General features: G+C 59.4%; 49 protein-coding genes and 4 pseudogenes (1 of these 53 running past the window's edge). 19 read left to right on the top strand and 34 right to left on the bottom strand.

All coding sequences use genetic code 11. The features are described 5' to 3' along the window. Window positions 1-333, top strand: a 333-nt coding sequence (locus AC1DUP_RS13415; protein ID WP_477832890.1) for a DUF4082 domain-containing protein, incomplete at its 5' end; no start/stop codon positions are given. Window positions 334-422: 89 nt separating this feature from the next. Further along, complete coding sequence (locus AC1DUP_RS13420; RefSeq protein ID WP_477833031.1) at window positions 423-1607, top strand: GTP-binding protein; 1185 nt, start codon at window positions 423-425, stop codon at window positions 1605-1607. Window positions 1608-1673: 66 nt separating this feature from the next. On the opposite strand, the gene AC1DUP_RS13425 is transcribed toward AC1DUP_RS13420, so the two are convergent. The 5 genes from AC1DUP_RS13425 to AC1DUP_RS13445 all read right to left on the bottom strand — a co-directional run bounded on the left by AC1DUP_RS13425 (window position 1674) and on the right by AC1DUP_RS13445 (window position 6566). Beyond that, window positions 1674-2855, bottom strand: a complete 1182-nt coding sequence (locus tag AC1DUP_RS13425) for a M20 aminoacylase family protein (protein WP_477832891.1) — start codon at window positions 2853-2855, stop codon at window positions 1674-1676. Between the two features lie 87 nt (window positions 2856-2942). Then, the gene (locus tag AC1DUP_RS13430) at window positions 2943-3722 is read right to left on the bottom strand and encodes an amino acid ABC transporter ATP-binding protein (protein WP_477832892.1); all 780 of its coding nucleotides are present in this window, start codon (window positions 3720-3722) and stop codon (window positions 2943-2945) included. Beyond that, window positions 3719-4660: an amino acid ABC transporter permease gene (locus tag AC1DUP_RS13435; RefSeq protein ID WP_477832893.1), complete on the bottom strand. Its 942-nt coding sequence runs from the start codon at window positions 4658-4660 to the stop codon at window positions 3719-3721. Before AC1DUP_RS13435 ends, AC1DUP_RS13430 begins: the two co-directional genes overlap by 4 nt. Further along, the gene (locus tag AC1DUP_RS13440; protein WP_477832894.1) at window positions 4657-5547 is read right to left on the bottom strand and encodes an ABC transporter substrate-binding protein; all 891 of its coding nucleotides are present in this window, start codon (window positions 5545-5547) and stop codon (window positions 4657-4659) included. The genes AC1DUP_RS13435 and AC1DUP_RS13440 overlap by 4 nt, the downstream gene beginning before the upstream one ends. Window positions 5548-5594: 47 nt before the next feature. Further along, window positions 5595-6566: a type 2 periplasmic-binding domain-containing protein gene (locus AC1DUP_RS13445; RefSeq protein ID WP_115039079.1), complete on the bottom strand. Its 972-nt coding sequence runs from the start codon at window positions 6564-6566 to the stop codon at window positions 5595-5597. Between the two features lie 100 nt (window positions 6567-6666). On the opposite strand from AC1DUP_RS13445, the gene AC1DUP_RS13450 reads away from it, so the two are divergent. Then, on the top strand, window positions 6667-7995 hold the full coding sequence (locus AC1DUP_RS13450) for an aminotransferase-like domain-containing protein (RefSeq protein ID WP_477832895.1): 1329 nt from the start codon (window positions 6667-6669) through the stop codon (window positions 7993-7995). Between the two features lie 18 nt (window positions 7996-8013). On the opposite strand, the pseudogene AC1DUP_RS13455 reads toward AC1DUP_RS13450, so the two are convergent. Further along, window positions 8014-8373 (bottom strand): annotated as a pseudogene (locus AC1DUP_RS13455) (GMC oxidoreductase); the annotation flags it as partial. 74 nt (window positions 8374-8447) lie between these two features. Here AC1DUP_RS13455 and AC1DUP_RS13460 point away from each other — a divergent pair. Together AC1DUP_RS13460 and AC1DUP_RS13465 are read left to right on the top strand one after the other, a co-directional pair. After that, window positions 8448-9448: pseudogene (locus AC1DUP_RS13460) on the top strand (LacI family DNA-binding transcriptional regulator). A 308-nt stretch (window positions 9449-9756) separates the two neighbouring features. Beyond that, window positions 9757-11217 carry a right-handed parallel beta-helix repeat-containing protein gene (locus tag AC1DUP_RS13465; RefSeq protein ID WP_477832896.1) on the top strand — a complete coding sequence of 487 codons (1461 nt, stop codon included), beginning with the start codon at window positions 9757-9759 and terminating at the stop codon, window positions 11215-11217. A 250-nt stretch (window positions 11218-11467) separates the two neighbouring features. On the opposite strand, the gene AC1DUP_RS13470 is transcribed toward AC1DUP_RS13465, so the two are convergent. The 6 genes from AC1DUP_RS13470 to AC1DUP_RS13495 all read right to left on the bottom strand — a co-directional run bounded on the left by AC1DUP_RS13470 (window position 11468) and on the right by AC1DUP_RS13495 (window position 16248). Then, window positions 11468-11671: a hypothetical protein gene (locus tag AC1DUP_RS13470; protein WP_162747081.1), complete on the bottom strand. Its 204-nt coding sequence runs from the start codon at window positions 11669-11671 to the stop codon at window positions 11468-11470. 122 nt (window positions 11672-11793) lie between these two features. Further along, window positions 11794-12531, bottom strand: a complete 738-nt coding sequence (locus tag AC1DUP_RS13475) for a TfuA-like protein (RefSeq protein ID WP_477832897.1) — start codon at window positions 12529-12531, stop codon at window positions 11794-11796. Beyond that, entirely contained in the window at window positions 12528-13685 is a 1158-nt protein-coding gene (locus AC1DUP_RS13480; protein ID WP_477833032.1) for a YcaO-like family protein, read from the bottom strand. The genes AC1DUP_RS13475 and AC1DUP_RS13480 overlap by 4 nt, the downstream gene beginning before the upstream one ends. A 47-nt stretch (window positions 13686-13732) precedes the next feature. Then, window positions 13733-13951: a hypothetical protein gene (locus AC1DUP_RS13485; RefSeq protein WP_477832898.1), complete on the bottom strand. Its 219-nt coding sequence runs from the start codon at window positions 13949-13951 to the stop codon at window positions 13733-13735. An 11-nt stretch (window positions 13952-13962) separates the two neighbouring features. Then, on the bottom strand, window positions 13963-15804 hold the full coding sequence (locus AC1DUP_RS13490; RefSeq protein ID WP_477832899.1) for a peptide antibiotic resistance protein: 1842 nt from the start codon (window positions 15802-15804) through the stop codon (window positions 13963-13965). A 9-nt stretch (window positions 15805-15813) separates the two neighbouring features. Then, window positions 15814-16248: a helix-turn-helix domain-containing protein gene (locus tag AC1DUP_RS13495; protein WP_477832900.1), complete on the bottom strand. Its 435-nt coding sequence runs from the start codon at window positions 16246-16248 to the stop codon at window positions 15814-15816. A gap of 435 nt (window positions 16249-16683) precedes the next feature. On the opposite strand from AC1DUP_RS13495, the gene AC1DUP_RS13500 reads away from it, so the two are divergent. From AC1DUP_RS13500 to gltS, 5 genes are all read left to right on the top strand, one after another. Next, a complete protein-coding gene (locus AC1DUP_RS13500) occupies window positions 16684-16941 on the top strand; it encodes a YMGG-like glycine zipper-containing protein (RefSeq protein ID WP_113296938.1) in 258 nt (85 codons plus the stop codon). Window positions 16942-17355: 414 nt separating this feature from the next. Beyond that, window positions 17356-18903: an AbgT family transporter gene (locus AC1DUP_RS13505; RefSeq protein WP_477832901.1), complete on the top strand. Its 1548-nt coding sequence runs from the start codon at window positions 17356-17358 to the stop codon at window positions 18901-18903. A 54-nt stretch (window positions 18904-18957) separates the two neighbouring features. Continuing rightward, window positions 18958-20160, top strand: a complete 1203-nt coding sequence (locus AC1DUP_RS13510; RefSeq protein WP_477832902.1) for a M20/M25/M40 family metallo-hydrolase — start codon at window positions 18958-18960, stop codon at window positions 20158-20160. Between the two features lie 113 nt (window positions 20161-20273). Beyond that, window positions 20274-22109, top strand: coding sequence for an SLC13 family permease (locus AC1DUP_RS13515; RefSeq protein WP_115036862.1), 1836 nt, complete (start codon window positions 20274-20276; stop codon window positions 22107-22109). 92 nt (window positions 22110-22201) lie between these two features. Then, window positions 22202-23407, top strand: coding sequence for a sodium/glutamate symporter (gene gltS, locus AC1DUP_RS13520; protein ID WP_115036863.1), 1206 nt, complete (start codon window positions 22202-22204; stop codon window positions 23405-23407). A 130-nt stretch (window positions 23408-23537) separates the two neighbouring features. Here gltS and AC1DUP_RS13525 read toward each other — a convergent pair whose 3' ends face one another. The 5 genes from AC1DUP_RS13525 to AC1DUP_RS13545 form a co-directional block, all read right to left on the bottom strand. Beyond that, a complete protein-coding gene (locus tag AC1DUP_RS13525; protein ID WP_477832903.1) occupies window positions 23538-24677 on the bottom strand; it encodes a helix-turn-helix domain-containing protein in 1140 nt (379 codons plus the stop codon). Between the two features lie 475 nt (window positions 24678-25152). Next, complete coding sequence (locus AC1DUP_RS13530) at window positions 25153-26196, bottom strand: AI-2E family transporter (RefSeq protein WP_113296933.1); 1044 nt, start codon at window positions 26194-26196, stop codon at window positions 25153-25155. Window positions 26197-26353: 157 nt separating this feature from the next. Further along, window positions 26354-26851, bottom strand: coding sequence for a DUF1269 domain-containing protein (locus tag AC1DUP_RS13535; RefSeq protein WP_113296932.1), 498 nt, complete (start codon window positions 26849-26851; stop codon window positions 26354-26356). 88 nt (window positions 26852-26939) lie between these two features. Then, window positions 26940-30029 (bottom strand): efflux RND transporter permease subunit, encoded by a 3090-nt coding sequence (locus AC1DUP_RS13540; protein WP_477832904.1) that lies wholly within the window; start codon window positions 30027-30029, stop codon window positions 26940-26942. After that, window positions 30026-31132 carry an efflux RND transporter periplasmic adaptor subunit gene (locus AC1DUP_RS13545; RefSeq protein ID WP_477832905.1) on the bottom strand — a complete coding sequence of 369 codons (1107 nt, stop codon included), beginning with the start codon at window positions 31130-31132 and terminating at the stop codon, window positions 30026-30028. The genes AC1DUP_RS13540 and AC1DUP_RS13545 overlap by 4 nt, the downstream gene beginning before the upstream one ends. A 591-nt stretch (window positions 31133-31723) precedes the next feature. On the opposite strand from AC1DUP_RS13545, the gene AC1DUP_RS13550 reads away from it, so the two are divergent. Further along, the gene (locus AC1DUP_RS13550) at window positions 31724-32875 is read left to right on the top strand and encodes an alpha/beta hydrolase (protein ID WP_477832906.1); all 1152 of its coding nucleotides are present in this window, start codon (window positions 31724-31726) and stop codon (window positions 32873-32875) included. A 39-nt stretch (window positions 32876-32914) separates the two neighbouring features. Here AC1DUP_RS13550 and AC1DUP_RS13555 read toward each other — a convergent pair whose 3' ends face one another. The 7 genes from AC1DUP_RS13555 to AC1DUP_RS13585 are packed head-to-tail and all read right to left on the bottom strand — an operon-like array spanning window position 32915 to window position 38558. Further along, window positions 32915-36031, bottom strand: coding sequence for a complex I subunit 5 family protein (locus tag AC1DUP_RS13555; RefSeq protein ID WP_477832907.1), 3117 nt, complete (start codon window positions 36029-36031; stop codon window positions 32915-32917). Next, the gene (locus tag AC1DUP_RS13560; RefSeq protein WP_477832908.1) at window positions 36025-36393 is read right to left on the bottom strand and encodes a sodium:proton antiporter; all 369 of its coding nucleotides are present in this window, start codon (window positions 36391-36393) and stop codon (window positions 36025-36027) included. The genes AC1DUP_RS13555 and AC1DUP_RS13560 overlap by 7 nt, the downstream gene beginning before the upstream one ends. A 17-nt stretch (window positions 36394-36410) precedes the next feature. Further along, window positions 36411-37112 (bottom strand): hydrogen gas-evolving membrane-bound hydrogenase subunit E, encoded by a 702-nt coding sequence (gene mbhE, locus AC1DUP_RS13565; protein WP_477832909.1) that lies wholly within the window; start codon window positions 37110-37112, stop codon window positions 36411-36413. Further along, entirely contained in the window at window positions 37109-37453 is a 345-nt protein-coding gene (gene mnhG / locus AC1DUP_RS13570) for a monovalent cation/H(+) antiporter subunit G (RefSeq protein ID WP_113296925.1), read from the bottom strand. The genes mbhE and mnhG overlap by 4 nt, the downstream gene beginning before the upstream one ends. Then, the gene (locus AC1DUP_RS13575) at window positions 37446-37697 is read right to left on the bottom strand and encodes a hydrogenase subunit MbhD domain-containing protein (RefSeq protein ID WP_113296924.1); all 252 of its coding nucleotides are present in this window, start codon (window positions 37695-37697) and stop codon (window positions 37446-37448) included. The genes mnhG and AC1DUP_RS13575 overlap by 8 nt, the downstream gene beginning before the upstream one ends. 5 nt (window positions 37698-37702) lie before the next feature. Then, entirely contained in the window at window positions 37703-37963 is a 261-nt protein-coding gene (locus tag AC1DUP_RS13580; protein ID WP_113296923.1) for a monovalent cation/H+ antiporter complex subunit F, read from the bottom strand. After that, entirely contained in the window at window positions 37956-38558 is a 603-nt protein-coding gene (locus AC1DUP_RS13585; protein ID WP_477832910.1) for a Na+/H+ antiporter subunit E, read from the bottom strand. Before AC1DUP_RS13585 ends, AC1DUP_RS13580 begins: the two co-directional genes overlap by 8 nt. Window positions 38559-38995: 437 nt before the next feature. Between AC1DUP_RS13585 and AC1DUP_RS13590 the strand changes: the two genes are divergently transcribed. Further along, the gene (locus AC1DUP_RS13590; protein WP_477832911.1) at window positions 38996-40720 is read left to right on the top strand and encodes a hypothetical protein; all 1725 of its coding nucleotides are present in this window, start codon (window positions 38996-38998) and stop codon (window positions 40718-40720) included. Window positions 40721-40792: 72 nt separating this feature from the next. Here AC1DUP_RS13590 and AC1DUP_RS13595 read toward each other — a convergent pair. Beyond that, window positions 40793-41056, bottom strand: a pseudogene (locus AC1DUP_RS13595) (helix-turn-helix transcriptional regulator); the annotation flags it as partial. 289 nt (window positions 41057-41345) lie between these two features. Here AC1DUP_RS13595 and AC1DUP_RS13600 point away from each other — a divergent pair. From AC1DUP_RS13600 to AC1DUP_RS13610, 3 genes are all read left to right on the top strand, one after another. Then, window positions 41346-42428 carry a substrate-binding domain-containing protein gene (locus tag AC1DUP_RS13600; RefSeq protein WP_113296920.1) on the top strand — a complete coding sequence of 361 codons (1083 nt, stop codon included), beginning with the start codon at window positions 41346-41348 and terminating at the stop codon, window positions 42426-42428. Between the two features lie 83 nt (window positions 42429-42511). Further along, complete coding sequence (locus AC1DUP_RS13605; protein WP_477832912.1) at window positions 42512-44767, top strand: ABC transporter permease; 2256 nt, start codon at window positions 42512-42514, stop codon at window positions 44765-44767. Then, the gene (locus AC1DUP_RS13610; RefSeq protein WP_113508175.1) at window positions 44760-45542 is read left to right on the top strand and encodes a sugar ABC transporter ATP-binding protein; all 783 of its coding nucleotides are present in this window, start codon (window positions 44760-44762) and stop codon (window positions 45540-45542) included. Before AC1DUP_RS13605 ends, AC1DUP_RS13610 begins: the two co-directional genes overlap by 8 nt. Before the next feature lie 101 nt (window positions 45543-45643). Here the strand turns inward: AC1DUP_RS13610 and aptA are convergent, their stop codons facing one another. Beyond that, the gene (gene aptA, locus AC1DUP_RS13615) at window positions 45644-46978 is read right to left on the bottom strand and encodes an omega-aminotransferase AptA (RefSeq protein ID WP_113508338.1); all 1335 of its coding nucleotides are present in this window, start codon (window positions 46976-46978) and stop codon (window positions 45644-45646) included. 139 nt (window positions 46979-47117) lie between these two features. On the opposite strand from aptA, the gene AC1DUP_RS13620 reads away from it, so the two are divergent. Beyond that, window positions 47118-47666, top strand: a complete 549-nt coding sequence (locus AC1DUP_RS13620; RefSeq protein ID WP_113508176.1) for a cupin domain-containing protein — start codon at window positions 47118-47120, stop codon at window positions 47664-47666. On the opposite strand, the gene AC1DUP_RS13625 is transcribed toward AC1DUP_RS13620, so the two are convergent. Both AC1DUP_RS13625 and AC1DUP_RS13630 read right to left on the bottom strand, forming a co-directional pair. After that, window positions 47663-48445, bottom strand: a complete 783-nt coding sequence (locus AC1DUP_RS13625) for a pyrroline-5-carboxylate reductase (protein WP_113508177.1) — start codon at window positions 48443-48445, stop codon at window positions 47663-47665. The two genes, AC1DUP_RS13620 and AC1DUP_RS13625, sit on opposite strands and share 4 nt — an antisense overlap. 3 nt (window positions 48446-48448) lie before the next feature. Further along, window positions 48449-48930, bottom strand: a pseudogene (locus AC1DUP_RS13630) (FCD domain-containing protein); the annotation flags it as partial. 371 nt (window positions 48931-49301) lie between these two features. On the opposite strand from AC1DUP_RS13630, the gene gfa reads away from it, so the two are divergent. Next, window positions 49302-49874 carry an S-(hydroxymethyl)glutathione synthase gene (gfa, locus tag AC1DUP_RS13635; RefSeq protein WP_113335051.1) on the top strand — a complete coding sequence of 191 codons (573 nt, stop codon included), beginning with the start codon at window positions 49302-49304 and terminating at the stop codon, window positions 49872-49874. Window positions 49875-49961: 87 nt separating this feature from the next. Here the strand turns inward: gfa and AC1DUP_RS13640 are convergent, their stop codons facing one another. The 3 genes from AC1DUP_RS13640 to AC1DUP_RS13650 form a co-directional block, all read right to left on the bottom strand. Further along, window positions 49962-50192 carry a BrnA antitoxin family protein gene (locus tag AC1DUP_RS13640; RefSeq protein ID WP_113508178.1) on the bottom strand — a complete coding sequence of 77 codons (231 nt, stop codon included), beginning with the start codon at window positions 50190-50192 and terminating at the stop codon, window positions 49962-49964. A gap of 31 nt (window positions 50193-50223) precedes the next feature. Continuing rightward, window positions 50224-50514, bottom strand: a complete 291-nt coding sequence (locus tag AC1DUP_RS13645; RefSeq protein WP_113296913.1) for a hypothetical protein — start codon at window positions 50512-50514, stop codon at window positions 50224-50226. Between the two features lie 434 nt (window positions 50515-50948). Further along, a complete protein-coding gene (locus AC1DUP_RS13650; RefSeq protein ID WP_113307963.1) occupies window positions 50949-51596 on the bottom strand; it encodes a TetR/AcrR family transcriptional regulator in 648 nt (215 codons plus the stop codon). Window positions 51597-51732: 136 nt separating this feature from the next. Between AC1DUP_RS13650 and AC1DUP_RS13655 the strand changes: the two genes are divergently transcribed. Together AC1DUP_RS13655 and AC1DUP_RS13660 are read left to right on the top strand one after the other, a co-directional pair. Continuing rightward, window positions 51733-52944 carry an HlyD family secretion protein gene (locus AC1DUP_RS13655; RefSeq protein WP_113508180.1) on the top strand — a complete coding sequence of 404 codons (1212 nt, stop codon included), beginning with the start codon at window positions 51733-51735 and terminating at the stop codon, window positions 52942-52944. Window positions 52945-52968: 24 nt separating this feature from the next. Continuing rightward, on the top strand, window positions 52969-54564 hold the full coding sequence (locus AC1DUP_RS13660) for a DHA2 family efflux MFS transporter permease subunit (protein WP_113296909.1): 1596 nt from the start codon (window positions 52969-52971) through the stop codon (window positions 54562-54564). 99 nt (window positions 54565-54663) lie between these two features. Here AC1DUP_RS13660 and AC1DUP_RS13665 read toward each other — a convergent pair whose 3' ends face one another. From AC1DUP_RS13665 to AC1DUP_RS13675, 3 genes are all read right to left on the bottom strand, one after another. Next, complete coding sequence (locus tag AC1DUP_RS13665) at window positions 54664-55737, bottom strand: LLM class flavin-dependent oxidoreductase (protein WP_113508181.1); 1074 nt, start codon at window positions 55735-55737, stop codon at window positions 54664-54666. A 103-nt stretch (window positions 55738-55840) separates the two neighbouring features. Next, window positions 55841-57217, bottom strand: coding sequence for an LLM class flavin-dependent oxidoreductase (locus tag AC1DUP_RS13670; protein WP_477832913.1), 1377 nt, complete (start codon window positions 57215-57217; stop codon window positions 55841-55843). A gap of 21 nt (window positions 57218-57238) precedes the next feature. After that, window positions 57239-57671: the 3' portion of an ABC transporter ATP-binding protein gene (locus tag AC1DUP_RS13675; RefSeq protein ID WP_113296907.1), read on the bottom strand. 308 nt of this gene lie beyond the right edge of the window; 433 of the gene's 741 nt are visible here — the last part of the coding sequence; its start codon lies beyond the right edge, outside the window; it ends in the stop codon at window positions 57239-57241.

Here is a 57671-nt window from a genome sequence, read left to right on the forward strand (position 1 = left end):
ACCTCCACGGGCACCAAGCTTGCCACCGCCACCTTCACCACCACCACGGCAAGCGGCTGGCAGACGGTAAACTTCGCAACGCCCGTCACCATCACAGCCAACACTACCTATGTTGCCTCCTACCACACGACCGGCGCCTACGTGGCGACGGATGGCTTCTTCACGAACGGTGTCAGCAATGGTCCGCTGTCGGCGCTGTCGAGTGCCGCCGCCGGTGGCAACGGCCTCTATGCCTATGGCGGATCCGCCACCACGGGTCTCTTCCCGACCAACACCTACGATTCAGCGAATTACTATGCCGACGTGGTCTTCCGGCCGCAGCTCGCCGCATGAAGCATCGGACGGATCACGGGCGGGTTTCGAATGAGGCTGAGATGAAGCAAATGCTGGCCGCGGCGGAAGACCACATTCCAAGGAGGCCGATGATCAAGATCGAACGGCTGCCGGTAACAGTGCTCGCCGGCTTTCTGGGCGCCGGCAAGACGACGCTTCTCAGCCACGTCCTGAACAATCGTGAGGGCTTGCGGGTCGCCGTCATCGTCAACGATATGAGCGAAGTGAATATTGACGCCAGTCTCATTCGAGATGGCGGCTGCAATCTGTCGCACACGACGGAGACATTGATCGAGCTCAGCAATGGCTGCATCTGCTGCACCCTGCGCAACGACCTGCTGACGGAGGTCGGGCGACTGGCCGCGGAGGGACGATACGATTATCTTCTGATAGAAGGAACGGGCATTGCCGAGCCACGCCCCATCGCGGCAACATTTTCTTTCTGCGACGAGAACGGTGTCTCTCTTTCCGATTTTGCAAAGCTCGACACGATGGTGACCGTCGTCGATGCGGCAAGCCTCCTGGCCGATTATAGTAGCGCTGATCTGCTGCGTGACCGTGGCCTGCAGCGGGACGGTGAGGATCGGCGGACACTCATTGACCTCTTGGTCGATCAGATCGAGTTTGCCGACGTCGTCGTGATCAACAAGATCTCGGACACGAGCGAAGAGAGCCTCAGAGAAGTCCGCGAGACGGTTGCGGCCCTCAACCCGGATGCGCGCGTTGTGGAGACGGATTTCGGCAAGGTTTCTCCGGCAACCGTCCTCAATACCGGCCTCTTCGACGAACCAAAAGCCGCCGCGCACCCATTATGGCACAAGGAACTCTACAGCCCCGGGGAGCACGTTCCGGAGACGGAGGAATATGGGGTTTCGAGCTTTGTCTATCGCGCGCGACGTCCCTTCGACCCGATGCGGTTTCGAGCATTTCTGGACGAACCCTGGCCAGGTGTCATTCGGGCCAAAGGTCATTTCTGGCTTGCCACGCGTCCGCGGCACGTAGGCTTAATGTCGGCTGCCGGGGTGCAACGGCGCTGCGAACCGATGGGGCTCTGGTGGGCTGCCGTTCCTCGACAGGACTGGCCGATCCATCAGCAGTTTCATCAGCATCTTGAGAGCCGGTGGGACAGCGCCTGGGGCGACCGTCGCCAGGAGCTCGTCTTCATCGGCGTGGGCATGGACGAGACAGGTGTGCGGACCGCGTTGGACGATTGCCTGGCCAGCGCAGATCCGCGTGATTGGTCCGCTCTCGAAGATCCGTTTCCGGCCTGGTAGCAGGGGCGTGAGATCGTTCTGCCATGAACGCGCTGCGGCGAATACTCTATCTGCCGTCGGATTGGCTCAATCGTCGAGATAGCGTTCGGTCAGGCGTGCCCACATCGCGGCCCCCACAGTCAGGGATTTGTCGGCAAAATCGTATTTCGCGCTGTGCAGGATTGCGGAATCCATACCATTGCCGAGCCGCAGGAAGCTGCCAGGCCTGTGCTCGAGGAAATGTGAGAAGTCCTCGCTGCCGGGGATGAGGTTGCAGAGGCCCACCTTTTCCGCACCGACGAGTTCTTCTGCAACCATGCGGGCGAATTCGGTTTCCGCTTCCGAATTGACGACCACGGGGTGTCCGCGAGTGTAGTCGATTTCCGCAGTTGCCCCGTAACCGTCGGCAATCGTTTCAGTGAGCCTGCGGATCCTGGCCTCCAGCGTCTCGCGCACCTTCGGGTCGAAGGAACGGATGCTGAGCAGCAGTTTTGCACTTTCGGGGATGACGTTTGCGGCCTCGCCGGCATGGATCGCCCCGACCGTGACGACGGCGGTCTGTGTCGGATCGATGCTGCGCGAAACGACCGATTGCAGGCTGACGACGAGGTTGCAGGCAACGACCACCGGATCGACGGTCAGATGCGGACGCGAGGCGTGGCCGCCCTTGCCTTTGATGATGATCTCGGCGCTGTCGGCAGCCGCCATCAGTGGGCCCGACCGCATCAGCCAGGTGCCTTCGGGTGCGCCGGGATGATTGTGCAGGCCGAAGATAACGTCGAAGGGAAAGCGTTCGAACAGGCCGTCGGCGATCATGGCGGGCGCGCCACTCAGCGCACCTGCCTCTTCGGCCGGCTGGAAAATGAGGTTGACCGTACCGTTGAAGCGGCGCGTGCGTGCCAGATATTCGGCCGCGCCGAGAAGGATCGTCGTGTGGCCGTCATGTCCGCAGGCATGCATCTTGCCGACAACCGTGCTGGCATAGGGGCGACCGGTCTCCTCGGTGATCGGCAGGGCGTCCATGTCGGCGCGGATGGCGATGCTCTTTTTTCCGGCGCCGACCGTCATGCGCGCGACCACGCCATGGCCGCCGACGTTGCGGGTCACCTCATAACCCCAGGATTCCAGCTTTTCGGCAACGAAACGCGCGGTCTCGGCCTCTTCGAAGGAAAGCTCGGGATGGGCGTGGAGATGCCGGCGGATGGCCGTCAGCTCCGCTTCCATCGGTTCGAAATCGGAGAGGCGGGCAAAATCATTGTCGAGGGACATGGCAATTCCAGTTTGATGGGCGCGGGTCTCGTCGGCCGGCTCACGGTAAAGCCAGCCCGCAGGGCAAGAGCATGGGGAGCCGCCGCGCTAGATGAAGCGCGACAGGAAGCTTCTGGTGCGGGGGTGCTGCGGGTTGCCGATCACGTCTTCCGGCTTGCCCTGTTCCACGACCTTGCCGTCATCCATGAAGACGACGCGGTCGGCTGCTTCACGCGCGAAACTGATCTCGTGGGTGACGACGATCATCGTCAGACCCTGGTTTGCAAGATCCCGCATGGTGGCGAGAACCTCGCCGACCAGCTCGGGGTCGAGTGCCGAAGTCGGTTCGTCGAACAGCATCAGCTGCGGCTTGATGGCGAGCGCGCGGGCAATCGCCACACGCTGCTGCTGGCCGCCGGAAAGCTGGCGCGGATAGCTGTCGGCCTTGGCCGAAAGCCCGACCCGTTCCAGGAGCTTCAGCGCGTTTTCGGTCGCAACCTTCCGGCTTTCACCGTGGATGCCGACCGGCGCCTCGATGATGTTCTGCAGTGCCGTCATATGCGGGTAGAGATTGAACTGCTGGAACACCATGCCGATCTTTCGCCGCTGCAGGGCGATCGCATGGTTCGACAGCTGCAGCAGCCGGTCCTTGTGCAGGCGGTAGCCGATCTGTTCACCGTCCACCTCGATCGAACCCTGGTTGATGGATTCGAGGTGGTTGATACAGCGCAGGAATGTCGATTTGCYGGAGCCGGAGGGGCCAAGGACGACGACGACCTCACCGGGCGCGACGTCGAGATCGATACCCTTCAGCACTTCCAGATCTGCGAAGGACTTGTGGACATTGCGTGCCTTGACGAGAGGCTCGATAGTGGCGATCTCGTTCATGCGCCTGCCTCCGTTACCTGTGCCATGACGGCCGCTTCCTTTGCAGGCTTGGCGGCGCCCGTGCGGCGATCACCGCGGCTGTAGTAGCGTTCGATATAGGCCTGGCCGACATTCAGGACCGACGTGATGAGCAGGTACCAGAGGACGGCGACGAGCAGCATCGGCACGATCTCGAAGGTGCGGTTGTAGATCGACTGTACCGAATAGAGGAGATCAGCCATGGCGATGACGCTGACGAGCGAGGTCGCCTTGATCATGCTGATCAGCTGGTTGCCGGTCGGCGGTACGATCGAGCGCATGGCCTGCGGAATGATGATGCGGCGAAGCGCGCGGATGCGCGTCATGCCGAAGGCTTCCGCCGTCTCATACTGGCCCTTGTCCACCGAAAGCAACCCGCCGCGGATGATTTCCGCCATATAGGCAGACTCATTGAGCGCAAGACCGGCAATTGCAGCCGTCATCGGGCTGATGACCGAATTCGTATCCCAGCTCATGAAGGTCGGGCCGAAGGGGATGCCGATCGACAGCGTCGGAAAGAGCGTCGAAAGATTGTACCAGAAGATCAGCTGCACCAGGAGCGGTGTTCCGCGGAAGAACCAGATGAACAGCGAGGCGAGGGAACTTGCCAGGCGATCGCTGGACATTCTCGCGATGGCCAGCACGAGGCCGAGCGCGATGCCGATGATCATCGCGACGACCGTCAGACCAAGCGAGACGTAAAGGCCGCTGATGACGGTCGGGTCGAAGAAATAGTGTGCGACGACCGGCCAGCCGAAATTCTCATTATGCGCGACCGACCAGGCGCAATAGGCGGCGATCGCAATCGTGATGGCCCAGGCCGCGACGCGGCCTTTGGGGAAGGGCTTGTGGGCATGGGCCACATCCCGGCTTCTCGCATCGCCGGGGGGCGATGCGAGTGTTTGTACTTGTGTGCTCATTTCGGAAGCGTCCCACCGAGGTTGATGCCGGGCTCCTTGATCATGTTGTTCTCAAGGCCCCACTTCTTCATGATCGCGGCATAGGTGCCGTTGTCCATCAGCACCTTGACGGCGTCGCGCAGGACTGGCCCGAGTGGCGAGCCCTTTGCGACGACCGCGCCCTGATAGAGGTTCTCGAAGCCGTTCTTCTGTCCGACACCGGTCAGTTCCAGCTGGCCGTTGGCCTGCGACACGAAATAGGTGAGCGGTGCCTGGGAGGAGAAGAAGGCATCCGACCGCTTGGAACGGACGGCAAGGATCGAGCTCGGCTGGTCGGTGAAGGACTGCACCTCGATCGCGCCTTTGCCATCAGTCTTGCATTTTTCGGCCTGCACCTGGATGACCTTTTCGGCCGAACCGCCGGCCATGACGGCGATGCGGTTACCGCAGGCGGTATCGAGCGAGGTGATGCCCTTCGGATTGCCCTTCTGCACGGAGAAGACCACGAATTCCTGAACCCAGTCGACGAAATCGTTGGATTCTTCACGGCTCTTGAAATCGCCGACCGGACCGAAGGCAAACTGGTAGCGGCCGGAGTTGACGCCGGCCAGCAGTGCCGGCAGACCGCCGACGGTCTCATGCTCGATCTCGACGCCGAGAACCTGGCCGAGCGCGCCGGTCAGATCGGCGCTGGCGCCGCTCATCTCGGTGCCTGTTACGATTTCATAGGGAGGAAACGAGCCATTGTTGACGGAGATCATCTTGCCGGACGTGCGGATCGCTTCGGGCAACTGCGCATGAAGCGCGTGGTTGACGGAAAGCTTGGGCAGGGCCGCATCTTCAGCGAAGGCTGTCCCCGAGATCACTACGCTCGTCAGAGCAAGGCATGCAATTTTCCTGATCGACATTGTTTATTTCCCCTGTTTGGTTCGAATTTATGCGTTTTGTATTGCGCTCACCCGATGCGGCTGCCGTCCACATCGAAGGAGAAGAGGTGTTCCGGCGTCATCAGCTGCGGCAGGATGCCCTGGACGTGAAGCTCGCTGGCGAAGTCGGCGATCATCTTGCGGTTGACCGCAAAGCCGCTGGACTCCCAGCCGACTGGAAGCTCGGTCGCCGACTTCAACAGCTCATCCATCATGAAGGGCGTGGTGTCGGCGTATTTGCGGCGTTTGCTCAGCCACATCCGCTGCGATTCATCGATCAGCTTGCTGAGCTCTTCGATCACCCACGGGTTCTGCGCGACGATGCCCGCTTTGATGCCGATCAGATGCATGCCGGGAACATATCCCACATCATCGAAATATTGACGTTCGGCACCTCTGAAATCGGAGAGGACCTGCCGGAACGGCGACCCTCCGCCGAAATAGCCGTCAGGCATGAAAGGCGTGAAGATCGCGTCGAGGAAGCCTTCCTTGAGAAGATCAACCATGGGGCGCTCGCCGGGAGCCGCTTCGATGCGGCCGGCCCGGCCGAACCCGTCGAGGCGATCGACAATCGGATGCGCTTCGGTCAGGCGACCTGCATACCACATGGCGTCCTCGACGCCGACGCCCTCGCGGCGTAGCGCCGCTCTGGTCCAGGTATTTCCGGAGTCTCGCCATCCAGTGACGCCGATACGTTTTCCGGCCAGCTGGCGGAGTTCGGTAATGGGGCCGTCCTTGGGGGTAATGATGCAGCGGTGACGGAAGCCGCGCATGATGAAGTTCGGAATGCCAACGACGCTCTCGTCGCCATCGATGCGCAGCTGCGTATAGCGGCTGAAGGACATTTCCGCGACATCGTAGTGGTCGCTCTTGCCGAGATGCGAGAGCAATGTGCCGACCCGGTCGACCTTGATGTCGAGCTTGTGCGAGGAGACATCGCCGAGAACCAGGGGCGTCATGTAGTCCCAGTCACGGAGGGCAAGTCGGAGGCTAAGGGGCATCGGCATTCACTCGCAAAAACCTTGTTTTCGGAACAATTAAATGTTCAAATTTATCCGATCAAATGTTATTACGTTATTGAACATTAAAAATGGCGATTAAATGAGCGATATTGTCGATGCGGCGTGGTTTGCCCAAAAATTGACCGATCGGACAATTCGAGGAATTGCGATTGAAACCAGTGCCTTGATCCGCGCCGGGGCGCTCCCCGTCGGAACGAAGCTGCCACCGATCCGCGATCTCGCCTTTGCGCTTGGGATCAGTCCGGCGACGATCTCCGAGGCCTGGAGCGAGCTGAGGCGCCAGAAAATCATTACCGGCAGGGGACGGAACGGCACCTGGGTGAGCGGCGATCGTTTTGTGGCGAAGCCCGAACGGCTGGGCAGTTCCGGCCGTTATGGAGCCGACGTCCTCGATCTGACATCGGCCGTGCCGGATATCAGGCTTTTGCCGAACCTTACCGAAGCCATGGCCAATGGAGCGTCGGCGGAAAATCTCAACAGCTACGAGCGAAGCCGCATTCTTCCGGAACTCGAAGAGGCTGTCCGAAAGACCTGGCCATACGAACCGGAGGCATTTCTGGCGACGAATGGGGGATATAACGCGGTCTACACGCTCATCCAGGCGCTCGTCATGCCCGGTGCGTCCGTTGCAATCGAAGATCCGACCGCCATGCGGCTTCTTGATATTCTGGAGGATCGCGGCGTACAGATCATTCCGGTCCAGTGCGATCGGGAAGGGCCGCTGCCTGCATCGCTCGAAGCCGCAATGAAGCTGCGGCCTGTCGCCTTCATCTTTCAGCCGAGGCTTCACTCGGTGACCGGTCAGAGCCTCAGCGGCGAGCGGTTGCAGCGTCTCGGAGACATTCTCGATGGCACGGACACCTTGATCGTCGAGGATGACGGTATCGCCGACATTTCCACGGCTCCGCGTCATTCGCTCGGCGGCCGGTTCGCCGACCGGACAATTCACATTCTCTCCTATTCAAAAACGCATGGTCCGGATCTGAGGCTTGCTGTGCTCTCAAGCTCGCGGGCGATCGTCGAACAGATCCAGTCCTACCGCAGCTTCAGCGCCGGCTGGACAAGCCGCATCCTTCAGGCGGCCACCGCATGGCTTCTGCGGGATCCCGTGACGGAAGCCTCGCTGCAACGCTCTCGTGATATCTATTTCCAGCGTCGGGCCGATCTGGTCGACGCTCTGAGGGAACGTGGGATCGAAGTGCAACATGGCAACGGCCTGTGTGCCTGGGTGCCGGTCGCATCCGAACCCTTCGCGATGGTCACGCTGGCGGCGCGAGGCATTGCGGTTCATCCCGGTGCCAAATTCTCCATTCTTCCAAGCGCACATCTTCGCGTGGCGACGGCCATATTGTCGGATCGGCTAAACGACGTGGCCGACTCGATCGCGCTCGCTGCCAGCCCGGCGTAGTCTTCGCCGTTGTTCCAGTTATCCCAACACTTCACCGCATTTGGAGACGTCAGCAGATCCGCGGTACTGTGCCGCGGGCTTCCGGCAGGCGCGCAAGGTCAGGGCCATGACGGTCAGGGTGGTACCCGCCGTGCCGCCACCGGGAAAGGCACTGGCGTCGGTCACAAGAAGATTGGGCACGTCCCAGCTCTGATTCCAGCCGTTGAGGACGGAGTTTTGTGGCGAGGTGCCCATACGTGCGCCGCCGCTTTCATGGATTGCGGCACCCATGCACATGGTCTTTCGGAACCACTTGCGGAACAGGAAACGGCTTGAAGGGTCGGCATCCGGGAAAGCGCCGCGGCCCATTTCTGTCAGGCCAAGCGGTGATCCGATGAACCAGCGCTGGGCTAAGTGGATGGAATGATGAAGAAACCGTGGAGAGCCTATCCACAGAGGGATCATCTGCCCTGATGGCCGACGCGCGCGCCTCGCCGGCTTAGCGACGTCTACCGTCAGCCGTGCTCTGGCCAACCCGGGGCGAGCCAACGAAAAGACCAGGGCAAGGATTGCACCGGCAGCCGAACAGCTTGGCTACACGCCCAACGCCGCGGCCCGCAATCTGCGCGTCGGCAAATCCAACGTGATCATGATCATCCTTCCGGGTTCGTTGCATGATGGCGCATCCCAGATCATCCCCCAGGTTCTGGAGGCCGTATCTGATGATTACCAACCTCGACCGCAACGAAAGTTCCGAGCGGCATATCCTTTACCTTGCCTTCGGAGGGACGGTGAGGGGGCTCTGATCCTGTCGTCCCAGCTGCCGGTGGTCGCCAACAGATCGCTTGCCGAGGCTGGTCTGCCGATCGTCTCGCTTTTGCCCGATATGAGCGACACTTCTGTTCCAAGTATCATCACCAAGGACAGAGAGGCTGTCAAAGAGGCTGGCCGTGAGCTCCTGGCGCTCGGGCACCGCCGCTTCTTCTGCATCGCCGGTCCGACGGGCAACTATCACGATATCGAACGCTATGCCGGTCTCGTCGAGGCCTTGCAGGAGGAGGGGCTTTCCGAACGGCATGTAACGCGCGCAGGTGGCGAATTCACCTTCCAGTTCGGATTTGAAACGGGTCTGCAGGCTGCCGAGGACTTGGCAAGACTCGACGAAAAGCCGACCGCCGTCGTTGCGACGAGCGACGACATGGCAATCTCCTTCATGAGCAAGGTTCAGAAGATGGGATGGCGTGTACCCGAGGATCTGTCGATTGTCTCGTTCGACTGATCGCCGGTCTGCGAATATTGCGCGCCTCCGCTCTCGACGATTGAGCAACCGATGGAGGCTCTCGGGGAGACCGCGACAGAATTCCTGATTGCCAGGATGGAAAAGTCGGAAGAGAGACGGGAACTTCGCGTCGTCATTCCAAGCCGGTTCATTCGCCGCGACAGTATCGCGGTGAACTCAAAATTGACGATCTGACTTTATTTTGACGCGAAGACGCATCCCGGCCACCAAACACGACGGGGCTTTAGCTGAAATAATGGCAATCGTCATGAGACCAATCATTGCCATCCAGTGACGTTCGCTTGAGCTCTATAGCGGCGTGGGCGGGCAGATGATAGCCCCTCCTCGGGACGGATTCAATCGAAGCGAGAAATTTTCGCCTAAATAAACGGAAATGCAATCAAGACACGAAAATGCCGCATTAGTTTGGCATTTGGTCCTGTCGTATCTAATCCATTCAATCGCAGTCTGGCCCAAGCGGCTGCGCGAAAGGCAAAGGCACTATGGCGGTTTACTACGTGAATTCAGCAACAGGATCTAATAGCAATACTGGAACAGGCGAGAATTCGGCTTTTGCCACATTGTCCAAGATAGAGTCCCTGAGACTGCAGCCCGGCGATAGTGTGCTACTTGCTGCCGGAAGCGTCTTCAACGAACAATTCGATCTCAAATATTCCGGTAGCACTGCTGCTCCGATCACGATCGGCAGTTATGGGGTGGGCGAAGCGCCCACTATCCACAGTATTGCCGGTAACGGCATTGCCAGCCAAAATACGTCGAACATCACTATCGAGAACATCAAAATCACCGACACTGCGGGCGCTGCTATCTGGGGCAGCAATGTTTCGAACTGGACGGTCCGCAACGTCGACGTTGAACACACTGGACTGTCAGGCGCGCCAGGTTCCGTCATCTTCAGGACCGGTCAGAATATCACTGTCGAAAACAGCAGGATCAGCGACGTCAACAGTGACGGCATGTGGATCGAAAGGATCAACGGCGTCAATCTCATCAACAACACCGTCACCAACAGCCACGGAAAGACGGCTGACGCCATTCAGCTGGACCACAGTAGCAACGTTGTCATCAGCGGCAATTACCTCGACCAGACAAATGCTGCCAGCCCAAAGGGTGTGCTGGTGCTCGGCACGGTGCAAAATGCCGTCGTCGAGAACAATACGCTGGTCGGCGGCGGCTTTGGGATCAGCGCGCAGGCCGGCACCAATATAGATATCCACGGTAATGATATCTCTGGATATGGCGGCTATAGCTGGTCTTACGCAATCGGTCTCGGCGATGAGGGCGATGCGAGGGATTATGCTTTGTCGGACAACCATATCCATAATGGTGTTTGGGGGGTATCGATCAGCGCTGCCAGCACCCTGCCCTATATTCGCGAAGGGATCGACATTTACGGGAACACCTTCGACGACTTGTCGAAGGCCGCGCTGAAGGTCGACAGGCCTGCCTCAGGCTCTTTCCGCGACAATTTCATTGCTACCGATGTGACGCCGACCAGCATATCTCCAACGATCGTGGCCGCAAACACGTTTCCAGTCAGCGATAACCACACGTTCGATGAGGCCCAAGTCCAGCTTGCGCACCTCCACAATTCCATTGCCGCTGAGGCAACGCACACCCCCGCAGATCCCACGGCTGGTTCCGCCCATGAAGGCGTGAAGATGTCGCCAGGCAAGGCTGACGGAAGTCACAGCGATCTTGTCGATGACAACATGAGCCATGACGCCTTTCACTTTCGCCACTTTGTGATCGACGATTCTGACGCGAACGGTCTGAATTCAACCTATGGCGATCGCGGCGGCCCGAACAGCGTCTTCGATCCCCCAGGTTCTGATGCGGGCATCAGCGAGGCTTCCCACAATCAGATCTCTGACGTGGCTTTACATCAGATTGACTTACACGCGCCCAACGCCCCCTTCGACTGGGACGGCCTGCTGCTCTGACAGTAACGGGAAGTATCGGTCTGGAAATCGTATCTGATTGAGGTCATGAGCGAGCCAGGTGACCGAGTCGGAGCGGGAGCGCATCTGGTGGGTTGACAGGAACTACTGCGGGCGTTGGAATGCCCGCCTAGTTGGCAGTCCGCAAAAGCGCCTCTCGGATTTGTTCAGGCGCTGCCTTTCGGCTGACTGCATCTATTCATCGACGTCCTGCTCCATCGAACAACGACTCAGACACCAGCCGCGGCGCCGATCAGTGCAGCTCGATACTCACATCCGCGAGCAACGGTTCCAGACCAGGAAGATCTGCATCTGTCGCCCTGCGTAGTTCCCGCGTAACCGCCGTCAACGCCAGGTCGAGAGACTGAGCGCCGAGTTCGATCTTCAGATCTTCCGCCACCGCCTTTGCATAGGTGATCATCCGAGCCAAAGCCGTGAGCTCGTCAAGATCATCCATGGCTGTCGCCGCTGCGTGCTGAAGCTTTCCCGACCCTATGACCGACATATCGATTCTCCAGATGACGGAATGACCATAGGGAAAGTTCAGTACTAAAGTGCGTGAAAAACGCGTGAAACACCTTATGGGTGTAATATGACCGAAGCCTTTGAGCGGGACAGTTGTTTTGACCACAGCGTGGTTTTCCTGAATTCCCAATGGCGATTTATCGGCACGCGCTGATCATCCGCGTCGCGAACAGCTTCGAGAAGAGCCAAGGCATCGATCCGTTTCTGATCGATCGCGTGGGTCTTCAGCATGGCCAGCCAATACTGCTTTTGCGATGCAGGTATTGCCGCACATGCGGAAACGATGAGTGCCCAGCTTCTCTTCTTGAAGAACAGGTTTGCGGCGGTTCGTTCGAGAGCCTCGCGAAAGGCTTTGTCGAAGAGCTCCAGCCTTTCCATCTCGTCCAAAGTGCTTCTCACATTGACCATCGGCACGGTCAGCGCTCTGCCGCCCAATTCCATCGGTTCGAGCAGAAGCGCGACATCGGCGTCATCGACGATTGTTCCACTGACATAGTCGTTGAAAATCCGGCCAACGCCGATCATTCCAAACGCTTGGCATTCGGCGGCGCGCAAGGCGCCCATGCTGGCGGCGCCCAGGACCGCGACATTGAGGGAGAGAGCGAAGAGAATTTCCTTATGCCAAACCGGCGCGGTATTTTCAAAGCCGCCATCGACCAAACCGATGATGTTTGCGCCCTCTTCCACCGCCCTTAACACATCTCCCTGAACAGCGGGGGGCCGGAAAACGACATCCGTAGCGGCATGGCTTGCTGCGTCAGGCAAGCTCGGGCCAATGAAGACGACCTTCACCAGCGCATCGCCCTTGCAAGGGCGCGTTGGCCGAAACGATGGAGCCTGTTGCCCTCGGGGTTCTCAAGATCGGGTATGAATATCTTCACCACCGAAAATGGCAGGTTCGCAGGCGTCAGGCGAAGGGCAATCACCGAGCCGATCCCGCTGGCGCGAAGTCTCGTCAGCAGTTCACGCAACAGGACGGATATATTCCCGGCCGGTCTTATGATGCCAGCCGCAGGTACAGAAACGGGGGTGGCGAGAAATGCGCTACGGGTTTGTGCCGGAAGCGGCGTCGTGAACAATTCGGGCCAGACATCGTCGCGGGCGCCGCTGATATAGGTCAGTCTAGACTGAAGCGCTTCCGTTACGGCGCGGATTGCCGCCCGCACGGCCCAGGGATGAGCGCCGCTGCCGCCGGTGACCTCGACGAACCGGAGCGGCACTTTGCCGTTGACCGTTGATGGGGCGACGAGCGCGGTATAGCAGGGGATACCGATATCGCTCGTGATATCGAAGAGTTTCAAGACGAGCCCGGCGGCCTCGATCCTGTCGATCAGGCCCGAGAGCGCGGCGTCGCCAAAACTCTTGGGATCGACGCAGCATGCGTCGCGCTTGTCATCGCTGGCAATCTGCCAAAGCACTTGGGCATCGCGTTCGATGCGCTCCAGAATGCCATGGAATATTGCTTCTTCCATGGTGTTGCCCGAGGCAAGACCATCCGACGACATCCAGAACCGGTTATGCCGCGTTCGGTCGAGGACGGCGGCATCCTGCGGGACATAAATCGGCTGGTCGTGAAGCAGCTCGGTTGCCAGACTCCAGGCCAATTGCTCGTCTTCGCCTACGACCTGCTCGCCGCTTGCGATCAGGCAGTCGAGCGGTTCGGCGCAATCGCCCCGGCGTCTGAGCTCTCGTACCGACGAAACCGTGGTGACGGTGATGGGTTCGCCCGCCACCGCGCGTTCCAGAGCCTCCATCGCCGCCGAAACTTTGGCGTCGATATCCTCAAGTCCCTTGCCCTGCGCGATGACAATGGAGCGGGAGTTTGGGGTAAAGGCGCACCAGACCGGAAGACCGACACAATCGAGATCGGTCTGTCGTGACAGGCGGGTGATACCCATCGCCTCCAAATAGGGAGCGACGCGGGACAATGTGTCCCGCGGCGCAATTGTTCGGTCGGAATAAAGGTCGGAATAACCGGCCAGCGTCGCGCCCCTTAGCCGTCCACGTGGCCGGAGAAGACCGTATCAGCCGAGGAGACGGCAATTGCGAAATCGACATTCTTGATGAATACGCCGCCAGCATCGCGCTGCTTGACGGCTACCGCCAGATCGCCGCTGGCAGGCACCTGCACCGGTGTTACTGTGCCCGCGGCGATATCCACGAGCCAGAGTCCCTTTTCGCCTGTTACACCCAATACAACAACTTTTGCCATAATATTCTCCTTCAGGTTTTTGAAAATCCGGCCTTGAAAAGACCGTCCCGGTAAAGCTCTTTTTGCCAGTGCTCCTTGAAGGGCACCAGGGCGAGCCACTTCTCGACTTCGAAAGCAGGATTGAGGAGCTCGGCGCGTTGCCGATAAAACTGTGCCCGTTTTCGATCGCCGATCATCGCGCAGCTGGCGGCCGCGATGCGGTAGGCCGGTGCCTTGTCTTTCATTCGATCGACATAGGCGAGTGCCTCTTCGTAGCGTTCAAGGAAGTAGCTCGCCCCAGCCGCACACCAGAGGTAGGCGTCGGGTGCGATCGGATTGAGCGAGATCGCTTTCTTGATTTTCTCCAGTGCATCTTGCGGCCGTGATGCATGGACCAGCGTGTCCGCATGGCTGTAGATCACATCGGCATAATGCGGGCTGAGGCTTTCGGCGAGGTCAAGTGCTGCAACACTGTCATCGACAGCGCCCTGGTAAAGCTTCGTCACGCCAAGTTCTCGATGCCCGGCTGCCGATTCTGCATCCCTCTCTATCGCCCGAAGCGCCTGATCTTCCGCCAGCTGCAGCAAGGCAGGATCGCCTTGCGCAGTCAACAGCCACTCGCTGGTGAATGTCCGCGAAAGGCCTGTGAAAGCCGGGGCATAGTCCGGAGAAAAATGCAGTGCGCGTTTGAAGGATTTCCGTGCGCGCCGGATATCCGGCAGGCTGAGCTTGGTGAGCAGGCCGGCGCCGATGAGATAGGAATGATAGGCTTGCGGATCCGCCTCGTTACGAAGGCGAATGCTTTCGTTTCGCTTCAATTGTCCGGAGACGGCATCGGCAAGTTTTTGGGCGATCAAGCGCCTCTGTGCGGGCAGCGTTTCGACCGCCATGTCAAATCGGGCTGCCCACAAAATCTCGTCGGTTGGAAAATAGATGAGCTGTGCAAAAAGCCCCTCTCCGGAAAGCCGTGTGTCCAGGAGGTAGGAAATCGAATGCCGCTGAACGATGGTCGCCTTGTCGGAGTCGCGGCGGATCTGCTCGGCCGTATGGGGTGCGACGACGGATATGTTGCGTAGAGCGCAGAGCTCGATCGTGACATCCTCGATAAGGGCGTCGGCAATTGCCGCCTCCCGTGTCAGGCCAGCCGCACCGGGGGGCAGCAGTACCAGCCGCGGCGCAGATGTCGTGGTTATGATTTGCGGCATGCCGGCGTCTTGCTGCTCGACGATGCGACTGCGCGCCATTGCCACGGCTCTCGCCGCCGGCGGTCGGCTTTGCGAAGGATCATCTGCCGTGCCACGAAGGATAGAGCGGATCTGATCGTCACCGGGAAAGGCTTCAAGAAGTTGAAGACCCGAGCGTCGCAGAAGGCGACGCTGCTCATCGTTGCGAATATGATCCGCCGCCCTGACGAAGATGTCCCTCAGGGTGAGCAAATGCAGCTGCCGTTCGCGCTCGATCCATCCATCGATTGCCTTGGTTGATGCGCTGAGACCGGGAATGAAGCCACGTTGCACCAGGTCGCTGACGACGGCGAGTTGCGCCACCGGCTGCTCTTCCCGGCGCAATATGTCGAGATCAACCGATAGGACGTTTTTGTTCAGGCCGACGAAAGGCGGCCCGAAACTCAGTAGCTGTTCGTCGGTTATGGACGTTGTGTCGCGAATGCGTGAAATCAGCTTGCGCAAATTGAGATCCGCAAGATGATCTCCTGTCTCGTTCCACAAGAACCGCGCAAGCTCTTGTCGGCTTCGCTGCTGATCCGGCGAGCAATAAAGATAGGCCAACATCACCAGAGCCTTGACTGGATAACGGATCGGCGTGCCGAGGCCGTCCGTCAGTCGCAACTCGCCAAAGGTCTGGAGATGGATCACGAAAATTCCTCAGGCTCCGGCCTCTGGGTGGGTGACGGCATCAATGTCGGACGTCGTGTTCCTGGCGAGGCTCTTGGCCAGGCCAATGAGCTTCTGCCGAATCTCGGGGCTCTCGATCGCCATGAAGGCGCGGTTGAGTGCCTGAGCATCCTTCGACATCAAAAAAGCATTCACGTCATCGCGGCCGTTGCTGACAAGGCTGTAGGCGGCAGGCTCCGTATCATTTTCGAAGAAGAATTGAACGGGTACACCCAATGTCTTGGCGATCGTTTGCAGCCTGCTCGCGCCAATGCGGTTTATGCCTTTTTCATACTTCTGGATCTGCTGGAAGGTGACGCCGATCTGTTCGGCAAGTCCGACCTGCGATAACCTGAGCAGCTTGCGGCGCGCTCTTACTCTGCTGCCGACATAGGCATCGATCGATGTGGGCGATTTGGCCTTCATGGCTGGAACCTCCGGTCACCGGATGATCATTGCGAGGTTTGCACCAAAATGCAACCGAAAGTAATATAATAATTTTTATGACCGACGCCGTGGCGCTTGCGCTACATAACAACACCGGCTCAATCAGCTAGATTCACCGCTTTCCAATTCGAGCATGTCTGGGAAGTGGGAAGCGTCCTGACATTAGAACAACATCGAGGCACGGTTATACCCTGCGGGTCGTCAGAAGCGCCCACGCCGTACTTGCAGAACGGCGGCCTCGTTTCCGATGCATCCGACCTGATCGGCCAGCCACTTCGTCAAGAGATTTGAACTCAGAGCTTGGTTTTTGGATTCTATGCCGATCACAGACATCTTGGCCACACTATAGTCACTGCGAGGGATGCCCTTCTCCTACCGTCTTCGGACTTGTCGAGCTTCGTAAAGGGGAGAACAATGAATAGATTGCTGCTGTGCTTCATGGCAAGCCTGGCGCTTGCGAGCTGCACGCCTACGCAACAGGGTGCGGGTATTGGCGCCGCGACGGGAGCGGTGGTTGGCGGTGTCGTCACGAACGATGTTCGTGGCGCCGCCGTTGGCGCTGCGATCGGTGGAGCTTCCGGCGCCGTGATCGGCAATGTGGCCGGTCGTCCTGGCCAGTGCGAGTTTCGGGATCGCAACGGTCGGCGCTACATCGCAGCGTGCCCACGCTGACGGATGATGAATATGAAACATGGTCGGCGTCATTCACGTGAGCGGCTTATGGGCCAACAAATTCTCAACGCGGGCAATCCTGACGCCGGCTGGGTTTTTGCGAGACCCGGCATTCTCGTCACCGAATGATCGGGCTGATCTTGACTTATGTTGCGGCCGGCTATGGTGAACGGGGCAGGCAATAGTAGCGCTTAGTATATTGAATTATATCGTCTTTTTGTTCCGTGCATGCAAAGGCCTTAATTGCCGTCGGCACGAAAGAGCGGTGGATCCATAGCGCTCCATTCGGACGACGGACACGCATTGAGAGCCGCGCCAATTCGCCTGTCGACCACTGTTAAGGCAACGCACCAAGCCAAGCTTATTGACCACCCCTTTGGGTGCGACAGACGTCGGTTCAACTGGAGGCAAGACATGGCCACTGCCAATGCCGCATCAAAGACCACGATGCAGAGGTTCCTAGACGGCGTCGAAAAAGTGGGAAACATGGTTCCCCATCCTGTGATCATCTTCCTGATCCTGATTGGCATCGTCATCCTCTTGTCAGCCGTGCTTGGCGCTTTCGGAATGGGCGTGAGCTACGAGCGCATTAATCCCGATACGCATGAGATCGAGCAGGCGTCGGCATCGATCCGAAGCCTTCTGAATGTGGAGGGTATTCGCTTTCTATATTCATCCCTCATTCCGAACTTCATGAGCTTCACGGCTGTCGGGTTGATGATTGCTGCCATGATCGGTGCGGGCGTCGCCGAAGAATCCGGTCTCGTCACGGCGCTGATCCGCAAGCTCGTCATTGTCTCCCCGAGCTGGGCGTTGACCTATATCCTGGCTTTCGTCGGTATCCTCGCAAGTATCGCGGCAGATGCCGGTTATCTCGTGCTGATACCGCTCGCCGGTGTTGCCTATCTGGCAGTCGGGCGGCACCCGTTGGCTGGTCTTGCGCTTGGTTTTGCCGCCGTGGCCGGTGCCTTTACGGTCAACATGCTGATCAAACCGCTCGATGCCGTGCTCGTTGAATTCACCAATGACGCGGCGCATCTTGTTGATCCGGGACGGTCAATCGGTCTGGCGTCCAATGTTTGGTTTTCCATCGCCTCGGTGCTGTTCCTGACCGTTCTGATTGCCTTTATCACAGATCGCATGATCGCCCCCAGGCTTGGAGAGTATGATCCGGCAGCGGCGGAAGGCGGTGTGCAGGCTCAGGGGGCTACCCTTTCGGAGCAGGAATCGCGCGGTTTGCGGTTCGCACTGTATGGCCTGATCGGCCTTCTGGTTGTTTTTTTGCTACTAACCGTCCCGAGCGGCGCGCCTTTGCGCAATCCCGATACCGGAGAGCTCATCGGCAACTCACCCTTCATGAACGGCCTGATTGCTCTCATCATGCTGATCTTCCTGGTGACCGGATGGACCTACGGCATCGGCGCCGGTACGTTGAAAACGCTTGCTGAGGTCATCGCGGCGATCGAAAAGTCGATCAAGAACATGGGCGGCACGATCTTCCTGTTCTTCGTTCTCAGCCAGTTTGTTGCCTATTTCACCTATACGAACATCGGCACCGTTATGGCGCTCAGCCTCTCGGGCGTGTTGCAGGCGGCCAATATTGGCGCGTTGCCACTGCTGATCGGCTTTATCGTCGTGGTCGCAATCATCGATCTTCTGCTCACCGGCGCCATTGCGAAATGGGCTATCTTCGCTCCGGTCTTCGTCCCGCTTCTGATGAAGCTCGGCGTCGAACCGGAAGCTGTGCTTGCCGCCTATCGCGTCGGTGATTCACCGATGAACGCGATCACCCCGCTCAATGCATATTTCGCGCTGGTCGTCGGCTTTGCCCAGAAATACGACAAGTCTGCTGGTGTCGGCACGATCGTCTCTCTGATGCTTCCTTATGTCGTGCTGATATTCGTGCTGTGGACTGGCCTCTTTGCGGTCTGGAAGGCTCTCGGGCTGCCATGGGGCCTGTGACGTCAGGCCGGCAATCCGTAAACGAATAAACACTCGAATGAATGGATGGACATCATGAGCAACATCTCAATTCCTCTCGACGTCGCCGCAGCTGAAGACCACCTCATGCGCTTCCTCTCAGTGGAAGGTGTCACCGGACAAGAGAAGAACATCGGCCTTGCCGTCTGCGACGCCCTGAAGAAGATCGGCGTCCCGGAATCGGCTATTCGCTTCGACGATGCCAACAAGCGTATTCCGCTGCCGACCGAAACAGGCAATCTCATCGTGGATATCCCGGGAACGCGGCCGGGGCCACGGCTTCTCTTTTCCACCCACCTTGACACCGTGCCACTTTGCGCGGGCGCCAAACCGAAGCGCGAGGGTGACCGCATCGTGTCCGACGGTGCCACTGCACTTGGCGGCGATGCCCGAACCGGAGTGGCCCTTCTTGTCGTGGTTGCCGAGACGGTGATCAAGCACAAGCTGCCACATCCGCCAATCACGCTTTTGTTTACCGTGCGCGAGGAGAGCGGGCTGCATGGGGCACGGGAACTCAACCCTGCTGATCTCAACGGAGCGGCTATGTGCATCAATGTCGATGGCCAGATGGCTGCGGAACTTATCGTCGGCGCTGTTGGGCAGGAAAACTGGGAAGTCGAAATCAAAGGTCGCGCGTCGCATGCCGGCGTGGCGCCAGAGAAGGGTATTTCGGCAACGCTGGTTGGCGCCATGGCGTTGGCGGAAGCAAAACATAACGGCTGGTTCGGCAAAGTTGTCAAACCGGACGGCCGCGGCACAAGCAACGTCGGAATTTTCGGTGGCAAGGACAACAAGCCTGCCGGGGATGCGACCAACGTCGTGACCGATTACGCTTTCATCAAGGGTGAAGCGCGCAGCCCTGAAGCTGCCTTCGCGACGAAGATCGCCAACGGCTACAAGGAAGCGTTCGCCAAAGCTCAGAGCGAAGTGACCGCCGATCAGGGCGACAAGGCAGAGGTGACGTTCAGCCACAAGCCATCCTATCCGCCATTTGAGTTGGGCAAGGACACGCCGATCGTGAAGCGCGCGACGAAAGCGTTGCAGATGCTCGACATCGAGCCGGTCTATGTCTTCTCGAACGGGGGTTTGGATGCCAACTGGCTCGACAAGCATGGCGTACCAACCATCACCATCGGCGCCGGGCAGGCCGAGATTCACACCATCAAGGAATATGTGAACCTCAAGGAATACGAGAAGGGCTGCCGTCTGGGCATACTCATGGCGACACTCGGCGATTGACGTGTTCTGGAAGGTTGATTTGGTCGGCCGCAGTCGCCCCGGCGCTCATGGAGGTCTGCGCTAGGCCTGCTTGATTTGTACGGTTAGGGCAAAGGCAAGAGGGAGCAGGGCGGTTGAGTCCAATAGCATACACAGCAACTATCATCGCCGTTGCCGTCTTACTGTTCGTCTGGAACAAGCTACCGGTCGTCTTCGTGGCCATGCTGACGGCGCTTGCACTGTGGGCGAGCGGCGTCCTGACGCTGGGACAAGCTCTTGGCGGTTTCGGCGATCCAGCTGTCATCTTCATCGCCACTCTTTTCGTCGTCAGCTCCGGGCTCGAGGTCACCGGAGTGACTGCCTGGGCCGGACAGCTGCTGATCCGCGGCGCCGGCGAGGAAAGCCGGACACGCCTTCTCCTCCTGACGATGGCACTTGTATCGCTTCTGACCGCGTTGATCAGCGTCAATGGCGCTGTCGCCGCCCTGCTGCCGGTTGTGGTTGTCATAGCGGTCCGCCTCCGGCGCAGTTCGTCGCAGCTGCTGATGCCGCTGGTCTTTTCCGCGCATGCCGGCTCGATGCTGGCCCTGACCGGAACACCGGTCAACGTGCTGGTTTCGGAAGCAGGCATGGACGCAGGCGTCGGTGGGTTCGGCTTCTTCGAATTTGCACTTGCAGGCATTCCGCTCCTGGCAGGCACGATGGTCATCATCATTCTCTTCGGAAAGCAGCTGCTTCCCGAGCGTAACGGCGCAACCATGCCGGCCGATTTCAGTCACCATGCCAAGACGCTCGTCGAGCAATACGGCCTCGCAAGCGGCATCTACCAGATGCGAGTGCGTCCAAGCTCACCCTATGTCGGCAAAGCCGCCAGCGATCTGGATCTTTCGGCCCATCCGGGATTGCAGATCGTCGCGATTCAAGAGGGCGAAACGGCCGGTCCACTGCGCCGGCCCGTCATCGCCGAGGGCGATCATCTTCTCGTGCGCGGCGAGCCCGAAGTCGCCGCAGCGTTCACCGCCGAAATGCACCTCGCCTTTCGCGACGACAAGGCGACGGGTCAGGGCGAGGAAACCTTGTTTAATCGCAGCTCGGGGCTTGCCGAGGTCGTCATCCCACCGCGCTCCGGCCTCATCGGTGAAACAGTTTTTCCCGGCATGGTCACCGAGAGCGGCGATCTGATCATTCTGGCAGTCCAGCGCGCCGGCACCGGATTATCGCCCGGCAGAGCAACAAAGGAAGCGGGCGGCATCGTCCTGCAGGCAGGCGATACAATGTTGTTGCAGGGAACGTGGAAGGCGCTCGATGTGCATCTGAACGATCCCGACATTCTGGTCGTCAATTCGCCCGAGCTTGTCCGACGCCAGGCGGTCCCGATGGGTCCTGGCGCGCGTCAGGCCGTTATCATCCTGATCGCGATGGTTCTGCTGCTTGCCACCGGTATCGTGCCGCCGGCGGTGGCTGGTTTGCTTGCTGCAGGTGCGATCATCCTGTCAGGTATCATGAATGTCGAGCAAGCCTATCGGGCTGTGGGCTGGACGACTGTCATTCTCGTTGGGGCGATGATGCCGCTTTCGACGGCAATGGTAGAAACAGGTGCGGCGAAGCTGATGGCGGAGCATCTTGTGAACCTCGTGGGTGACGCCGGTCCAGTTGCGCTGCTCGCCGGACTTTTCGTCCTGACGGCAATCATGGGGCAACTCATCTCCAACACCGCAACCGCATTGATTGTCATCCCGATCGGTGTTGCAGCGGCCGCCGCCATGGGAATTTCTCCGCGTCCAGTCCTTATGAGCACGGCCGTTGCAGCAGCTGGCGCCTTCCTGACACCCATTGCGACACCGACGAACCTGATGGTGATGGGACCGGGGGGCTATGCCTTCAACGATTACTGGAAACTCGGCTTGCCGTTGCTGATCTGGTTCTTTGTCGTCTCGGTATTCATCGTGCCCCTGATCTGGCGCTTTTAAGCTGCCGGTTGTCCGGGCAGACGCTGGTTGGACCGACAGTTGATCCTACTACCGCAAATGCGGCAAGGCCGCGACATCAGCAAGGGTAACACATGTCGCTGATACAGGTTCCGGGACTATTGTCCTTTACCATCGCAATTCTCGTCTTCTTTACTGGTGCCAATCTCAATCGCGTCATTCCCGCACTGGCGCGCTGGAGCATTCCCGAAGCAGTCACCGGCGGGCTTCTCGCGGCGTTGGCGACGCTCGTTGCCTACGAATTCTTTTCCGTCGAGATCAGTTTTACGCTTGCCGCACGCGACATGCTGCTTCTCTACTTCTTCACGGGCGTCGGGCTGAACGCCAGGCTTTCCGATCTTGTAGCAGGCGGAAAGCCACTTCTCATCCTCCTCGCCATCACGCTTGTCTTCCTTGTCATCCAGAACGCAATAGCCATCGGAGCCAGCAATCTGCTTGGTCTTCCCCCGGGGATGGCGATATTGCTGGGATCGACGTCCCTTATTGGCGGTCATGGCACCACCATCGCATGGGCTCCGATCATCACCGATCGTTTCGGACTGACGAGCGCTCTGGAAGTGGGCATTGCCAGCGCCACACTTGGTCTTGTGATTGCCAGTCTCATCGGTGGACCGATCGCGCAGTACCTCGTCACCCGTTATCGACTGAGCGGGCGCAAAGACGAAGAACTTACAATAGGTGTGTCAAGCACAGCGGCCCGCACTCACGATGACGAGGTGAGCTACATCGGCCTTTTGCGCGTTCTCCTCGTCACCAATATCGCTATCCTCATGGGATACGCATTGCATGAGATTATCGTGGACGCCGGCATCAATCTTCCACTCTTCGTTGTCTGCTTGCTGGTCGCTATTGTGATGACGAACACCATCCCGTCCGTGGCGCCGAACCTCCCTTGGCCAACGCGCAGCCGCGCGCTCTCACTTATCTCAGATCTCTCGTTGAATGTGTTTCTCGCAATGTCGCTGATGAGCATGCAATTGTGGGGGTTAGGCGGGCTCGGGCTGGCGCTCATCATCGTCCTGGCAATCCAGACGATCGCGGCCGTGGCCTATATCCTTTTCGTGGTGTTTCCGGCTATGGGGCGCAACTATGAGGCGGCGGTCATTTCGGCCGGGTTCTGCGGCATCTCACTGGGAGCGACCCCCACAGCGATCGCGAATATGACCGCAGTGACCAAAATCCATGGTGCTGCAACGATCGCGTTCATCATCCTGCCTCTCGTTTCGGCTTTCTTTATCGACCTTGCCAACGCTGCGGCTCTTGGCTTTCTTGTCCGGTGAAATTACGGGCTTCAAGCCTTGAATTCGAGCAAGGCTCCACCTGCCGGCAAGGATCATCGAGAACGCTCGCAAACGCCGTTCTTGCAAACGTGTGCGCCGGTGCTCAACTCGCCCGGGTGCACGGTCAGGGCTAACCCTGCAACCTCCTCAGTAGCACGCCAAGTCGTTCCTCAGACGGGCAATCCTCGAGGTCTGGGCGAAGTGGAATGCCGCCACCACCTCGGTTCCTGACCTCGCTCGGGCTATGGCCAAACGCTCGCTTGAACGCGCGGCCAAACTCGGCGCCGTCGCTAAACCCGCGCTCTTCGGCAATCTGGAATATGAGACGCCGCTCGTTGGGGTCGGTTAAAGCGGCGTAAGCGCTGAGCAATCGACGATGCTGAATGTAGTGCATTACCCCGCCGAAGGGCTCGAACAAGTTGTACAGCCGCGTGCGCGAGATGCCGAGCTCCCGGCGTACCAATTCACTACCGAGTTTTGGGTCGAGTAACCGGCATTGCACCAGCTGCCGCGCCCTTTCGAGAAGCACATTGGCAATCGGCCCTTCTGCCGCCTTGATATGGTCTGCGGATGGTGAAACGCAGGCAAGGATCATTGCCCGTGTGGCTGCGGCCAGCCCAGGCAGGTCAGCCTGGGCTAACATTGGCAGGCGATTGCCCACGTCAATCAGATAGTCAGAGAACAGTCGTCCCATGCCTGTCCCAAGCGTCGAGAATTCGGCCGAGCCAAGCGTGGCCGCCGTTTCGAGAGAAAGATCTCGTGGCACGAACAGTATAAGCATCTCGCTTTTATCGACGACGCCGGTGAAAGAGCGACCAAGCGAATGGATCTGCACTTCACCTAAACCGGCGGAAAACCCGTGTCTTGCCGTTTCAGTGCTAATTTTCCCGGACAGCAAGACTGTCATCGTCCAGTGGTCGACCGGATCTCGCCGAACATGTCCTGGAAGGCTGGAAAAAGCCAGGCTGTCAGTGCTGATCCTAGCAAGTACAAAACTGCCAAGGTCCCAAAGCTCCTGCCGCCCGCTAAAGTTGGCCGTCATTGGATCGGTGTCAGAAAGCTCGAGCATAGGTGCGAAGCTATCATGCCATGCTCCAAACTGATCCGGTCGCGACAGCCCCTCGGTCGAAAATTCAAAGGAAGGCAGGAACGAAGGTCTGCCTTCCTCCGGCATCGTATCAACTGCCTCGCAATCCAAGCTCGCAAGGTTCGCGTGGTCCAGTTGCCGTTCCGGCAATCTGGCATACGTCATGACGTCTTCGGTTGTCATCGCGTCACCTCCAGTTGACCGGAGGCAAGACGGCACCGTCTGGCGCCGTTTGCCCGGTAACCATATTGTCGCCGTCATGCCGACTTATCCTACTGGCGACGATCCTTTCGAGATTGAGATTCCGTGCCAGGTATGCACTGATCGGCAGGCTGCTTGAGAGAACGGTTATGCAATTCATTCTTACTCTCCTCTTGGCCCCAAGAGAGAGGGTCGGATGATGTCTGAATGATGCGTAGTGGTTTGCCAGCGGCTGAAGCGAGACCACTTTGCGTGGCGAAAGCTGGTTCTTCAGCCTTCGTCTCTGTCTTGCGTCAAAGCTGCCGTGTCACTCGATATCCCTCCCCGCCGCAATCTACTCCTTTCGACGTCTTTTCTCAACCGTCAGATGCACAAGCGTCTGGCGTCGTCGTTTATAGCGTTGTCAGGTTGATTTAGCGTGCCCTAACGTATATCCGTACACGCTGGAGATCCTGCTTCATGATCCATCGTCCGCGTCTGCCTTAGAACCGCCCGACAGTAGCGTTGCGACCCACTTTCCAGATGGTGTGCCTGCGCAATAGACAATGAACGCGATCAGGATAGGCACGCCGATGAAGGCCCCCGATATGCCCCACATGAAGCTCCAGAAAAAGACTGCGAAAATAACGGCGAAGGGGGATATTGCCAGCGAGGCACCGGTAAGCCGTGGCTCCAAATAGCTCCCGATGATGAATTGGATGACGTTCAGGCTCGCGAAAATGAGGACTGCCGTCTGCCAGTTGTCGAATTGGGCAATTGCAAACAGCGTTGGAAGCGCGGTTGCGACAAACGGCCCGAGGAAAGGGATGTAATTGAGCGCGAAAGCAATTGCACCCCAAGCGGTGGCAAGTTCAAGCCCCGCGCCCAGCGCAAAAAGCCAGACCACCAACCCGGTCAGGATACTGGCAAACGTCCGCACGATCATGAAACGACGCAGCTTTGCACCAATCACGCGATTGGCCGTCAGGATGCGTATTCCATGGGGTTGGGCTGCGGGCGCGACAAGCCGTCTGTTGAAGTCCTCGACCTCGAGCAGGCCGAGCATGACGAAGATAAAGACCAGCAGTGCGAAACCGGCGAAGCTGTTTACGCGGCCGGCCATCCCCTGCACAAACCGCACCAACCAGGCAACATCGAAGCGGTCGGCCAAGGGACCCGCGACTGCAACGCCGTGCCCTTCCAGCCAATTTGTCCAGTCGACATAGACCGCCTGGAAACGGTCCGCGTTAACGAACAGCCATTGCCCTAGCTTGCCAAACCCCCATGCCACCGAAGACCCGATGGCCACAATAATAACCATGGTGACGATCAGCGTGATGAGAAGGGCAACAAGCTTTGGAAGCCAGCACTGCAAGGCCGCCTGGCACGGCCAGACCAGGGCAATGACGAACAAGGAAAAGATGAGCGGTGCGAAGATCGATTGGGCGACATAGAGCAAAGCAAGCACAAGAATACCGGCTGTTACCGAACCGATCATGCGACTGCCGCTGGCTTCCTGCATACTCGCCCCTTGAATATTGATCTAATTTCCAAGCTCCGGCTGATAGTGGCGGAGCTTGGTCTCGCACAGGAATGCACTAAGAAAGGCCCTCTTTGAGACCCGGCAGTCAGTCGTCTGCCCTGTCATGTAAAGGCGCCAGATACACCTCACGACTGCACTAGCTAACGGCGGTTGCCTTTTGCAACGCGTCACGCAAAACCTGCTCCTTCGTCTCGTCGAGCGAGGTCTTGAGCACGACGCCGCCATAAGAGGATATTTCCTTCAGCACCTTATCTGCTGTCATCTCCTGGATCAGCACGAACAAGGCTCCTTTACCCGGCTCAAGATTGGCGGCGAGATCCTTCATGAAGACGTCGTTTATACCTACGTCCGTCAGAGCTCCGCCGATCGCACCGGATGCGGCACCCATGGCTACGCCCAAAAGTGGATTGAGAAACAGGACACCGATCAGCAAGCCCCAGAAGCTGCCCGATGCAGCACCGGCGGCCGTGGTGTTGACCAGCTGATTCAATTTGATCTTTCCGCCTTCGGTCTTCGTCGCGATCACGGCATCCCCGACTTTGATCAGGTATTCCTTCTGCATTGCGAACAAGCGCTGACGCACTTCTTCGGCTTTGGCTTCGGTAGGATAAACAATTGCAATCAAGGTAGACATGCCTACTCCTCCTATATGAGACCTGCTTGTGTCGGATTGGAAATGTTGGTCATTCTTGGGTTCCAGGATGGTTGCGGCTGGAGAGCTCTCACCCCCCAGCGGCGGCCGGTCTCGTTGCTGAGGTTTCGATATTCTCGGTTTTGGCTTTGGCCGGAATGCGAAACCACAGGACGTAGAGCACCGGCAGGAAGATCAGTGTCAGCGCCGCGGCGACCACCAGACCGCCGATGACGGTAAAGGCAAGGGGTGACCAGAAGGGATCGCGGATGATTGGTAGCATTCCGAGTACGGTCGATCCCGCGGTCAGAAAGACCGGTCGCAGACGCTGGGCGGTAACATCAATCACACTGCGCCACGTCCGGCCTTTTTCTTCAATGGCAAGGTCGATCTGGTCGATGAGCACCACGGAATTTCGGGTGATCATACCGATGAGGGCAATCATCCCCAGAACGGCGATGAAACCCACCGGCGTATTGGTTATCAGCATGATCAGCACCACGCCGATCAGCCCCAGAGGCACAACGCTGATGACCAGAAGCAGTCGCTGTACGCTCTGCAGCTGAAACATCAGCACGATCAGGATGATGACTGCCATCACTGGAAGCATCTCAACAACTGACGCGAGCCCTTCTTCTGCACCTTCGACTGCACCACCAACCTCGATCGGATAGCGCGGGTTGGCCTTGCGCAGCTCGTCGATCTTGGCGGCGGCGGCCTCGACGACACCGGCCGCCAGCACGCCTTCGGCGGTATCTGCCTGAACGGTGATGGTCGTCGAGCCATCGCGACGCCAGATCACAGGCTGCGTGGTCTGATAGTCGATCGTGGCGATGCTGGAGAGGGGCACCGTATTGTTGGGGCCGACCGGGATCTGCAGCGTGCGGATGGTGCTGATATCGACGCGCTCGTCGGCAGCCGCTCTGGCTACCACATTGATGAGGTAGATCGAGTCTCGAACCTGTGTGATCGGAATTCCCGATGCCGTGGCAAACAGCGTCTGGGCGATCACAGAGGAATTGAGACCCACCAGTCGGGCACGATCCTGATCGACATTGATGACGATTTTTCGAACCGGTTCACTCCAGTCGAGGTTCGACTGAACGACGCCGGGAACCTTGCTGATGGCATCGGCGACCTGCCAGGCGACATTCCGCACGCCGGGAATATCAGGTCCGCTGACGCGATACTGAACGGGCCAGCCGACCGGCGGTCCCATTTCCAGCGGTGAAACGCGCACGATGATATCGGGTAATTTCTCGTCGAGTGCCTTTTGCAAGCGTGCCTGCAGCGCCTCACGCACGCCAACGCTCTTGGCGATCACCACCGCCTGGGCACGGGACGGTGCTGGAGCCTGCAGGTCCATCGACAAATAGAAACGAACCGGATCGGAGCCGATATAAAAACTCCAGTCGGCCACATCCTCGTCAGCGGCAAGAACTTCTTCCGCTTTCGAGACTTCGACAGCGGTTGCCTCCTGCGACGCGCTCTGCGGCAGGGTTAGCTGCAGGATAAGCTCCGGCCTGTCGGACGCCGGAAAGAACTGCCGTTTCATGGCGGACGATCCAAGGAGAGCTGCCACAAACAAAGCGACGGTGGCAAGCACGACCAAGAGGCGCATTCGCATGCAGGCATACAAGAGGTTCTTGAAGCCGCGGATGAGTGCTCCATCCTCCTTCGGACCCGTTGCAGCCCCTGATTTGAGGACGGCAAGACCAACGATCGGTGTCAACAATACCGCCACCAGCCACGACACGATGAGCGCGAAGCCGATCACCAGAAAAAGGGATCGCGCATACTCGCCCGAAGAGCTGCTTGCAAAACCGACAGGAATGAAGCCGGCAATCGTTACCAGCGTGCCGGCCAGCATCGGAAATGCTGTTGACGTATAGGCGTGGGACGCGGCCTGAACCCGCTCGTAACCCTGCTCAAGCTTCGCCATCATCGTCTCGACGGTCACCATCGTGTCATCGATCATCAGCGTCAGCGCGATGATCAATGCTCCCAGCGATACGCGCTGTAGGGCAATGCCGGTGATGTCCATGAACAGGAAGGTTAGGGCAAGAACAAGCGGGATTGACACCGCAACCGCGATGCCGGCTCGTATCCCGAGAGCCAGGAAACTCACACCAAGAACGATGACGACAGCTTGACCGAGCGAGGTTGTGAAACCCCGGATCGCTGTCTTGACGACCGCAGGCTGGCTCGCGACGTGTGTGAGGTTGATGCCAATGGGCAGATCGTCCTCAAGCTTCTGCATCGTCGCTTCGATATTCTGGCCAAGCTGCAGAATGTCGCCTCCTGACGCCATGGAGATGGCGATACCGATAGCCGATTTACCCTTGATGCGGAATCGTGGCTGGGGTGGATCCACCGTTCCGCGCACGACGCTGGCAATATCTCCGAGGCGCACAAAGCCGGATGCGGTTGGAATGTTCAGCTGCCGGAGGGTTGCCTCGTCGGCGAGACTGCCGGAAACCTGAAGAATTGTTCGATCCTGCGCCGAGGTGATGAGACCTGCAGGCAGGACGGCGTTCTGCGCCTGTATGGTTCCGATCACTGTCGCGGCACTGAGGCCGAGGCTTGCAAGCCGCCCGGTTGAGAATTCGATGTAGATCGTCTCGTCCTGGGTCCCGATAAGCTGGACTTTTCCGATATTATCGATCTTGAGCAGCCGGGTACGGGTTTCGTAGGCCCAATCGCGGACTTCGCGATCGGTAAAGCCATCGGATGTGAAGCCATAGATTATGCCAAAGGTGTCGCCGAAGTCATCGTTGAAGAAAGGGCCGCGCACGCCTGCCGGCAGCGTCGATATCATGTCTCCGACTTTCTTGCGGGCCTGGTACCAGGATTCTCCGACCTGATCGGGCGGCGTGGAATCGTCGAGCGTGACATAGACGATCGATTGTCCGGCCGTTGTCAGGCTGCGCAGACTGTCGAGATGAGGCACTTCTTCAAGCGTCCTTTCCAGACGGTCGGTGATCTGATCAGTGGTCTGCTCGATCGTCCCGCCCGGCCATCCGGCCGATACGATCATTGTCTTGAAGGTGAACTCCGGGTCCTCGTCGCGTCCCAGATTGATGTAGGCAAGAATGCCCGCTATGGCGCTTAGAACCACGAGGAAAATGACAAGGCTCTGTCGCTGGATCGCCCAGCCCGATAGATTGAAGCCCTCCTTCATTCGACGCTTCCTTCAAGCAAGCGAACGGGCATGCCGGGACGCAGTTGCTGCACCCCGGCAATCACCACATTGTCTCCGCTTGAAAGGCCCCTGGTCACAAGGAAATCCTTCGTGTCGAAGCGATGCACCTCGACCGGGACAAGCTTTGTCGTCTTGCTGACCGCATCGACAACCCAGACGGCACTTTCGTTTCCTTGGCTGAACAATGCCGTTATCGGCAGCCGCGCCGCCGGCTCACCGGAAAGCCGGATGCTGCCACGCACGGCGCTTCCGAAGCGGAATTCGTCCGGCGCGCTATCAAGCCCGATACGGACCGTAAAGTTGCGGGTGATCGGATCAGCGGTCGGCGAAATCTCTCGAACCGTTCCAGTCGCCTTGATGCTCGGATTGCTGAGAAGCTGCACGTCGACGCGGGCATCGCCTCCGGTCGTCTGGATCGTGGCTTCGGGAACCTGGAAGACGGCATCACGTGTTCCAAGCTGTGCAACGCGCACCACCATTTGTCCGCCGCCGACGATCTGTCCTACTTCACCTCCGATAGCGGTAACGACGCCTGCGGCATTTGCCTTCAGGACGCGGTTATCAAGATTGGTCTGCGCTATCCTCAGACCCGCTTGTGCCGCGTCTACGCCAGCCTGTGCCATACTCGCCTGGGCGGTCGCTGCATCGAAAGCCTGACGGGTGGATGTGCGTGGGTAAAGCTGCTGCTGACGCGCGCGCTCGGTCTCTGCGTTCTGGGATTGAGCCTGCGCCGCAAAGAGATTTGCTTCGGCCTTTCGCATTGCGTCCTGCGCGTCCTCGGTATCAAGGCGGGCGAGAACAGTGTCTACTTTCACGAGGTCGCCAATCTCGACGTCGCGCTCGCGAACCTCGCCACCCTGCCGGAAGCTGAAGCTGGTTTCTGTGCGCGGCCGGATCTCGCCGACGAGCGACCCGTAAGTATCCTCCGGGTTGAATGAAACGGCCACCGTTCTGACCGGTCTAGGTGGACGCTCTGAAGCCTCCTCCTCGTCTCGGCAACCTGCCAGGAGGAAGCCTGTCAGTATAGCGACCGACACGCCAAACAGTGCGCGGGCTTTCGAAGCAGCCAGATGCATCTTCATGGACGGTTCCCCCGAATACCTACCGGCGCGATGGCGTTTTTCGATGCGCAGACAGCTGTAAAAATGACATCGGTTCAATGAGATATACGCATTTGGTCGGGCTTGATGCGTGACGGGGCATTGGAAATCTACGCCCATCACACATCAATCGATCTGTGTCAGTGATCAACGCGAACGGTAGAAGTCCTGAGTTGGGACTAAAGTGATCGTGCTCCCTTTAACGTTCGGCTCGGCTTACGCAATCTCCGGAACCGAAGGCGCAGCGCTCTGGTTGGGAACTATAGAGCGGTTCAAGAAGCGAAGTGATCAGCATAGAATCCCGCAAACATGCCTGGAGTCCAGATTTTGGCAGTCTGTGGCCGCGAGGATCATTATCGATGCAAGTCGTTCAGCATCATTTTTTGTCGCCCGACCGACACGGAAATCTGACTACTGCAAGTAACAACTGGAATTCATCTACCGCACCCGCTGCGGATAGCTTAGAACAAGGAAGTGCTTCGCCTCATGCGTGTGGCCAGCGTGAGCGATCCGAACCGATTGTCTTTCTTGTTGAACGATTTTAACGGCTTCCCAGGGAACTAGATCGAGCCCGTGTCCTCAATTCGATTGTCCGTCATTGTGATCATTCTGTTGGCTCTCGTCGGCTGTGGCGGACCACGCGCGGTGCTTGGCCTTCCAATCGCATCATCGTCAGGAGCAGAACCGCGGGCAATCGTTCCGATCTACGTCGCGACCACGCGTACCCGATCCAACAATCTTTCCCTGCCATATTCGGCCGAGCGGTCGAAGACGTTGAATTTTGCGAAACTAGACATTGGTATCCCGCAAAACCACGTTGCCGGCCGCGTCGAGAAAAGCGGACGGAGCCCTGATCCAAGCAGGCATTTTTCAGCGCGGACCTATCAGCCGATTGCCGAGCGGCAGGATTTCATCAGGCAGCTAAATGTCGCGCTCGCGCAACGCTCGCCGGAAAATCGCGAGATCTTCATTTTCGTCCACGGATACAACAACAACTTCGCCGACAGCGTCTTCCGCAACGCCCAAATCAGCTATGACTACGGTATCAAGTCGGTCTCGCTGCATTACGCCTGGCCGTCAGGAGCATCGATCCCGCTTTACGTCTTTGATCGCGACAGCGCCCTTGTTGGCCGGCGAGGACTTGCCGAGACGATCGAGATCGCGGCAGAGACCAATGCGAAGAGAATCATTGTGGTTGGCCATTCCATGGGCGCCTATGTCGTCACGGAAGCTTTGCGCGATCTCGCCCTCAGGGGACGCACCAGCACGTTGAAGCGCCTGGGTGGCGTGGTTCTCGCCGCGCCTGATATCGATGTCGACGTCTTCCTGAGCCAGATCGACGACATTGGTGACATCCCGCGACCGTTTGCAATCATCGTCTCACAGCGCGATCGCGCTCTCGGATTTTCCCGGCGATTGGCGGGTGGCCACCCGCGTGTCGGCAGCGGCTCCGACGTCGCCGTCCTTCAAAAGAGAGAGATCGCGGTTATCGATGTCTCTGATATTGATGGCGGCCGGCACAGCGTCTTTGCCAGTTCACCGACACTGATGGACGTGGTCAACAACGATGCCTTGATACGCAGTGTACTTAGAGAGGAACAGGGACCTGCCAGCCAGACAATGCTCGCCGACGGCGCATCGGTGATCGAGGGTGCTGCATCACTGATAATTTTCCTTCCGAGCCGCATTCTGGGTGGGATCGCACAGGCAGCCGCCAGCCAATAGCGGCCGTGAGGGCAAGATTGTTGGCCTGCTGTTGGCACATCAGATTGGAAGCCTGAAAGTCCCCAGCAGATAGATCGCGATTGCATAATAGAGCACATAGAGCACGTATGTCTGGCCGTTGCCCGTGTAGACCCTTCGCACTAGTCCCGCCGCGCCGACCGTCAGATCGCAGATTCCATCCCAGATAAAGTTTGCAATTGGGGTGACGAGTGGAGCAAACGCCGATCGATAGAAGGCGTAAAAATGCGCCGTGCTCACGGGAATGGAGCGCCCGTGCCCGGTTCGATAGACCAATACGAAGCCCCCGAAGAGGACCACTGTGATCGCGACAGTGACCGCCATCACAGGGACAGGATTCCAGTAGCCATAGATGGTCTCAAGCGACATACCCTGCCAGACCAGCGTTGAGGCGAAATAGGGATCGATCGCGGCAGACACGGGGTCCATTACCAGTTTCGGAAAGAACGACAGCAAGATAATTGCGAGGATCAGAACGAACTGCGCGACCAGAAGCGGCAAGGGCGCCTCCGCCGCAGCTGCGGGCCTTAGCGGACCAAGGAAGATCGAATAGCCAAATCTGAACATGTATAGAAAACCGATGAAAGTCGCGAGAACGCCAACGATCGCGAGACCATACCAGCCCCTGTCCATCATCGCGCTCAGCAGCAGCCATTTACCGCCGAAGCCGGCAAGCGGCGGCAGACCGGACATCGAGACAAGTGCAACAATCACGCAAGCAAAGGTGAGCGGCATTTCTCTGGCGAGGCCACCGGTCTCATCGAACAACCTGGTATTGGTACGCAAGATGACGGCCGCGGCTGCAAGAAAGAGGACGCCCTTGACCATCAGGTGATTGGCAACAAGGTAGAAGGCCGTGACCCAGCCGAGATGGCTCATCAACGCAATCGCAGTGATGATGTAGCCGATCTGGCTCATGCTGGAATAGCCGAGCATTCGTTTCAGATCGGTTTGCTGGAAAGCCATAACAGCCCCAGCAATGGTCGTCAGAAGTCCGATCCAACCCATCACGTGCGCCATCTCGAGCCCGACGTCGGAGCGAATGGCGAGGTATGTCACCATGAACAATCCGAAGACCGCCACCTTGCTGATCACGGCGGAAAGCATTGCCGACAGGTCATCGTCGGCCTCGGCATAAGCGCCGGGCAGCCAGACATGGACGCCAACCGCGCCGGCCTTGATCAGAAAGCCGATCGCGAGGAACATGAAGGCAGGTGCCGCATCCGGGCCGGCCGTGGCGAACGCCGAAAGTGCGGTGCTGCCGTTGGCATCGGTGGCAATGCCGAAGCCTGCGAGCAGGCAAAAGGCCGATACCAGGGAAAAAAGCAGGAACTGCAGCACGTAGGAGTGAGCACCGGGCCGTTGTGCGATCAGGAAATAGGAAGAGAGAGTGATGATTTCCCAATGGAAGAAAAACTCCAGGCTGGTAGCGGCGCGTAACAGACTGGCGATCGACAAAAGCAGGATCGCCATCATTGGATAGAAGCCTCGGCGAGGATCGGTGCGATAGAGACTGGCAAAAGCAATGACCAGACCGCCGGCAAGAAGAAGTGCGGCAAATAATCGAGGCAAACCTTCGAGGTCGGCAGTGATCCACGCTCCGACAACCAGCACCGCCGCCAGTGTCAATGCGCACTTGATCCTACCGGGAAGGCCATCGAGAAGGCAAAGAACGCCACCGACACAAAGGGGTGCGACAAGCCATAGCGACACTGCGCCCGCAAAAACTGCCGCCACGTAGCCGCTCACAAACAGCAAAACAGCGCTGGCCACCACCGGAACCAACCTGGACGGATCAAGGCTGAACGAGGCAGGGGGACCGGTCAGAAAGCTGGTGTGTGTCGAGCTCGACGGCGGTCGCGTCGCCTGCTTGAACCAGCGGAACATATAGGCTGCCTCAAGCAGCGATCCGACCAGGATGACGGCTATCCAGACAGATCGCTCGCCAGCCGCAGCCTGCATCACGAGCTCCCATTTCGCCCAGAATCCTGGGAATGGAGGCAACCCGGAAATAGCGACCAAGAACACTGCAAGGATCGAGAGCAAAAGACGATTTCCGGCAATCTCGGACCACCCGTCGACCTGGGTGCGCTCGACGATGCCGGCAAGCCAGAACAGGCCGGCCTTGGCCAGTAGATGATTGACGAAGAGCCCCCCGACAACCAGCGGCAGTGACTGCTCGGCTTTGAGCTGATGGAGCAGCGCAAGTGCCAGTACCAGAAGTCCCATCTGTGCGATCGAGGAATAGCCGAGCATTCGTTGCACGCTTGTCTGCCTGAGTCCGACGAGATTGGAGAACAGGAAGGTTATGCCGCCCGAGACAGCGAGAATGCCCAGATGATCGTCAAAAAGCGGCAGCAGCTTGAAAAGAGCAAAGAATACGCCGGTCGACACTCCGACGGAGGAAAGTGCCGCGATGCCGCTATGGGCCGTCTCGTAGACGTCGAGCCCCCAACCGTTGGCAGGGAACGGCTTCAGCTCGAGTACGAGACAGGTAAGCACGAACAGCAGTGCAGTCGCCCCGATCGGGCCGAATATCGCCGCCCGGTTGGCGATCATCTCGTCGATATTGAGTGTGCCGGTCACATGGTAGAGGAGCCCGGCACCCAAAAGAAAGAATGAGGAGGCGAGCACCGTCGCCATGATGTACTTGAAGCTGGCTGCAAGCGCTGCGGGGGTCCGCTCCAGTCCAAGAAGCCCATAGGTGCCGATCGACATGATCTCCAGGAAAACGAATTGGTTGAAGAGGTCGCGCGTCATCACCATCCCGTTGATGCCCATGATCAGGATCAGGTAGAGCAGAAGCGTCGAATAGTTTGAGCGCAGTCGCTGCCAGAGGTGCCAAGCGCCGAGAAGCGCGAAAACATTGACGCAAACCGAGAAAAAACCCTCCCACGGACCAAAACGCAGATTGATCGAGAACGGCGGGACGCTGCCGGCGGTCAGGATCTCGAAGGTCGGCCCGCCATTGTGGATACGCCAAAGGCAGACGCATGAAATGACGGTCATTCCTAGAAGCGCCACGACAAAACCGATCGCCGGCAATGGCTTGGCGATGCGATAGAGCAGGGGGATGAGAAATCCTCCACCAAGGCCAAGCAGGAAAATGTTCAGCGGCTGCAGAAGGCTGTCTACCATTTGGACTCCGTCAGCGCGTCGATCGAGAGTGTTTTCCTCACGGCGTGGAGTCTGATCGCGAAGGACAGCATGATTGCGGTCACCGAAAAGCCGATGACAATGGCCGTCACGACGAGCGCGGCCGGAATCGGGTCGACGGCGTGCTTGGCCGCATCGGATGCGTTGAGCGCTTCGTCGACAATCGGCGCGGTCCCACCGGTGACATATCCGGTCGCCACGAGGACCATGTGCATGCCGGTGTCGATCAGCGAAAAGCCGATGATGATGCGAAGGATGTTGCGATGCCTCAGCATCCCCCAGAAACCAATGAGGATGAGAAGAAATCCCGTGGCCAGAAGTATGTGTGATATCGGCAGCCCCATGGCGCTCCCCATCTCGTCTAGCTGCGAAACCGGTCGATAATGACACTCAGTTCCGCGCCGACCTTGATGCCCAGCAGAGCCGAAATCAGCGGGATCGCCCCGGCACTGAACAGCGTCCCAAAATTGCCCCGCGGTAGAATATGGCTGTCGAGAAAGCCGCTGCCGAAGGCGATGCCGACGATGCCGATCAGGACGTAAAACACGCCTGCAAGCGATTCCGTTGTGCTGAGAAAGCCGTGGTTAATCGATCCGGGGGGATAGGCGAGCATTAGGAGCATGACACCGGAGGCAACGACTGCGCCCCCCTGAAAACCACCGCCGGCCGACAGGTGACCATTCATGATGACATAGGCGCCGAAGAGGAATATCAGCGGAAGGACAACCTCTGCACCGTTGCGCACCAGTTCGCTCGGACCGTGTCCGGTACCATCGGATCCGCTGTTGCGGGAAAGTGTCTTCTCGCCCGTGTCACTCGCAAGCAGCAGGCCGACACTTGCCGCCACCATGAACAGTACCGCGACTTCGCCGAGCGTATCAAACCCGCGAAAGGTAATCAGAATTCCGGTCACGACGTTTGGCGCACCAAGATTGGCGGGGACCTCGGTCAGATAGTGCACCGCCAGTGCCGAAAGCGTCTGGCGCTCGTCATAGTTGCTGACGAGTGAAGCGAAGACGATGCCGAATATCAGCACGCCGAGCAGGCTAAACGCGCGCCTCATGCCGAGCCCTCTTTGCCGGCGCCGTCGTTCTCGTCACGCAGGGCGTCAACGATGGTCGCAGCCGCCATCGGCGTGCGGATTGCATGCGCTGCCCGCGACAGCGCATGTGACGACAGCGGATTGGTCATCAGCACGAAGTAGGCGATGATCAACAGCTTCAACGACCAGTCCGGATGATAGACGCCAAGTCCGGCTAGAACGAGAATATTGCCCAAGGTCGAGGCCTTGGTGCCCGCTTGAATGCGGGTGAAGACATCGGGCATGCGCAGCAGGCCGACACCCGCGGAAAAGAGGAAGAACGCCCCAACGAGGATCGTCAGACTGCCGACCAACTCATTCATCGACAGGTCCTCCGCCTCTGGTCTTGCGGATCGCATAAAGGAAGATCAGCGTTGCCAGGCCCGAGCCGATCGCGGCTTCGGCCATGGCGACATCAGGCGCGGCCAGGAGCACATAAGATGCTGCCGCAAACAGGCTTGCAAGACCCGCGCTGACCATCGCCGCCATCAGATTGGTGAGCAAGACGGCCAGCACTCCGCTTACCAGAATGCTGCCACAAACCAACAGGATCAGCATCTCGAGCATGGCGGCTACGGCCCTTTTTCCAGGAAGCCGGCAATGGCAAGAACCGCCAGAAAGCTGAGCAGTCCGTAGACAAGAGCAACGTCGATATAGACAAAGCGGCCCGATATGTGGGCGTAGAGCGCTATCAACGAGATTGTGACAACGGTCAGCATGTCGATCGCCACCACACGATCAATCGCCGTGCGGCCGATTATCAGCCGCAGCACGCCAAAAACGATGCTGAAGAAGATCAGAACCACGGCAATCTGCAGGATAATCTCAGCCAAATACCGCCCCCAGGTGCTTTTCGAAAGGGCCGATGATCATCTGGCTTGCTTCCTCCGGGTCGGTGGTCTTTACGTCAAGCCAATGAATGAAGAGGGCATCTCCTTTGAGATCCATGACAAGCGAGCCGGGCGTAAGCGCGATTGAATTGGCAAGAGCCAGCCGACCGATCGGCGACTTGAGCGGCATCTTCACCTTGACGATCCCTGGACGAATAATGATACGCGGCGCGTAAACGTAGCGCAGCATGTTCATATTCGCCTTTACCAGCTCAACCAGGAAAACGCCGGTATAGGCAATGAAATGCAGGACCTTGGCAGGCGTTACCGTGATTTTCCAGACATCGCCGCGACGCATGAAAATCGATGCCAGGACCAAAGATACCAGCGCGCCGACGGCCACGATTGGGGCCTCCATAGATGAATTGACCACCAGCCAGACGACAAACAGGAAACCCGAGAGAAGGATCAGGCCCTGTGACAATCCCGATGGGCGTGGTTGGAGTGTTGCTCGATTTTCTGGCATCGCGCAGGCTTTCGATGGGTTCGAGTGGAGTGGTGGCGTGCAGTCTGGGTAGGCGGGGTTAAGTTCATGCATCTCCCCCCACGGGCCGATTTCGATCCGGCGTTTTGCCGGTCACCACGAGCTTGGTGGGTCTTGACGTCACATTAGCATCGGCTGCATCGGGCTGTGATCGGCACTGAATCCAGAAACTATGCTTGGGGTCCGATATGCCGTCGCATCCCCGCGCATTTTTGTGCCATCTCTTGACCCGTATCCAAAACGGCGAAATCAATCACGCTGCACGTCAGGCTTACATCCGGAACATGCTGTGTGTCACATCGATCGACCTATTTGATTGGCGACACGATCACCGGCGAAGATTAGCGTAGGCGTCGTGTTGGAGGGAACGATGTTATGAATTTTCACGCCTCTCAAGCCGGTCAGATGATGCACAGATCAGGCACGGTTACTCCTCTGCAGCGCCGTTTCGGAGCAATAGATGTAGCCCGATCCAAACGGATGCCGGTTTCATGAACGAGAAAGCCCCGCAATCGGGATCTGTCGTTCCCGTCGCACCTAGCCTTGCTGATTATCGCCCACTCAGCTTGGCGGAAGAGAAGGTGGTTGCACATCTGCAGACGGGCGACTTCGATCGGTTGGGCGATGGCCTACGCCCGGAAGACGAAGATCCCGAGCGAACTGTGCGGGCGGATGTTTTGCGCTATCTCATCCTCGGTAGCGATGGATACCGTCTCCATGAAAAAGGGCTGAGGCTGACTGGAGCATGGATAACCGGTATCCTTGACCTCGAGGGGTGCAGAATTCCTCGCGACATTGGCCTTAAGGACTGCCATTTCGAAGCTTCGCCCATATTGCGCTCCGCCATTATCGACAATCTGTTCCTGGACGGCTCGGCCTTGCCCGGACTGCAGGCTGATAGGCTCGAAGCACGCGGTTGCCTCTCGCTTCGCGCCGCGATCGTAACTGGCGAAATCCGGCTCCCGGGCGCGCGTATCGGTGGCAGCATTGAAGCGGATGGCGTCTCGATTGCTTCGCCTGACGGGATCGCGCTCGACGCCGATGGATTGGAAACCGGCGGCGGCATCCTGTTGCGCGGTGCCGATGTGCGCGGTGGCCTCAATCTTTCTGCGGTCCGCCTTGGTGGCGATGTCAACGCGGTCGGCGCTCGCTTGGAGCGGCCGGGCGAAGTCGTGCTGAACGGTGACGGGATTGTGGCAGCAGGGGACCTCGCTTTAAGAGGGACGACCATTGTCGGTGAGACGCGTCTGCTCGGTGCCCGTTTCGGTGGCGACATTGATTGCACGTCGGCCTCACTTTCGCAGCCGGGGGGCTACGCATTGAGGCTCAATCGAACCACAATCGACGGCGCGTTCTTTTTGCGACAGAACGCGTGTGTTGAGGGCACGCTCGACCTGACGGCCACGACGATCGGTGCGATTGATGATGAGCCGGCGAGCTGGCCGAAAACCGGCGACCTGCTTCTAAACCGCTGCCGGTATGGTGCTTTCATCGGTGGTCCTGCGGACGCGGAAAGCCGCCTTGACTGGCTGGCACGCCAAACCCCTGAACGCTGGAAGGCGGACTTCTGGCCTCAGCCCTACGAGCAACTGTCGAAGGTCCTGAGGGAAATGGGCCATGACGAGGAAGCCCGCGCTGTCCTCATCACCAAGGAGCGGCTGCAGCGAAAGGCACGTCGGGCGCGTGCCAAAAACCCCGCCTTGAGGGTCGTCCTGGCGGTTATGGACGCCATTCTCGCGGTGACGCTGCGCTACGGGCGGCAGCCTCTCCTGGCGCTGGTCTGGCTGATGCTCTTCTGGGCGATCGGTACCGGGGTCTTTGCGATTGCCTACCGAGGCGGCGCGATGAAACCAAACAGCCCGGTCGTGCTGCGCTCCCCCGAATGGACGATGTGCGATCTGCAACGAACCGAAACCCGCTTCATGCCAAATGCCGGACAGGATCTGACCGGACGTGCCGAGGTCGGTCAGAACCAGCTCACCTGCTTTCGCAATCAGCCGGAGGCAGCAAGCTACCCGGAATTCAATGCACTGATGTATTCGCTGGATGTTCTCCTGCCGGTAGCGTCGATCGGGCAAAAGGAATACTGGCGGCCGGACTCCCTGAAACCAAACGGCACCTTCACCTTGAATTACTATTTCTTCCAGTCGGTGATTGGCTGGGCGCTCAGCCTTCTGGCCGTCGCCGGTTTCTCGGGACTGGTGAAATCGCAGTAGGGCGAGTGCTGTTCCATACGCAGTCCGTCGGTCGTTATTCAGGATGCGAGTTGACCCGGGGCGCGGATCGGCACGCGAGCGAAATGTTACAGGCGGAGCGCCGATGATGCGCTTGAATGCGCGGCTGAACGAGACCTCGGATTCATAGCCGAATCGTTCGGCAATCGCGCCGACACGCTCTCCTTCGCTCAGCCACTGATGCGTTTGATGCATGCGCATTCGGGCGACATAGCAAGCAGGCGTCTCTCCAACTGCCCTGGTGAAGCGTTCGGCAAAACCGGATCGAGAAGCTCCCATCTTCCGTGCGAGTTCTTCGACCGCCCAGTCATGGGCAGGATGGCTCTGTTCCAAATATTCCTGGCGCGGAGAGGGACATATAGTCTCCGCCTTTAGGCAGCCTGCTGCTTGAGATATTGAGCGAGTAATGCTGTCGCCTTCGTCAATTGGCTTGGTTGATCTGCGGGCTCTTCCATAGCGAACAAATTCGCAAGCACGATGGGATTACTGTTTACTTGAAACAGAATTGCGCAGAATATTAGCAAATGGGAGGATAAGCCTTCGGCCCCACTCTCGATACATTGCGCTCGAACGGCTTTCCTCCCTTGGTTACAAGGGAGGACCAATCATGAGGCGGGTATTGTTCTACGCGGCATCGGCCGCGATACTGTCGCTCGGCGTTTCGCATGCATTTGCGCAGTCGGGCGGCGTCGAGAAAGCGGTTGGCGGCTACAACTTCGAGGAAGCCGCAAAAGAGGCCCCCGGCACGAAGGATTTCCATTCGGCTGACGGTCATCTGACCTTCGCGATCGTCACGCACACGGCAGGCAATGGCTTCTTTGACCCTGTTTATGTCGGCGCGACCGTTGCCGGCAATATGATCGGCGCCAAGATATTGCTGCTCGGTTCGGAATCGCCGGTGGACGACCCCGCCCGCGAGCTCGAGATCCTGAACCAGATCATTCAGGACCCGACCATCGACGGCATCATCATGACGACGCCGCAGGTCGGGGCCTATAACGACATCGTCAAGGCTGCCGAGGCGGCTGGCATCCCGATCGCGACGACCAACTCGTTCGACGGTACCATTCTGCACCGGAGCGCGATCAGCCACACCGGCCAGGATGCGTCGGCGGCGGCAATCGGCGGCGAGGCGCTCGCCAATTGCGTGCTTGCCAGTGGCGCGACCAGCGGTTCGATCGTGCTGCCGTCCTCCACCGCGATGGGCAATATCGAGGTGAACAACCGTGTCACCGCCGCCTTCAATGCCATCGTCAAGACGTTGAAGGACGCCGGCAAGCTCGATGCCTTCAAGGTTGACGCCGGTCCGGAGAATGTCGGCATCGACACGAACCCGAACGACCCCGTCAACGCACTTGTTTCGCTCTTCGAGTCCCGCGGTGACGTGGTCGGCGCCTTCACAGCCAACAACGTCTTTACGCCGCCGCTCGTCAAGGCGGTTGCCCAGATGGGGAAGACCGGCAAGTTGTGCGCTTATGGTTTCGATCTCGGCCCGGCACAACAGGAAGGCATCGCAGCGGGGAACCTGACCGGCTCGCTCGGCCAGCAGCCCTTCCTGCAGGGCTTCTGGCCTGTCATGCAGCTTTATCTCCAGATCGATCGCGGTATCTCAGCTGCCAATCTCGACACGCGTGCCCAGCTGGTGACGAAGGATAACGTCGCCAAGGTCGGCAAGCGCTTCGAGAACTGATTTCGTCTAGGACGCCTGAAATTAAGGCGGGAGGGCGCGAGCCGTCCCGCCACGCGAAGGCAAGGATCGGTCGGTAGAAACTCATGGAGCTAGCCACGACGACATCGCTCGGCCGTGCGCCGCCCCAGCTCGTCGGCGGCTGGGAGGCGGGGCTCCTCATGTTTCTTGCACTGCTCTATTTCGGCGGAGCCCTCGTCAATCCGGCCTTTTTCGGATCGACAGAGGCCCTTCATGCGCTTCTGCGCGATACGTCCCGTGTGGGGATCATCGCGGTCGGAATGACTTTCGTCATCGTCAACAGGGATCTCGATCTTTCGGTCGGTTCGACCTACGGTCTCATCGCCGTCGTCTTCGCCAGGCTCTTTGCCCCGAGCTTTCTCGATTTCGGCGTGATCCAGTCGGTGATCCTCTGCGTGCTGCTCGGCACAGCGATCGGCCTGATCAACGGCGTGCTGGTCACCGTCCTGAAAGTGCCGGCCTTCATCGCGACGCTGACGATCCTCTTCATCGGTCGTGGCTTCGTGCTGGCGCTGACGCATGGTCAGGCAATCTATTACTCCGACAAGGCGAAAGACCATCCGCTGTTCTTCCATCTCGGCGAGACGAATATCCTCGGCTTCAACAACCAGATCGCGATCTTCTTCCTGATCGCCATAGTTGGGGCCACTGTGCTTGCCAAGACCCGCTGGGGCTATGAGACTTTCGCCACCGGCGGAAACGAGCAGGCGGCGGTCTATGCCGGCATTCGCTCACGCTGGGTGYGCATTCGCGCCTATCTGCTCTCCTCGCTTTGCGCGACCCTTGCAGCTCTCCTGTCGGCCGCACAGGACAAGGGTGTCACCCCTCTCTATGGTGTCAGCTGGGAACTCACCGTCATCGCATCCGTCGTCATCGGCGGAGCATCGATCCTTGGCGGGCGCGGGCGTGTCATCGGATCTTGCCTCGGTGCTGCGGTCGTCGTGCTGATCGACAAGGTGCTGCGCGAGGGATGGCCGATCACGCGCACCGTCGTGATCGACGGTGAAAGCTTCGCAGTCGGCGCCAAGTTCACCCTGCCGGCAGGCGCCGTGCTGGTTTTCCTGGGTCTGCTTCTCGTCATCGCCGTGCTGATCGAGCCCATTCTTATCAGGCGCCAGGTTGCGGGCCGGCTATGGGCCTGGCTCAGAGGCCGGCCACCGCCGCCGGCCTACGAGATGGGTGGCGTGGCGATCGAGGGTGTCCAGACCAAGGGGGCGATGGCGGCCGACATGGCGCTGTCTGCCACCGGGCTCGGCAGGTTTCTCGCCCGCCGCGACGCACTTGCCATCATTCTGACCGTCGTGTTGTGGCTGACGGGCCTCGTGCTGAGGCCGGACTATTGGTGGAACCTGCCCAACACCTTTGCGATCCTGCTCAACTATACGGAACTCGCCCTCATCGCGGTCGGGCTCACCTATGTCATCGCAGCCGGCGATATCGATCTCTCCGTCGGCGCGGTGCTTGCCCTTGCCGGCAGCACCGCGGCCTATTTCCTGAAGGTGCTCGGCGCCGACCCGCTCACTGCCGTTGCGATGGGCCTGTTTGCGGGGATGACTGCCGGCGCCGTCAACGCCATGGTCGTCGTCGGCTTCAAACTGCCTGCCTTCATCGCCACGCTCGGCATGTTCTACATTGCCCGCGGGCTTGCCGCCTGGTTCGTCGCGGGACAACAGCTGACCGGCTGGCCCGAGGGCTATAACCTGCTCGGACGCAAGGTGAATGATATTCTCCTGCATTTCGGCCTTGCATTGCCGCCGGGGATCATTCGCTCGGTGGCCGAGGTCGTCAGCATCCAGACGATCTGGATGTTTTTCATCGCCGTGATCGCCGGTATCGTGCTTGCCTATACGCCGTTCGGGCTGAAGGTCTGTGCGGCTGGCGGCAACGTGCGCGCCGCGGCCTATGCCGGTATCAACACGAACCGCGTGCGCTTCATCGCGCTCATGCTGTCGGCGCTCTGCGCCACCATGGCCGGGATCATCAACGTTGCCTACTTCCGCAGCTTCAACCCGGTCGCCGGCCAGTTTCGCGAGCTCGATGCGATCGCTTCCGTCATCATCGGCGGCGGATCGATCTTCGGCGGTTACGGCACGATGATCGGCTCGCTTGCGGGTGCCGCCGTCATCACGCTCGTGCGCGCACTGCTTCAACTCAATGTCCAGGGGTTCACCATGCCGCAGCACTGGATCAACGTCTTTATCGGCGTCATCCTCATCGTCGCGGTGCTGATCGATATATGGGTGCGCCAGGCCAATATTTTCGGGCGCCTGCGAACCCGGCTGAGAAGAGGCGCGCCAAGAGGGGACAGCAATCATGGCTGACGAGACACCATCTGCGCCGATCGTGGAAATGCGGAGCATCGAAAAAGCCTTCGGGGCTGTGCAGGCGCTTCGCAAGGTCGATCTGACGCTTTATCCCGGCGAGATTCTCGGCCTGGTCGGCGACAACTCCGCCGGCAAATCGACGCTCATGAAGATCCTGACCGGTGCTTATCAGCGCGATGCGGGTGACATCCTCGTTGCCGGGCAGACGGTGCGCTTCAAGAGCCCGCATGAGAGCCGCAGCGTCGGCATCGAGATGATCTACCAGGATTTCGCGCTCTGCGGCAACATGGATGTCGGCCAGAACATCTTCCTTGGCCGCTGGCCGCTCATAGGCCCTTTCGTTAACAGGCGGAAGATGTATGCGGAAGCCGACAGCGTGCTGAAACGGCTCAAGGTCGACGTGAACTCCGTCTATCAGAAGGTCGAAAGCCTGTCGGGCGGCCGCCAGCAATCCGTCGCGATCGCCCGCGCAATCTCGTTCGAGCCGCGCGTCGTGATCCTCGACGAGCCGACCGCCAACCTTTCCGTGATGGCGACGGAACGGCTGCTCGAAACCATGCTGGAACTGAAGAAGCAGGGCGTCGCCCAGATCATCATCTCACACCGCCTGGTCGATATCTTTGCCGTGGGTGATCGCGTCATGGTGCTCAAGCGCGGTGAATATGTCGGCGATCGCTACATCAGGAATACCGACGAGCATGAAGTGCTGGAGATTATCGTTTCCGGCACGCGAGAGCGCGCGCGGACAGCCGACGAGGCAAGAAACACCTGATCTGCCATCGAACGCTCGGCGCTCCACGCACACTGCGGGGCGTAGCGGCATGCATGTGCTGCTTGCGGCGAGGCCGGTCGCCGACCCCGCCGCAATCGAAATCAAGCCGCGCGGCTCAGTGCGTCGCCGATCGTGGAGACGATCGTGTCGATCTCGCTCTTCTCGACGATCAGCGGCGGAGAGAGCGCGATGATGTCGCCGGTCACGCGGATCAGCAGCCCCTTCTTGAAGCAGTCGATAAAGACGTCGTAGGCCCGCGTTCCCGGCGCTCCGTCGCGAGGCGCGAGTTCCACCGCACCGACAAGGCCAAGGTTGCGGATGTCGACAACGTGAGGATGGTCCTTCAGTGAATGCAATGCATCCTGCCAGTAGTCCGCAAGATCCGCAGCGCGGGTCAGCAATCCTTCTTCCTCATAGATGTCGAGGGTCGCAATGCCCGCGGCGCATGCGACCGGGTGGCCGGAATAGGTGTAGCCGTGGAAGAGCTCGATCGCGTTTTCCGGACCGGCCATGAGGCCGTCGTAGATCTTCCGGCTGGCGAATACGGCGCCCATCGGGATCGTGCCGTTCGTCAGGCCTTTTGCCGTCGTGACGAGATCAGGAACTACGCCAAAATAGTCTGTTGCGAACGGCGTTCCGAGACGGCCGAACCCGGTGATCACCTCATCGAAGATCAGCAGGATGCCATACTTGTCGGCGGTTGCGCGCAGTTTCTGCAGATATCCCTTTGGAGGAAGGATGACGCCCGCCGAGCCGGACATCGGCTCGACAATCACGGCGGCGATGGTTTCGGCACCGTGTAGCTGGACGAGACGTTCGAGATCGTCGGCGAGTTCGACGCCGTGTTCCGGCAGACCTTTCGAGAATGCGTTGCGCTCTACGTCGAGCGTATGACGCATGTGATCGGCGGGAATCTGCGGAAACATCCGGCGATTGTTGACGAGGCCGCCGACTGAAATGCCGCCGAAGCCGACGCCGTGATAGCCCTTCTCGCGGCCGATAAGGCGCGTTCGGCTGCCCTGGCCGATTGCCCGCTGATAGGCGATCGCGATTTTCAAGGCAGTGTCGACCGATTCCGATCCGGAGCCCGTGAAAAAGACACGATCGAGCTTGGCGTCGGCACCACCGGGGGCAATCTTCGCCAACTTGGCGGCAAAGTCGAAGGCGATCGGATGCCCCATCTGGAATGTCGGGGCAAAGTCCATCGTCGAGAGCTGGCGTTCCACCGCCCGGGAGATTTTCTTGCGCCCGTGGCCGGCGTTGCAGCACCAGAGGCCCGCTGTTCCGTCGAGAACGCGGTTGCCGTCGACGTCGGTGTAGTACATGCCCTCGGCAGATGCGAGGAGACGCGGTGCGGCTTTGAACTGCCTGTTTGCCGTGAACGGCATCCAGAAGTTATCGAGTATGGGCGCGTTCGTCATGTTGATCTGATCCATTGTGCTCTCCTTCGGCTCGACGAACACTTCAGGTATTTCCATGACCGAACAAGCCCTTTTCTTCTCTGATATAACCCATTGAAAAAACGGCATTTCGAATCTAGGATTTTAGCTATTCTGAACAACAAGAACAACGCTCATGTCTATCGATATTGGAAATCGCCTGCGCCACGTGCGCACCGCCCATAACATGTCCCAGCGTGAACTGGCGAAGAAGACCGGAGTTCCGAACTCGACGATTTCATTGATCGAATCGAACAGCTCGAATCCTTCGGTGGGTGCGTTGAAGCGCATCCTGGATGGGATACCGATCGGGCTGGCGGAATTCTTCGCTCTCAAGCCGGAGGCGCCGAGGAAGGCGTTCTATGCTGCGGAGGAACTGGTCGAGATCGGCAAGGGAGGAATCTCCTACCGGCAGGTCGGCGAGAGCATGTTCGGCCGAAGTCTGCAGATGTTGAGGGAATGTTATCAGCCCGGCGCCGACACCGGGAAGGTTGCGCTCGTCCACGAGGGGGAGGAAGGCGGGATCGTCCTTTCCGGAAGGCTGGAAGTCACGGTCGACAACGAGCGTCGGATCCTTGGTCCAGGGGACGCTTACTATTTCGAGAGCCGACGCCCGCATCGCTTCAGATGCGTCGGCCCGGTGCCCTGTGAGGTTATCAGCGCCTGCACACCGCCGACTTTCTAGGATTGACCCTCGATGCGCGCGAGCACCCGGTCGAGTGCTGTATGCAGGGCGAAGCGTCCACCCATGGTCTCGAAGTCTGTTAGAACCTGTTCGTTGAGCCCCCCCTTGGTGGCAAACTCGCGGCTTAGGTCGGAGAAATCCTCCCCCGAGTTCTCGCTAGTCCGCCTTGCCAAGCTTTCGAAGAGAGGCGCGAGATAGGCCTTCGCCTTCGATTTCTCCAACCCATTCTCCTCGAGCCATGCGGTTGTGATTTCCATCACGCCGAAGTAGGTCGACATCAGCGCGCTCGCGGCGGCAAGAAGATCGTATTCCTTCCTCGATGCGCATTGCACGGCACTGCCAAGGGTATCGAAGAGCGCCGCGACGCTCGTGTCGGGAGGATAGATCGCAGTGACGCCCTGCCTTCCGGCGACGAAGGGCAGCGGGATTGCCTGGACCAGATGCACGTCTGCTCCGATCCAGTCCAGCAGGGTCTGCCTCTCGGTCGCCGCGACGAGGCTGATCACTGACTGACCGTCCCGAAAGACGAGATCGCCGACGACCTCCCGGGCGATCTGCGGGCGTATCGCCAGTACGACGATGTCACTGCGATCGACGACCGTCTGGTTGTCCGACGCGACCGCGACTGCATGGAATTTGGATGCAAGCCGACCCGCCGTGTCGGGGTTGCGAGGGGAGAGATAGACCTGTGATGCGAAGGCCGGTTCGGCGAGAAGACCGCGCACCATAGCCTCGCTGATGGCCCCCGTTCCGACGAAGCCGATGCTTGTGATTGTCATGGCCTACTCCGCAGCCCTGAGAGGTCCGAGCGTCACGTCGGTCGTATAGTTTTCTCGCATGAAGTTGATGAAATTGTCCTGGAATTGCCACGTATCTGCGTGAGCCAGTTCATCGGCAAGATCGACGTTCCGATCCCGGATCGCTTCAAGCATCAGGCTGTGCTCGTCGGTCAAGAGAGAGCGTTCGCGCGTTCGTTCCAGATACTCGAAGTTCAGATGCAGCATGCGCTGGCCCTGGGAGAGCAGCTTGTCATAGAACGATGCAAGATACTGGTTCTTGCCGGCGTAGGCGACTGCCATATGGAACTCCTTGTTTGCCTTCGACATCGCCGGGTGGCTGCCGGCCTTGACTGCGGTAGCAGATGCCTTGTCGCGCTTGACGATCACCTTGATGTCGGCGTCAGTGCGCAGCGCCGCTGCAGGCGGGTATTCTTTCGCTGCGCGATGTCGAGGGCTTCCACATATTTGGGGAAGGTCGCGACCTCAGTCTCGTCAGTCGGTTAAGTCCCTTTCGCTCGCATAAGCGGCATTGGGCCAGAAAATCGGGTTGGCGGCAATGCAATTTTTCCGCTTGAGTTTGTCGGCCCGCTGTTGACATAAATTCGTCAGTCGACACGTAGCCGACATCAAATGACAAGAAACGGCGAAAGCCGACGAGTGGAACAACGCGCTTTGCACGGCAAAGAGGAATGTTGACCGCGTCGACCGCTCAGAGGAGCGGACGATATCGGCGACGTGGTGATATACTCACCCGATGAGGCAATAAATCTCGCGCTCCCCGTCTAGTGATCTGCGCGATGACACAGGGCTTGGCCGCGGCATCCCGCCTCGGCCCAGGAAGGGAAGGAGACAACGCATGAACAATGTAGCGATCCACCCGATCGTGGATTCCGGATACCGGGCGACCGATGCGTCATTTGTCGGGGGCACGCTCGTGTGCAACTGCGCGAGCAACCCGGTCAAAGTCCGCATCAAGGGCGATATCGCCCATAACCATGCCTGTGGCTGCACGAAATGTTGGAAGCCGAAGGGTGCGGTCTTTTCGGTGGTTGCCGTGACTCCGACGCAGAACGTCGAGGTTCTGGAGAATGGAAACAAGCTGGCGGTCGTCGACGCGTCCGCGCTGATCCAGCGCCATGCCTGCAAGGATTGCGGGGTTCACATGTACGGGCCAGTCGAGCGCGATCATGCTTTCCAGGGACTTTCCTTCGTCCACCCCGAACGGTTCCAGGAAAAAGGCTGGGCAGGACCGGGCTTTGCGGCCTTCGTATCGTCCATTATCGAAAGCGGATACGACCCTGGGAAGATGGTCGTCGTGCGGTCGCATCTCAAGGACGTTGGACTTGAGCCTTACGATTGCCTGTCGCCAACGCTGATGGACGTGATCGCCACCTGGACGGCGAAAAAGGCGGGGGTTCTGGCGGCCTGACGCGTCGCGGAAATTCGCTTTGGGTACCGTCGCGATTTTGCGGCGGTTCTCTAAAAAAGGCACCGACGCGTCGTCACCAAGGTGCGGTCAGTCCTTGTTGAGAATGGCTGCCCGCAACGCGTCGTTGATGCGGTCCTGCCAACCTGGACCGCCGGCCTGGAAATGGGCGAGAACCTCGCTGTCGAGCTTCAAGGTCACAAGCTCCTTCGCGTTCGGCAGAGCGGGCCGCTCGACGGCTGGTGTCGCTGATCTCTTGACGGGTTTGAACAGGGCCTCGGCCGCTTCATGCGGGTTAGCGGGGCGTCTCGGCGTGCGCATGCGCGTTCTTCTTCCTGATTTTCGAGCCCGACTATTCGAACTCAGGACCGGGTTTGTCGGCAGTATCTGTCGTGTCGTCAAGTGGAAACACCGGCCAATCGGCCTCGCCGGCATTGCTCGGTTGTTTCTTTAGTCTCATTCGACTTGCTTCGGCCCGTTCGGCGAGCCGCACGCAGTAGCGTCGGCGCATCTCGGCTGCGTCGATTGCCCCTTCGGCCCACTGGTCGATGAGCGCAAGAATTTGCGGGTCGGTGTCGATCGGCAGCCCGCGGGCTCGGGCCCGGGCGATCGCCCGGTCTGCGATATCTCTGCGTGACTGCATGGCTTGTCCGTCCCTTGTGGCCCATCATGGCCAAGGCCCGCGGCAATAGCAATTTGGCACATCGACGGCCATCCGAAAGGATGAGTGCGCAACAGTTTCCCACGGGGTTATGCTTGCGATCTGGCTAAAGCAAACAGACCGCCATTGAGCGCGGGAGGAGAGACCTCTCAGAGAACAGAGGACACAACGCGATCGGACGCGCCCGGCAGCATATATCCAAGCCGGATCAAATGAGCATGAGGACGAGGAGCAACAACACCGTGATCGGGACGATTGGCAATGACGATGCGTTCGTCATCCTTCCTCCTCGTCGGGTCTTGTATTTGACGGTGGGCGGTCACTTGCGTAGATGACAGCGAGACGATTTTCAGGGGTAGGAACTGCCGCGCCGTGTTCTGGGGAAGCCTGCATTCAGACCCGCATTTCCCATGTCCCTAAACAGAGCATCCCTTTAGAAAGATATCCGCGCACATTCTTGCCCTTGCGGCGATCTCCTCGATGTTGGGTGCGGGCAGCTGGCGCAGCATGGCGGCGCGCTGGGGTTCCATGATCATCATGCCCCGCAACATGCCGCAAGCGGCGTGCGGGTCTTCAAGCTTGATCAGCCCGCGTTCCACCTGACGGCTCAGCCAGTTTTCCATCGACGTGTTGGTTCGGACGATCGCCTTTTCGTAGAAGGAGGTGGCAAGTTCGGGGAAGCGGTCGGATTCGCCAATGACGAGACGGGTAATCGTGATCGTATCCTGCGAAAGCGTCAGCATGCCATAGGCCATCAGCATGCGCTCCAACCCCTGGCGGAGCCCGGCCGTCGCCAGCGTACCAGGATCGAGCGCCAGCAGGAAACGCCCGGTCCGATCCGAGACCATTTCGGAAAACAGATCTGCCTTCGTCGGGAACAGACGATAGAGCGTCTTCGTCGAAACGCCGGCTTCCTGGGCAATCGCGGCAATGCTCACCGCGGCATAACCGTTCTCGTGAAACTGCCTGTTAGCGGCCTCGATAAGCACGCCGCGCGTATCCTCGTCGCAACGCACCTGCGGCCTGCCGCGCGGCTTCTTCTCGATTTTGTGATTTTGGACCATCTCAATTTTCCAAATTCTTGTTGACTTCCCTTTTTTAACTCATATTTTGGAAAACAGCAAGTTTCCTAAATTGGACTTGAGCCAGATTTCAAGGCCGCGGCCGAGACGACAGCGACCTTCCACCAGGAGAGTGACGATGTCCGTCAACAAGCTGCATGCCCTGAACAACAATGCCGCCCCAGCCGATGCGTCGGTCAGCAAAACGGCAGCGGAAGCCACGCCCACGACCCTCGATGCCGGCAAGATGCCGCCTGTCACTGAGCCCGCCGTCACCGCTCCGACCGCAGAAGCACCGGCCCGCAAGCGCGGTGGCCGCTCCCTGCTGATTGGTGTGGCTGCCATCGCCATCATCGCCGCAGCCGCCTATTACGGGCACAATTACTGGACGGTCGGCCGCTTCGAGGTCTCGACTGACGATGCCTATGTCAAGGCAGACAGCACCACCGTCGCACCGAAGGTCTCGGGTTATCTTTCCGAGGTCCTCGTCAGCGACAATGAAACGGTGAAAGCCGGCCAGCCGCTTGCCCGCATCGATGACCGCGATTTCCGCACCGCGCTCGATCAGGCGAAAGCCGACGTCGCCGCTGCTGACGCCACCGTCAGCGCCAAGCAGGCTTCGCTCGATATCCAGCAGTCGACCATTGCGGCTGCCCGTGCCACGCTCGACGTTGACCGGGCCAACGAGACCTTCGCGGAGCAGAACAACAAGCGCTATACGAACCTCGCTACCAACGGCTATGCGCCGGTCCAGACCGCCCAGCAGGCAGCCTCGGCAATCGCCGCCGCCCAAGCAACGATCGTACGCGACAGTGCTGCCCTCGATGCCGCAACCAAGCAGGTCGAGCTTCTGAACGCCGAGCTTGCACAGGCCAGGGCGACACTTGCCCATGACCAGGCCGTCGCGCATCAGGCCGAGCTCAACCTCTCCTATGCGACGATCGTCGCGCCTGTCGACGGCACGATCGGCAACCGCACGCTGCGCGTCGGCCAATATGTCCAGGCCGGCACCCAGCTGATGGCAGTGGTGCCGACAACGGCGGCCTATATCGTCGCCAACTACAAGGAAACGCAGCTGACCGATGTCCGTGCAGGCCAGCCTGTTGATATCGAGGTCGATATGTTCCCGGGTCGCACCTATCGCGGCCATGTCGATAGCCTGTCGCCGGCGAGCGGCCAGGAATTCGCGCTGCTGCCGCCCGACAACGCCACCGGCAACTTCACCAAGGTCGTTCAGCGCATCCCGGTGAAGATCGTGCTTGATGGCGATGCCGCCGAAAAGGGCGACCTGCGCCCCGGCATGTCCGTCCAGCCGAGCATCGACATCAAAGCCGATGCCGGCAGCAACTAAGCGAAAGGGCAGGAGATCCGTGTCATGTCCAGTATCGCAACAACAGCCGGCGCCATCCCGCAGCCGGGCGCCAGCAGCAAGGCCAGTACCAGGGAATGGATCGCCGTTCTCGCCGGTATGATCGGCGCCTTCATGGCGATCCTCAATATCCAGATCACCAATGCCTCGCTTCTCGATATCGAGGGCGGCATCGGCACAGGCGTCGATAATGGCGCCTGGATCTCCACTTCCTATCTGATCGGTGAGATCGTCGTCATTCCGCTGACGGCCTATTTCAGCAATGTCTTCTCGTTCCGCCGTTATATCCTCGTCAATTCCATCCTGTTCCCGCTCTTCTCCATGGCCTGCGCCTTCGCGCATGATTTGGGCACTATGATCCTGCTGCGCGGCCTTCAGGGTTTTGCCGGCGGCGTCTTGATCCCCATGGCCTTCACCATGGTGCTGACCAAGCTGCCGAAGAACCAGCAGCCGCTCGGCCTTGCCGTCTTTGCTCTGTCGGTTACCTTCGCCCCGGCCATCGGCCCGACGATCGGCGGTTACCTGACGGAAAATTACGGATGGCAGACGATTTTCTTCATCAACACCATCCCGAGCCTCATCATGGCGGCGGCTCTCGCGCTGACGCTCGAAAAGCAGCCGATGCAGCTGCATCTTCTAAAGGAAGGCGACTGGGCCGGCATCGTCACCATGGCCATCGGCCTTTCCGCCCTGCAGACCGTGCTGGAGGAAGGCAACAAGGACGACTGGTTCTCATCGCCCTTCATCGTCAAGCTCGCCATCGTCGCCTTCGTCTTCCTGGCCGCCTTCATCTGGATCGAGCTGACCGTCAAGAAGCCGCTCGTAAAGCTGAGCCTGCTCACCCAGCGCAATTTCGGCATCGGCGTGCTGGTCAATGTGCTGGTTGGCGTGGCGCTCTTCGGCACCGTCTATATCCTGCCGCAATATCTCGGCCAGGTGCAGCGCTACAATGCCGAGCAGATCGGTAACGTGCTTGCCTGGACCGGCCTGCCGCAGCTCTTGCTCATCCCGCTCGTGCCTGTTTTGATGAAGCGCTTTGATGCTCGCTATATCGGCTTTCTCGGTATCTCGATCTTCGCAATCAGCTGCTTCATGAACATCACGCTCTCGGCCAACAATGCCGGTGACCAGTTCTTGATCCCGAATATCGTGCGCGCCATCGGCCAGGCCCTGGTGCTGACCCCGATCACCGCCATCACCACGGCCGGTATCGCGGCCGCCGATGCCGCCGCAGCCTCGGGTCTGACCAACATGCTGCGCAATCTCGGCGGTGCGGTCGGAACGGCTTCGCTCGGCACGATCCTGACCAAGCGCGAGCAGTTCCATTCGAACATCATCGGCCAGTCGATTACGCTGACCCGTGATGAGGTGCGTGATCGCCTGACCCAACTGTCGGGCTATTTCACGCAGCACGGTGTCACCGACCCGGCCGTCGCATCGCAGAAGGCGATCGTCGCCCTCGGTCAGATCGTCAAGCGCCAGGCATTGATCATGGGCTTCAGCGATACATTTGCTGTCATCGGTGTGGTGCTGGTGCTGGCAGCAATTGCCCTGCTTTTCACCAGGAAGCCGCAAGGCGGCGGAGGTGCTGGCGCCCATTGAGGCGCCCGACTGACCCGGAAACAGGCCCGACGGGCCTGTTTTTCGTTGCGTCTCGTGTAGCCCGATTAACGGTGACGGAGATATGCTTGTCGCGCACCGTTATGCGGCATTGAGCAAGGGCAGCAGCTGTGCGCCCTGCCGTTTGATCTCCGAAAGATAGGGCGTGTCGGAGAGCACGAAATGGCTGATGCCGAGCTCCTGGTATTTGCGCAGCGAGCGGGCGACATCTGCGGCGGAGCCGACCAGCCAGGTCGTGCCCGCCCCTCCGCCGCCGAATTTGCCGGGCGTGGTATAGAGATTGTCGTCGAGCACTTCGCCGCGCTGATGAAGATCGAGTAGGCGCTGCTGGCCGACAGCGACCGCCCGCTGGTGGTCGTGCCAGCCGGCACCGGCGTTCTTCGCCATTTCGGCGACCTTCGCCTCGGCGTCGGCCCAGGCCTCTTCTGTGGTGTCGCGCACCAGCGTCGTTATCCTCAGCCCGAATTGAAGCGGCGGCAGATCGCGGTCGAGGTCCCGGCTCAGCCGCTTCAGGCGCTCGATCCGTTCCCGCACGCCATCAAGCGGCTCACCCCAGAAGAGCTGGACATCGGCTTCCGTGGCCGATACGCGCTCGGCTGCTTCCGATGCACCGCCGAAATAGAGCTTCGGATGACGGCGCTCGCCGAGGGCCTCGATGCGGGGAACGACCGTGGATTCGGTGACCCCGAAGTGCTCGCCGGAATAGGTAACGTTCTCTTCGGTCCATAGTTTTCGCACCAGTCGCATGAATTCCTTGGTGCGGCCGTAGCGGTGCGCCTGGTCGCCCTCGCTGTCGCCATAGGCGGCAAGATTGTCTTTGCCCGAGACGATGTTGACGCGCACGCGGCCGCCGGTGAGATGGTCAAGCGAGGCCGCTGCCGACGCGAAATTCGCCGGCCGCCAGTAGCCGGGGCGGATGGCGATCAGCGGCTCGAAGGTGGTGGTGCGTGCCGCAAGCGCGGTGGCAAGTGTGAAGGTATCCGGGCGACCCCAGCCGGTGCCGATGAGAGCACCCTTCCAGCCGTGCTCTTCCAGAGCCTTGGCATGGCTGGTCAGTGTTTCCAGGCTGTTGTGGTCTTCGGCCGTGGAATCGCCGCGATGGCCGGGCTTGACGGCATTGGGGATATACCAGAGGAATTCCGGATTGCTGCTCATGCGATGCGCCTGCACTTCTTTGTGATTGAACGACGAAGACGAAGGATAGGGTGGCCGGGCTCCCTTGCTATGCCCGCCCATCTCACATTTCTTGGGGCAAGGCTTATCCGGCGGCTCGCACCGCTTCGCCCTGTCGCGCCTTTAGCGCCAGCGCATTCGGTGGACGGCGAAGACCGAGGTTTTCGCGCAGCGTCGTGCCTTCGTAGTCCTCACGGAACAGGCCTCGCTCGCGCAGGATCGGAACGACCTGATCGACGAAGTCTGTCAGTCCCGTCGGCAGGATCGGCGGCATGATGTTGAAGGCGTCCGCCGCGCCGTAGTCGAACCATTCCTGCATCGCGTCTGCCACCTGCTCTGGCGTGCCGACGACCGTGCGGTGTCCGCGCGCGGTCGCGACTGCCAGGTAGAATTCGCGCAGCGTCAGATTGTTGCGCGATACCAGATCGGTGACGAGCTTCAGGCGGCTCTTGTTGAGCTCGGTATTCTCAGGCAGCGGCGGTGCCGGATCGTCGAGCGAATAGCCTGAGAGATCGACGCCCTTGTAGTGGCGCGACAGGATGTTCCAGGCGATCGAGGGGTGAACCAGCGATTGGATATAGTCGTAATTTTCTTTGGCTTCCGCCTCCGTGCCGCCGAGAACCGGAAAGATGCCCGGGCTGATCAGCAGTTCGTCGGGGGTGCGCCCATAGCGGGCGAGCCTGCCCTTGACGTCCGAGTAGAATTCCTGGGCATCTTCCAGCGTCTGGTTGGCGGTAAAGATCATCTCGGCGGTGCGCGCTGCGAGCTCGCGTCCCGGCTCGGATGCGCCGGCCTGAACAATGACGGGATAACCCTGCACTGGGCGGCCGACATTCAGGGGACCACTGACGGAGAAGAACTGACCCTTGTGATCGAGCTGATGCACCTTGTCCGGATCGAGGTAAACGCCGCTTTCCTTGTCGCGGATGAAGGCATCGTCCTCGTAGGAATCCCACAAGCCTTTCACCAGATCAACGAATTCCTCGGCTCGCGCATAACGCTCGGCATGGGCCGGATGGCCGGGGATCGAGAAGTTCTTGGAGACATCGGCACCTGTGGTGACGACGTTCCAGGCCGCGCGCCCCTTGGAGATATAATCGAGCGAGGCGAATTTGCGGGCAAGCAGGTAGGGGTCTTCGTAAGTGGTGGAGGCTGTCGCGACGAAGCCGATACGGCTTGTCGCCTGCGAGAGCGCCGCCCACAGGGTCACCGGCTCGAAATGGGCGCCCTGGGAGGTGCGGCGCAGTGCTTCTGGATCCTTGGCGCGCTCCCAGCCAGCGGGACTGTCGGCAACGAAGACCAGATCGAATTTACCGCGTTCGGCGGTCTGGACGAGCTCACGGTAGTGATCGACGTTCAGACCGGCGTCGGCCTGTGCATTCGGATGGCGCCAGGCAGCGACATGATGGCCGGTGGCCATGATGAACGCGCCGAGCCGCATTTGTCGTTTCTGCGTGGCCATGATGACGGTCTCCGTTGGATTTCAGGCGGCGCGACGGCCGGGAACATCAACCCCGAGCCGTCTCAGAAGACGGGTTCGGATTTGCGCGAAACGCGGATCGCCGTGATCGCGTGGCGCCGGCAGATCGATGTGCAAGTCCTCCACGAAACGTCCCTCGTCGAGCACCAGGATACGGTCGGCAAGCGAGATCGCTTCATCGACATCGTGGGTTACGAGGAGAACGGCGGGACGATGCCTGGCGCAGAGTTCGCGCAACAGGTCGTGCATTTTCAGCCGGGTCAGCGCATCGAGAGCGCCGAACGGTTCGTCGGCCAGAAGCAGGGCCGGCTCCCGCACCAGCGAGCGGGCAAGCGCCACCCTCTGCTGTTCGCCGCCGGAAAGCTGGTTCGGCCACGCACTTTCCCGTCCTTCGAGACCCACTTCTGCCAGTGCTTTCCTGCCTGCTTCCTGTCCG

The sequence above is a fragment of the Rhizobium sp. 01L419 genome (assembly GCF_056400025.1).

Bases quoted from the DNA above. Each gene is read 5' to 3' on its own strand.
- AC1DUP_RS13590 (WP_477832911.1), top strand. From the start codon at position 38,996: ATGAACGAGAAAGCCCCGCAATCGGGATCTGTCGTTCCCGTCGCACCT.
- AC1DUP_RS13650 (WP_113307963.1), bottom strand. From the start codon at position 51,596: ATGGTCCAAAATCACAAAATCGAGAAGAAGCCGCGCGGCAGGCCGCAG.
- AC1DUP_RS13495 (WP_477832900.1), bottom strand. From the start codon at position 16,248: ATGAAGGCCAAATCGCCCACATCGATCGATGCCTATGTCGGCAGCAGA.
- AC1DUP_RS13445 (WP_115039079.1), bottom strand. From the start codon at position 6,566: ATGCCCCTTAGCCTCCGACTTGCCCTCCGTGACTGGGACTACATGACG.
- AC1DUP_RS13665 (WP_113508181.1), bottom strand. From the start codon at position 55,737: ATGAGCAGCAATCCGGAATTCCTCTGGTATATCCCCAATGCCGTCAAG.
- AC1DUP_RS13525 (WP_477832903.1), bottom strand. From the start codon at position 24,677: ATGACAACCGAAGACGTCATGACGTATGCCAGATTGCCGGAACGGCAA.
- AC1DUP_RS13425 (WP_477832891.1), bottom strand. From the start codon at position 2,855: ATGTCCCTCGACAATGATTTTGCCCGCCTCTCCGATTTCGAACCGATG.
- AC1DUP_RS13450 (WP_477832895.1), top strand. From the start codon at position 6,667: ATGAGCGATATTGTCGATGCGGCGTGGTTTGCCCAAAAATTGACCGAT.
- AC1DUP_RS13560 (WP_477832908.1), bottom strand. From the start codon at position 36,393: ATGGGGCTGCCGATATCACACATACTTCTGGCCACGGGATTTCTTCTC.
- AC1DUP_RS13485 (WP_477832898.1), bottom strand. From the start codon at position 13,951: ATGGCAAAAGTTGTTGTATTGGGTGTAACAGGCGAAAAGGGACTCTGG.
- AC1DUP_RS13500 (WP_113296938.1), top strand. From the start codon at position 16,684: ATGAATAGATTGCTGCTGTGCTTCATGGCAAGCCTGGCGCTTGCGAGC.
- AC1DUP_RS13435 (WP_477832893.1), bottom strand. From the start codon at position 4,660: ATGAGCACACAAGTACAAACACTCGCATCGCCCCCCGGCGATGCGAGA.
- AC1DUP_RS13670 (WP_477832913.1), bottom strand. From the start codon at position 57,217: ATGGCCACGCAGAAACGACAAATGCGGCTCGGCGCGTTCATCATGGCC.
- mnhG (WP_113296925.1), bottom strand. From the start codon at position 37,453: ATGAATGAGTTGGTCGGCAGTCTGACGATCCTCGTTGGGGCGTTCTTC.
- AC1DUP_RS13505 (WP_477832901.1), top strand. From the start codon at position 17,356: ATGGCCACTGCCAATGCCGCATCAAAGACCACGATGCAGAGGTTCCTA.
- AC1DUP_RS13660 (WP_113296909.1), top strand. From the start codon at position 52,969: ATGTCCAGTATCGCAACAACAGCCGGCGCCATCCCGCAGCCGGGCGCC.
- AC1DUP_RS13440 (WP_477832894.1), bottom strand. From the start codon at position 5,547: ATGTCGATCAGGAAAATTGCATGCCTTGCTCTGACGAGCGTAGTGATC.
- AC1DUP_RS13625 (WP_113508177.1), bottom strand. From the start codon at position 48,445: ATGACAATCACAAGCATCGGCTTCGTCGGAACGGGGGCCATCAGCGAG.
- gfa (WP_113335051.1), top strand. From the start codon at position 49,302: ATGAACAATGTAGCGATCCACCCGATCGTGGATTCCGGATACCGGGCG.
- aptA (WP_113508338.1), bottom strand. From the start codon at position 46,978: ATGGATCAGATCAACATGACGAACGCGCCCATACTCGATAACTTCTGG.
- mbhE (WP_477832909.1), bottom strand. From the start codon at position 37,112: ATGAGGCGCGCGTTTAGCCTGCTCGGCGTGCTGATATTCGGCATCGTC.
- AC1DUP_RS13610 (WP_113508175.1), top strand. From the start codon at position 44,760: ATGGCTGACGAGACACCATCTGCGCCGATCGTGGAAATGCGGAGCATC.
- AC1DUP_RS13420 (WP_477833031.1), top strand. From the start codon at position 423: ATGATCAAGATCGAACGGCTGCCGGTAACAGTGCTCGCCGGCTTTCTG.
- AC1DUP_RS13585 (WP_477832910.1), bottom strand. From the start codon at position 38,558: ATGCATGAACTTAACCCCGCCTACCCAGACTGCACGCCACCACTCCAC.
- AC1DUP_RS13645 (WP_113296913.1), bottom strand. From the start codon at position 50,514: ATGCAGTCACGCAGAGATATCGCAGACCGGGCGATCGCCCGGGCCCGA.
- AC1DUP_RS13465 (WP_477832896.1), top strand. From the start codon at position 9,757: ATGGCGGTTTACTACGTGAATTCAGCAACAGGATCTAATAGCAATACT.
- AC1DUP_RS13530 (WP_113296933.1), bottom strand. From the start codon at position 26,196: ATGCAGGAAGCCAGCGGCAGTCGCATGATCGGTTCGGTAACAGCCGGT.
- AC1DUP_RS13510 (WP_477832902.1), top strand. From the start codon at position 18,958: ATGAGCAACATCTCAATTCCTCTCGACGTCGCCGCAGCTGAAGACCAC.
- AC1DUP_RS13470 (WP_162747081.1), bottom strand. From the start codon at position 11,671: ATGGATGATCTTGACGAGCTCACGGCTTTGGCTCGGATGATCACCTAT.
- AC1DUP_RS13620 (WP_113508176.1), top strand. From the start codon at position 47,118: ATGTCTATCGATATTGGAAATCGCCTGCGCCACGTGCGCACCGCCCAT.
- AC1DUP_RS13640 (WP_113508178.1), bottom strand. From the start codon at position 50,192: ATGCGCACGCCGAGACGCCCCGCTAACCCGCATGAAGCGGCCGAGGCC.
- AC1DUP_RS13540 (WP_477832904.1), bottom strand. From the start codon at position 30,029: ATGAAGGAGGGCTTCAATCTATCGGGCTGGGCGATCCAGCGACAGAGC.
- gltS (WP_115036863.1), top strand. From the start codon at position 22,202: ATGTCGCTGATACAGGTTCCGGGACTATTGTCCTTTACCATCGCAATT.
- AC1DUP_RS13600 (WP_113296920.1), top strand. From the start codon at position 41,346: ATGAGGCGGGTATTGTTCTACGCGGCATCGGCCGCGATACTGTCGCTC.
- AC1DUP_RS13555 (WP_477832907.1), bottom strand. From the start codon at position 36,031: ATGGTAGACAGCCTTCTGCAGCCGCTGAACATTTTCCTGCTTGGCCTT.
- AC1DUP_RS13545 (WP_477832905.1), bottom strand. From the start codon at position 31,132: ATGAAGATGCATCTGGCTGCTTCGAAAGCCCGCGCACTGTTTGGCGTG.
- AC1DUP_RS13655 (WP_113508180.1), top strand. From the start codon at position 51,733: ATGTCCGTCAACAAGCTGCATGCCCTGAACAACAATGCCGCCCCAGCC.
- AC1DUP_RS13575 (WP_113296924.1), bottom strand. From the start codon at position 37,697: ATGCTCGAGATGCTGATCCTGTTGGTTTGTGGCAGCATTCTGGTAAGC.
- AC1DUP_RS13535 (WP_113296932.1), bottom strand. From the start codon at position 26,851: ATGTCTACCTTGATTGCAATTGTTTATCCTACCGAAGCCAAAGCCGAA.